At 43.4% G+C, this 57,671-nt stretch carries 52 protein-coding genes and 1 pseudogene (1 of these 53 only partly in view); 42 read left to right on the top strand and 11 right to left on the bottom strand.

The genetic code is table 11. The features are described 5' to 3' along the window. The 3 genes from dhaK to IGI76_RS14150 all read right to left on the bottom strand — a co-directional run. Nucleotides 1-203, bottom strand: partial view of a dihydroxyacetone kinase subunit DhaK gene (dhaK, locus tag IGI76_RS14160; RefSeq protein WP_008379550.1) — the beginning only. The gene continues 781 nt to the left of window position 1, outside the view; only the first 203 of its 984 coding nucleotides appear in the window; the start codon lies at nt 201-203; the stop codon falls past the left edge of the window. Further along, nucleotides 200-604 carry a dihydroxyacetone kinase phosphoryl donor subunit DhaM gene (gene dhaM, locus IGI76_RS14155; protein ID WP_005228160.1) on the bottom strand — a complete coding sequence of 135 codons (405 nt, stop codon included), beginning with the start codon at nt 602-604 and terminating at the stop codon, nt 200-202. The genes dhaK and dhaM overlap by 4 nt, the downstream gene beginning before the upstream one ends. Before the next feature lie 204 nt (nt 605-808). Then, complete coding sequence (locus tag IGI76_RS14150; RefSeq protein WP_333718753.1) at nt 809-3,133, bottom strand: HAD-IC family P-type ATPase; 2,325 nt, start codon at nt 3,131-3,133, stop codon at nt 809-811. A gap of 259 nt (nt 3,134-3,392) precedes the next feature. Here IGI76_RS14150 and queG point away from each other — a divergent pair, with 259 nt between their 5' ends. Next, on the top strand, nt 3,393-4,568 hold the full coding sequence (gene queG / locus IGI76_RS14145; RefSeq protein ID WP_438781645.1) for a tRNA epoxyqueuosine(34) reductase QueG: 1,176 nt from the start codon (nt 3,393-3,395) through the stop codon (nt 4,566-4,568). A 39-nt stretch (nt 4,569-4,607) separates the two neighbouring features. Here the strand turns inward: queG and IGI76_RS14140 are convergent, their stop codons facing one another. Continuing rightward, nucleotides 4,608-4,964: a hypothetical protein gene (locus IGI76_RS14140; RefSeq protein ID WP_005228172.1), complete on the bottom strand. Its 357-nt coding sequence runs from the start codon at nt 4,962-4,964 to the stop codon at nt 4,608-4,610. A gap of 165 nt (nt 4,965-5,129) precedes the next feature. Here IGI76_RS14140 and IGI76_RS14135 point away from each other — a divergent pair. The 6 genes and pseudogenes from IGI76_RS14135 to IGI76_RS14110 all read left to right on the top strand — a co-directional run bounded on the left by IGI76_RS14135 (nt 5,130) and on the right by IGI76_RS14110 (nt 10,521). After that, a pseudogene (locus IGI76_RS14135) lies at nt 5,130-6,004 on the top strand (SPFH domain-containing protein). Nucleotides 6,005-6,007: 3 nt separating this feature from the next. Continuing rightward, on the top strand, nt 6,008-6,505 hold the full coding sequence (locus tag IGI76_RS14130; RefSeq protein WP_438781644.1) for an LURP-one-related/scramblase family protein: 498 nt from the start codon (nt 6,008-6,010) through the stop codon (nt 6,503-6,505). Between the two features lie 20 nt (nt 6,506-6,525). Further along, entirely contained in the window at nt 6,526-7,398 is an 873-nt protein-coding gene (gene scrK, locus IGI76_RS14125; protein ID WP_002347415.1) for a fructokinase ScrK, read from the top strand. A 98-nt stretch (nt 7,399-7,496) separates the two neighbouring features. Next, nucleotides 7,497-8,246, top strand: coding sequence for an alpha/beta fold hydrolase (locus IGI76_RS14120; RefSeq protein WP_008379569.1), 750 nt, complete (start codon nt 7,497-7,499; stop codon nt 8,244-8,246). 107 nt (nt 8,247-8,353) lie between these two features. Continuing rightward, nucleotides 8,354-9,316, top strand: coding sequence for an oxygen-dependent tRNA uridine(34) hydroxylase TrhO (trhO, locus tag IGI76_RS14115; protein ID WP_201688363.1), 963 nt, complete (start codon nt 8,354-8,356; stop codon nt 9,314-9,316). Nucleotides 9,317-9,582: 266 nt separating this feature from the next. Beyond that, nucleotides 9,583-10,521, top strand: a complete 939-nt coding sequence (locus IGI76_RS14110) for a 2-dehydropantoate 2-reductase (RefSeq protein WP_005228196.1) — start codon at nt 9,583-9,585, stop codon at nt 10,519-10,521. Nucleotides 10,522-10,680: 159 nt separating this feature from the next. Here the strand turns inward: IGI76_RS14110 and IGI76_RS14105 are convergent, their stop codons facing one another. Next, nucleotides 10,681-11,430: a MurR/RpiR family transcriptional regulator gene (locus IGI76_RS14105; RefSeq protein WP_008380325.1), complete on the bottom strand. Its 750-nt coding sequence runs from the start codon at nt 11,428-11,430 to the stop codon at nt 10,681-10,683. 154 nt (nt 11,431-11,584) lie between these two features. On the opposite strand from IGI76_RS14105, the gene pfkB reads away from it, so the two are divergent. The 12 genes from pfkB to IGI76_RS14045 all read left to right on the top strand — a co-directional run bounded on the left by pfkB (nt 11,585) and on the right by IGI76_RS14045 (nt 22,399). Then, nucleotides 11,585-12,523 carry a 1-phosphofructokinase gene (pfkB, locus tag IGI76_RS14100; protein WP_144771071.1) on the top strand — a complete coding sequence of 313 codons (939 nt, stop codon included), beginning with the start codon at nt 11,585-11,587 and terminating at the stop codon, nt 12,521-12,523. Continuing rightward, nucleotides 12,520-13,926: a PTS fructose transporter subunit IIC gene (locus IGI76_RS14095; protein ID WP_144771069.1), complete on the top strand. Its 1,407-nt coding sequence runs from the start codon at nt 12,520-12,522 to the stop codon at nt 13,924-13,926. The genes pfkB and IGI76_RS14095 overlap by 4 nt, the downstream gene beginning before the upstream one ends. Further along, nucleotides 13,923-14,372: a PTS sugar transporter subunit IIA gene (locus tag IGI76_RS14090; protein WP_201705315.1), complete on the top strand. Its 450-nt coding sequence runs from the start codon at nt 13,923-13,925 to the stop codon at nt 14,370-14,372. The genes IGI76_RS14095 and IGI76_RS14090 overlap by 4 nt, the downstream gene beginning before the upstream one ends. A 4-nt stretch (nt 14,373-14,376) precedes the next feature. Beyond that, complete coding sequence (gene lacD, locus IGI76_RS14085; RefSeq protein ID WP_201705314.1) at nt 14,377-15,354, top strand: tagatose-bisphosphate aldolase; 978 nt, start codon at nt 14,377-14,379, stop codon at nt 15,352-15,354. A gap of 570 nt (nt 15,355-15,924) precedes the next feature. Further along, the gene (locus IGI76_RS14080) at nt 15,925-16,725 is read left to right on the top strand and encodes an SDR family oxidoreductase (RefSeq protein ID WP_086337875.1); all 801 of its coding nucleotides are present in this window, start codon (nt 15,925-15,927) and stop codon (nt 16,723-16,725) included. 15 nt (nt 16,726-16,740) lie between these two features. Beyond that, nucleotides 16,741-18,603: a BglG family transcription antiterminator gene (locus IGI76_RS14075; RefSeq protein WP_333718751.1), complete on the top strand. Its 1,863-nt coding sequence runs from the start codon at nt 16,741-16,743 to the stop codon at nt 18,601-18,603. Beyond that, nucleotides 18,600-19,085, top strand: coding sequence for a transcriptional regulator GutM (locus IGI76_RS14070; RefSeq protein ID WP_074934131.1), 486 nt, complete (start codon nt 18,600-18,602; stop codon nt 19,083-19,085). Before IGI76_RS14075 ends, IGI76_RS14070 begins: the two co-directional genes overlap by 4 nt. Further along, on the top strand, nt 19,085-19,639 hold the full coding sequence (gene srlA, locus IGI76_RS14065) for a PTS glucitol/sorbitol transporter subunit IIC (protein ID WP_074934132.1): 555 nt from the start codon (nt 19,085-19,087) through the stop codon (nt 19,637-19,639). The genes IGI76_RS14070 and srlA overlap by 1 nt, the downstream gene beginning before the upstream one ends. A gap of 12 nt (nt 19,640-19,651) precedes the next feature. Continuing rightward, entirely contained in the window at nt 19,652-20,650 is a 999-nt protein-coding gene (gene srlE, locus IGI76_RS14060) for a PTS glucitol/sorbitol transporter subunit IIB (protein ID WP_333718750.1), read from the top strand. Between the two features lie 22 nt (nt 20,651-20,672). Further along, complete coding sequence (locus tag IGI76_RS14055; RefSeq protein ID WP_151195970.1) at nt 20,673-21,029, top strand: PTS glucitol/sorbitol transporter subunit IIA; 357 nt, start codon at nt 20,673-20,675, stop codon at nt 21,027-21,029. Between the two features lie 42 nt (nt 21,030-21,071). Then, nucleotides 21,072-21,752: a fructose-6-phosphate aldolase gene (locus tag IGI76_RS14050; protein WP_333718749.1), complete on the top strand. Its 681-nt coding sequence runs from the start codon at nt 21,072-21,074 to the stop codon at nt 21,750-21,752. After that, nucleotides 21,749-22,399, top strand: a complete 651-nt coding sequence (locus IGI76_RS14045) for an HAD family hydrolase (protein ID WP_096741693.1) — start codon at nt 21,749-21,751, stop codon at nt 22,397-22,399. The genes IGI76_RS14050 and IGI76_RS14045 overlap by 4 nt, the downstream gene beginning before the upstream one ends. Before the next feature lie 113 nt (nt 22,400-22,512). On the opposite strand, the gene IGI76_RS14040 is transcribed toward IGI76_RS14045, so the two are convergent. Further along, nucleotides 22,513-23,301, bottom strand: a complete 789-nt coding sequence (locus IGI76_RS14040) for a PHP domain-containing protein (protein ID WP_015510339.1) — start codon at nt 23,299-23,301, stop codon at nt 22,513-22,515. 132 nt (nt 23,302-23,433) lie between these two features. Between IGI76_RS14040 and IGI76_RS14035 the strand changes: the two genes are divergently transcribed. The 6 genes from IGI76_RS14035 (at nt 23,434) to IGI76_RS14010 (ending at nt 29,125) form a co-directional block, all read left to right on the top strand. Next, nucleotides 23,434-24,300, top strand: coding sequence for an AraC family transcriptional regulator (locus tag IGI76_RS14035; protein ID WP_010749994.1), 867 nt, complete (start codon nt 23,434-23,436; stop codon nt 24,298-24,300). A gap of 234 nt (nt 24,301-24,534) precedes the next feature. Beyond that, on the top strand, nt 24,535-25,608 hold the full coding sequence (locus IGI76_RS14030) for a Gfo/Idh/MocA family protein (protein ID WP_005228203.1): 1,074 nt from the start codon (nt 24,535-24,537) through the stop codon (nt 25,606-25,608). Between the two features lie 30 nt (nt 25,609-25,638). Next, the gene (locus tag IGI76_RS14025) at nt 25,639-26,391 is read left to right on the top strand and encodes a sugar phosphate isomerase/epimerase family protein (RefSeq protein WP_333718748.1); all 753 of its coding nucleotides are present in this window, start codon (nt 25,639-25,641) and stop codon (nt 26,389-26,391) included. Then, nucleotides 26,388-27,107, top strand: a complete 720-nt coding sequence (locus IGI76_RS14020; RefSeq protein ID WP_005228207.1) for a ThuA domain-containing protein — start codon at nt 26,388-26,390, stop codon at nt 27,105-27,107. Before IGI76_RS14025 ends, IGI76_RS14020 begins: the two co-directional genes overlap by 4 nt. Then, complete coding sequence (locus IGI76_RS14015; RefSeq protein ID WP_005228209.1) at nt 27,104-28,072, top strand: sugar phosphate isomerase/epimerase family protein; 969 nt, start codon at nt 27,104-27,106, stop codon at nt 28,070-28,072. Before IGI76_RS14020 ends, IGI76_RS14015 begins: the two co-directional genes overlap by 4 nt. Nucleotides 28,073-28,096: 24 nt before the next feature. Further along, nucleotides 28,097-29,125, top strand: a complete 1,029-nt coding sequence (locus IGI76_RS14010) for a Gfo/Idh/MocA family protein (RefSeq protein WP_438781642.1) — start codon at nt 28,097-28,099, stop codon at nt 29,123-29,125. A gap of 79 nt (nt 29,126-29,204) precedes the next feature. Here IGI76_RS14010 and IGI76_RS14005 read toward each other — a convergent pair whose 3' ends face one another. After that, nucleotides 29,205-30,113 (bottom strand): ArsR/SmtB family transcription factor, encoded by a 909-nt coding sequence (locus IGI76_RS14005; protein WP_008380365.1) that lies wholly within the window; start codon nt 30,111-30,113, stop codon nt 29,205-29,207. Between the two features lie 246 nt (nt 30,114-30,359). On the opposite strand from IGI76_RS14005, the gene IGI76_RS14000 reads away from it, so the two are divergent. The 9 genes from IGI76_RS14000 to IGI76_RS13960 all read left to right on the top strand — a co-directional run bounded on the left by IGI76_RS14000 (nt 30,360) and on the right by IGI76_RS13960 (nt 41,474). Continuing rightward, nucleotides 30,360-31,601, top strand: coding sequence for an extracellular solute-binding protein (locus tag IGI76_RS14000; protein WP_086337881.1), 1,242 nt, complete (start codon nt 30,360-30,362; stop codon nt 31,599-31,601). A gap of 158 nt (nt 31,602-31,759) precedes the next feature. After that, nucleotides 31,760-32,635, top strand: a complete 876-nt coding sequence (locus tag IGI76_RS13995; RefSeq protein ID WP_016609464.1) for a carbohydrate ABC transporter permease — start codon at nt 31,760-31,762, stop codon at nt 32,633-32,635. A gap of 11 nt (nt 32,636-32,646) precedes the next feature. Then, nucleotides 32,647-33,480: a carbohydrate ABC transporter permease gene (locus IGI76_RS13990; protein ID WP_081117855.1), complete on the top strand. Its 834-nt coding sequence runs from the start codon at nt 32,647-32,649 to the stop codon at nt 33,478-33,480. Between the two features lie 18 nt (nt 33,481-33,498). Further along, nucleotides 33,499-35,292, top strand: a complete 1,794-nt coding sequence (locus IGI76_RS13985; RefSeq protein WP_151195966.1) for a glycoside hydrolase family 2 protein — start codon at nt 33,499-33,501, stop codon at nt 35,290-35,292. A gap of 30 nt (nt 35,293-35,322) precedes the next feature. Continuing rightward, nucleotides 35,323-36,729, top strand: coding sequence for a glycoside hydrolase family 43 protein (locus IGI76_RS13980; RefSeq protein ID WP_201688370.1), 1,407 nt, complete (start codon nt 35,323-35,325; stop codon nt 36,727-36,729). Nucleotides 36,730-36,934: 205 nt separating this feature from the next. Further along, nucleotides 36,935-37,861, top strand: a complete 927-nt coding sequence (locus IGI76_RS13975) for an alpha/beta fold hydrolase (protein WP_015510334.1) — start codon at nt 36,935-36,937, stop codon at nt 37,859-37,861. A 125-nt stretch (nt 37,862-37,986) separates the two neighbouring features. Then, entirely contained in the window at nt 37,987-39,066 is a 1,080-nt protein-coding gene (gene serC, locus IGI76_RS13970) for a 3-phosphoserine/phosphohydroxythreonine transaminase (protein ID WP_201688373.1), read from the top strand. Continuing rightward, nucleotides 39,067-40,251, top strand: a complete 1,185-nt coding sequence (locus IGI76_RS13965) for a phosphoglycerate dehydrogenase (protein ID WP_438781640.1) — start codon at nt 39,067-39,069, stop codon at nt 40,249-40,251. It begins immediately after the preceding gene. Next, nucleotides 40,251-41,474 (top strand): DUF1015 domain-containing protein, encoded by a 1,224-nt coding sequence (locus IGI76_RS13960; RefSeq protein WP_201688374.1) that lies wholly within the window; start codon nt 40,251-40,253, stop codon nt 41,472-41,474. The genes IGI76_RS13965 and IGI76_RS13960 overlap by 1 nt, the downstream gene beginning before the upstream one ends. Before the next feature lie 43 nt (nt 41,475-41,517). On the opposite strand, the gene IGI76_RS13955 is transcribed toward IGI76_RS13960, so the two are convergent. Together IGI76_RS13955 and IGI76_RS13950 are read right to left on the bottom strand one after the other, a co-directional pair. Then, the gene (locus tag IGI76_RS13955; RefSeq protein ID WP_201688375.1) at nt 41,518-42,867 is read right to left on the bottom strand and encodes an Nramp family divalent metal transporter; all 1,350 of its coding nucleotides are present in this window, start codon (nt 42,865-42,867) and stop codon (nt 41,518-41,520) included. Nucleotides 42,868-43,025: 158 nt separating this feature from the next. After that, nucleotides 43,026-45,368, bottom strand: coding sequence for an ABC transporter ATP-binding protein/permease (locus IGI76_RS13950; RefSeq protein WP_333718746.1), 2,343 nt, complete (start codon nt 45,366-45,368; stop codon nt 43,026-43,028). A gap of 138 nt (nt 45,369-45,506) precedes the next feature. Here IGI76_RS13950 and IGI76_RS13945 point away from each other — a divergent pair, with 138 nt between their 5' ends. From IGI76_RS13945 to IGI76_RS13910, 8 genes are all read left to right on the top strand, one after another. Further along, the gene (locus tag IGI76_RS13945; RefSeq protein WP_010749984.1) at nt 45,507-45,992 is read left to right on the top strand and encodes a MarR family winged helix-turn-helix transcriptional regulator; all 486 of its coding nucleotides are present in this window, start codon (nt 45,507-45,509) and stop codon (nt 45,990-45,992) included. A gap of 160 nt (nt 45,993-46,152) precedes the next feature. Next, a complete protein-coding gene (locus IGI76_RS13940; protein ID WP_005228237.1) occupies nt 46,153-47,940 on the top strand; it encodes a glycoside hydrolase family 13 protein in 1,788 nt (595 codons plus the stop codon). A gap of 304 nt (nt 47,941-48,244) precedes the next feature. Then, complete coding sequence (locus IGI76_RS13935; RefSeq protein ID WP_060791473.1) at nt 48,245-49,297, top strand: aspartate-semialdehyde dehydrogenase; 1,053 nt, start codon at nt 48,245-48,247, stop codon at nt 49,295-49,297. 122 nt (nt 49,298-49,419) lie between these two features. Beyond that, nucleotides 49,420-51,102 carry a ribonuclease J gene (locus IGI76_RS13930; protein WP_005228243.1) on the top strand — a complete coding sequence of 561 codons (1,683 nt, stop codon included), beginning with the start codon at nt 49,420-49,422 and terminating at the stop codon, nt 51,100-51,102. Between the two features lie 242 nt (nt 51,103-51,344). Next, nucleotides 51,345-52,784, top strand: a complete 1,440-nt coding sequence (locus tag IGI76_RS13925; RefSeq protein WP_333718744.1) for an MFS transporter — start codon at nt 51,345-51,347, stop codon at nt 52,782-52,784. Between the two features lie 198 nt (nt 52,785-52,982). After that, on the top strand, nt 52,983-53,666 hold the full coding sequence (locus IGI76_RS13920; protein ID WP_005228247.1) for a metal-dependent hydrolase: 684 nt from the start codon (nt 52,983-52,985) through the stop codon (nt 53,664-53,666). 37 nt (nt 53,667-53,703) lie between these two features. Further along, nucleotides 53,704-55,035: a DRTGG domain-containing protein gene (locus tag IGI76_RS13915; RefSeq protein WP_005228249.1), complete on the top strand. Its 1,332-nt coding sequence runs from the start codon at nt 53,704-53,706 to the stop codon at nt 55,033-55,035. Nucleotides 55,036-55,089: 54 nt separating this feature from the next. Then, nucleotides 55,090-56,043: a DHH family phosphoesterase gene (locus IGI76_RS13910; protein WP_333718743.1), complete on the top strand. Its 954-nt coding sequence runs from the start codon at nt 55,090-55,092 to the stop codon at nt 56,041-56,043. A 144-nt stretch (nt 56,044-56,187) separates the two neighbouring features. On the opposite strand, the gene dapD is transcribed toward IGI76_RS13910, so the two are convergent. Continuing rightward, a complete protein-coding gene (gene dapD, locus IGI76_RS13905; protein ID WP_005233952.1) occupies nt 56,188-56,901 on the bottom strand; it encodes a 2,3,4,5-tetrahydropyridine-2,6-dicarboxylate N-acetyltransferase in 714 nt (237 codons plus the stop codon). Between the two features lie 12 nt (nt 56,902-56,913). Next, nucleotides 56,914-57,669, bottom strand: a complete 756-nt coding sequence (gene dapB / locus IGI76_RS13900) for a 4-hydroxy-tetrahydrodipicolinate reductase (protein ID WP_005233953.1) — start codon at nt 57,667-57,669, stop codon at nt 56,914-56,916. Nucleotides 57,670-57,671 lie beyond the last annotated feature (2 nt).

Raw genomic sequence — 57,671 nt, 5'->3', positions numbered from 1 at the left:
AGCATCCCATCACCGACAAAGCCAGCATGGGCCGGCTCATGTCCGCTCCCACCGCCAGAAACAAGACCGACTTGTTCTTTTTGATTATTCTTAGCGATCACCCGTGAGTCTGCGACTTGATGGACCAGTTCAGGATAACTGCCTACGATACCAGCCAACATTTCTTCTACGATCATTGAGGGATCATTAATGATTTTTTTCATGCTTCATGCCATCCTTTCTCGGCTGCTTTTTTTGCTTCTGCAACGATTTGTGCCAAATCATCACTGAAACCAGCGGTGATCGCTGCAGCAAAGGCACCTTCCACCAGCGGCGCGTCGATCAGGTGATAGCGTTCTTGTTGCTGAGGTTCCAGCATGTCGTATGCAAGTTCGGCATTCAAAACGGCACTGCCTAGATCGGCAAAGACTAAGATCAGTTCAGCGTCTGCGGATTCGTTGACGGCATCCACGATTTTCGTGGCGTCAGAACCCAGCTCTCCTTCTGCTGTCCCGCCTAAAGAATAGATCGTGACTGACTCGCCGTCAGCCATTTCTTCGATCATCTGTTTTAATCCTTCGGTGAGTTGCTGACTGTGAGAAACGAGTAAAATACTTTTTTTCATCCAATTTCACCAACACTTTCTGATTAAATTTGGCTGTTTGACAAGGGGGTTGCCTTTTCCAAAGAAACACCGTCCTTGTTGAAACCGCCTACAGGTTCAGTATACCAAATTTCTTTCTTCTTGTATGGTTGCACCTATGGAGAGGACAAAAAAACAGCATCGTCTTTCTGGACAAAGCAAGAAAGAGCGATGCTGCAAAATCAATTAGGATTGTTTAACGAGCACTTTGGCTGAAAAGCGCTTCGTTAGGAAAGAAAGCCCCACGTACAGGCAGATGTTCAATGCCATCATGCCAAGGAAATAAGGCAAGGTCACAGCGGTCAAGAAACCGACTTCCAGCAGACCGTGGAAGAGCATTGCTGCAACATAGATCCCCACGGTAGTGGTAATCGCTAAGAACAATCGCAATGGATTTAATGGCAAGCAAGCGCGAATCACAGCGATACAGCTGATCCCGATCAACAAATAGTACAACAAGGTCGTCGTATCAAATTGCGACCAACCGTAGTCGGTTTGTAAAAAGCGGATCGCAAAGTAATTGACTAACACCAACAAGGCATTTGGCAACGCATTGAGCAAGACTGTCGGCAAGTAACGACCTTTGATCGGTGCTTTGTTTTCTTCAAAGGAAAGGAAGAAAGATGGATAACCTTCAATTGCTAAGTCGATCAATGTGATTTGGATCGGCAAGAACGGAAAGGCGCTGGATGTCAGGATACAAACCAAAGAGAGCAAGAAGCTGTAAATCGTCTTGATAAAGAAGATTCCCGACGCTTTGGTCACGTTATTGACGACGCGGCGTCCTTCAAATAAAACATCTGGCAACGTAGTAAAGTCAGAATCCAATAAGACAAAGTTAGCGATTTGACGAGCCGCACTGTCGCCAGCAGCCATTGCAATGCTGACGTCGGCTTCCCGTAGTGCCAACACATCGTTGACGCCATCACCCGTCATGGCAACGGTCCGTTGATTGGCTTTTAATTCTTGAACGAGTAGTTTCTTTTGTTCAGGAGTCACACGACCAAAGACCGTATAGCGTGTCGCAGCTTCTCGGACTTCTGCTTCGGTCGTTAAGGTAGAAAGATCGATGGCTTGATCGGCATTCGCTAGGCCTGCACGATGGGCGATCGCTGCGACAGCTATTGGATTATCGCCAGAGATCACTTTTAGATCGATGCCTTGATCCGCTAAGTAAGCCAAGGTTTCTTCTGCGTTTTGGCGGATGATATCGGATAAAATCAAGACAGCCACCGCTTGTGCGTTGGTTGGGTCAAAGGATGTCGGCGTTTTTGGATCAGTTTCTACGGCTAAAATCAACACCCGTAGACCAGCTTCTTGCGCTTCTATGACTTGCGGCAAGGCAGCAGAGCCGGCGACTTTTTCAGGTGCACCAAGATAGACATTTCCTAGATGTTCAAAAGCCACAGCACCCCATTTGCGCTGTGAAGAAAAGGCAGCGACGTCGATCGGCTGATGATCCGTTAGCTCAGGACAGCCTTGACGCAATGCTTGCATCGTCAAATTGTTATCCGTACTGGCTGCCAAATAATTCCCTAAGAGCATGTTAGGGTCGCTGTCGGCTTGGAGAGGAACGATCGATTCGAGAACCATATGGCCTTCCGTCAACGTCCCCGTCTTATCCAGACAAAGGGTATCGACATGCGCTAAGGTTTCAACGGCATACATGTCTTGGACCAAAATCCGTTTTTTTGCCAATTTAATGACACCTGTCGTCAAGGCGATACTGATCAGCAGGACAAGTCCTTTTGGTAACATTCCTAATAAGGCAGCGGCAGAAACGACGACGGATTCCTTGATCCCAGCATCTCGCATCATAAAGGCTTGGAAGAACAAAATCACCCCTAAAGGAACGATTACATAGCTGGTGAATTTGGATACACTACGGATCGAAGCAAGCAGCTCAGAGCGGATCGGTTTGTGGACCTTTGCCTCATTGCTTAGTTTCGCTGCGTAGTTTTCTGCACCGACATGAAGGACTGTTCCTGTCATTTCACCGCTGACGATGAAACTCCCTGAGAGTAAGGAAGCACCTGCTTCTTTGACAACCAGATCGGCTTCACCAGTCAGCATCGCTTCATTGACTTCGACTAGTCCAGAAAGCACCGTCATATCAGCGGGGATTTGGTCCCCAGCACCAAGAATAACTACGTCCTCTAAGACCAATTCTTTGGCTGAAATCTCATGGATTTGGGCATCTCGAATCACTCGTACCGTTTGCGGTGAAACAAGTGAGAGTTTTTTTACTAAATTACGCGCGTGCAATTCTTGGCTGATCCCAATGGTGATATTCACAAAAATAATCGCTAAGTAGAACATGTTGGAATAGGCGCCTACGGCAAATAAAAAAACGCCAATCAATAGATTGAGAAAATTGAATAATGTCAGTAAATTGTCTTTGATGATCGCAGCAGTTGATTTACTGCTTTTTGTTTCATAATCATTGTGCAACCCCTCTTGGGTTTTCTTGGCGACTTCTGCTGCAGTCAAGCCGGTGGGTAATTGAGTCATAAGCATCTCCATTTCATTTGTTCATTTCTTTCTAATTCCTTTATCTAGTCTAGCATTCGAAAAAGGCAATACAATCGTTGCGAGGAAAATAACGATAAAATTAATTAAAATCTTAAACAATCAACACGTGTTCTTTTAAAGAAAGAAAAAAACTGGGGGAACAAACCGCACCATCGACTTTTTTCAGGTGCTTACGTATAATAGGGGAAGAGAAAAAGCCGAGAAGCAGATGCTTAGCGGACAAAAGAGGGTAGCGAGCATGTCTTTAAAAGAAAAAATTATTGCAGAAAGCAAGCGGCTTGGCATTGACAAGATCGGGTTTGCTTCAGCGGAGCCGTTTTTGGCATTGGAGCCTTCCTTGCGGGAACAAAAAGCCAAAGGCCATACCTCTGGTTTTGAGCATCCCGTGATCGAAGAGCGTATCTATCCTGAACGGACATTTGAAAATCCGCAAACGATCATTGCGATCGCTTTAGCTTATCCGACAAAAATCAAAGAGAAAGTCCCGCGGGATGAAAAACGCGGCATGTTTGCCCGTGCCTCGTGGGGCATCGATTACCATGATATTTTGCGAGAACGATTGGATCGCTTGATCGCCTTTATCAAAGAACAAGTGCAAACGATGGAAGAACAAGTCGAATGGCGTTTCGCACCGCAAGTCGATACAGGGGAATTGGTGGATGTGGCGGCAGCGCAGCGGGCGGGTCTTGGCTTTATCGGTCGTAATGGCTTGCTGATTACGGAAGAATTTGGTTCGTTTGTTTATCTAGGGGAGATCGTCACTAATATCTCTCTTGAACCAGATGAAGAAGTCCCGTTTGGTTGTGGGGATTGCATGCGTTGTGTGACGGCTTGCCCCACCAAAGCGTTATTGGGCGATGGTCGAATGAATGCCCAGCGCTGTTTGTCCTATCAAACCCAGACGAAGGGCATGATGCCAGAAGAGTACCGCAAAAAGATGCATAACGTGATTTACGGCTGCGATATTTGTCAGCTGGTCTGCCCTTATAATCGGGGGAAAGACTTCCATTTTCATCAAGAGATGGAGCCTGAAGTCGATACCGTTTATCCAAAACTGCAACCGATGCTGTCTTTATCAAACAAAGCCTTCAAGGCACAATTTGGCCATCTATCTGGCTCTTGGCGGGGGAAAAAACCGTTGCAGCGTAATGCCATCATCGCCTTAGCCAATGTAGGGGATCGCAGTGCCTTGCCAGCGATTTGGCGCTGTGCGACAGAAGACGTGCGCCCAGTGATTCGAGGAACGGCTTATTGGGCCATTGGCCAGTTGGGCGTCAAAGAACCAGAAATGTGGTTAGAGCGACTGCAACGGTGTGCAGAGTTAGAACCCGAAGAAGAGGCGCTACAAGAATTGCAGCCTGCCATCGAACGATTGCAAGCAGTCATTACCAAAAGGCAAGAAAAAGAGCTATAAAAAAAGCAAAACGAGCCCGGGGCCGTTTTGCTTTTTTATTTAATCTAGTACGTCATCACTTTCAACGATTTCTTCTGAATCCAGTTCAAAATCAGGTGCTGGATGCACACGCTCAGGCAGCTCCATTTCTAACTCGCCTTCTTCGGTGTATTGGTTGTCGGTATCGGCAACGTCAACTAAAATTTCTTCAGGAAGCTCTTGTTCTAACCGATAGCCTTCTGCATGACGCGCATCGAGTAATTCCAAAAGATGTTGCCACTCGTCTTTCGAGATCACTACAACGTCAATGCCGTCTTTGTTTTGTACCTCCACAACAGAGGAAAGATCGGTGCCGACCGTTTTAATGATCGATTCCAACGACCATTTACTCGTTTCTAAGTCAATTTTTTGTGCCATAAGAATTACCCCTTTTTTGAGAAAAATTTTGTCCTACCTTAATTGTAACGGGAAAGTTGCAGAAAACAAAATAGCTTGATTGGGAATCGTCGCTGATATGCGCAAGAACATTTGCACAGCGGCTTTAACCAAGGTAAGATAAGAGCAAGAAGGGAAGGAATAAAAATGACAGAAAAACAGACATTTCATGTGAATGGGTATTTAGCACTGGTTGTGCTGATCGGGTTATTGGTTGGCGGCGGTTATTGTTTTATCATGGGTTCGTAAATGAGAGCGTTCTCGAAATCGTTCTCAGCATTCTTTTATGGATCGTATCGTTTCTTTTCCTTAGTTCGTTAACGATCGTACAACCCAATCAAGCCAAAGCGATCCTCTTTTTTGGGCAATATTTAGGGACCATTAAAGACAACGGCTTGTTCGTGACAACCCCATTAACCCAAAAAATCAATGTTTCATTGAAAGTCCGCAACTTTAACAGTTCGCTGTTGAAGGTCAATGATTCAGACGGAAACCCGATCGAGATCTCGGCGGTGGTGGTTTTTAAAGTCGTAGATACGGCGAAAGCATTGTTTGATGTCGATTATTACCAAGATTTCATTGAGATCCAAAGTGAAACAGCGATTCGTCATATTGCGACGCAATACCCGTATGACACGTTCAATGACGATGATCTGACGTTGCGAGGCAATACAAGTGAAGTCTCGGAGGAGCTGGCAAAAGAATTGCAAGAACGATTGGCTGTTGCTGGGGTCGAAGTCTTGGAGACTCGCTTAAACCATTTGGCGTATGCGACTGAGATCGCTAGTGCGATGCTGCAGCGCCAACAAGCCAAAGCGATTTTATCTGCACGGCAAATCATTGTTGAAGGGGCCGTCTCCATGACACAAATGGCGTTAGAACAAATCGAAGACGGACAGGACATCAATTTCACAGATGACCGCAAAGTCCAACTGATCAATAATTTATTGGTGTCGATCATTACCGATAAAGGCACGCAGCCGGTGATCAATACGGGCGATGTTAAAGAGAAAGGAGTGTAGCATTTGAAGAAACTTTACATCAAACAGAAGGTTTTCAGCATCGGCGAAAAATTTACCGTGACCGATGACTTACAAAACCCTCGCTATTATGTCGAAGGCAGTTTTTTTAAGATCCCGAAAAGTTTTACGATCTTCAATGAGCAGCAGCGACCGATCGCGGAGATCACCAAAAAAGTGTTCAGTTTATTACCAAAATTTTTTGTGGAAGTCCACGGCCAAGAAGCGATCGTTTTAGAAAAACATTTCACATTTTTTAAAGCCCGCTATTCCATCAGTGCAGAAGGCATCGATGTGGAAGGCAATTGGTGGGATATGGATTTTGTGGTCAACCGCAACGGTAAGCGAATCGCAGAGATCCACAAAAAATGGATCTCTTGGGGCGATACCTATGAAGTCGTGATCTATGAAGAAGATCTAGATGACCTGATCATTGCATTAGTGGTAGCCATCGATCGCGTCAAAGCAGATGATGCCGCAGCGTCAAGTTCAGCAAGTAGTTAGAAAAAAAAGGAGCGATGTGCATGTTATACGGTTCGATTGAAGCAGGCGGCACAAAATTTGTGTGTGCCATTGGCGATGAAGAAATGACGATCAAGGAAAGAGTGAGCTTTCCGACAACGACACCTGAGGAAACAATGCCTTTAGTCATTGATTTCTTCAAACAATACCAAGCAGATTTAGCAGGGATTGGGATTGGCTCATTTGGGCCCATCGATATCCATCGCGATTCTGCCACTTATGGGTACATTACCTCAACCCCGAAATTGGCATGGCAAAATTTTGATTTCATCGGTACCATGAAAAAAGAATTTCCGATCCCTATTTCTTGGACAACAGATGTCAATGCGGCTGCCTATGGTGAGTATGTCTTCGGCAGTGGCAAAGGATTGAGTAGTGTCGTTTACTACACGATCGGTACAGGTGTTGGCGGCGGTGCCTTACAAGAAGGGCGCTTTATCGAAGGATTTAGTCATCCAGAAATGGGGCATATGCTGGTCGTCCCTCATCCAAAAGATGACTTTGCTGGCAGCTGTCCATTTCATGGCAACTGTTTAGAAGGGATGGCCGCTGGACCAGCCATCGAAAAACGCTTAGGGAAAAAAGGACAAGAGGTTGCAGAAGATGATCCTTATTGGGAGATCGAAGCCTCCTATATTGCTCAATGTGCCTACAATACAACCTTGATGTTTTCTCCAGATGTGATCATTTTTGGCGGTGGAGTGATGAAACAGCGCCATATGCTGCAAAACGTCCACGACGCATTTGCAAAATTGGTCAATGGGTATGTCGAAACGCCTGAGTTAAGCAAATATATCGTGACCCCAGCATTGGAAGACAACGCTGGAACCCTCGGTTGTTTGGCATTGGCTCGAGAAGCGGTCTTACATTCATAAATAAAAAAAGATCATACTCTTTGGGTATGGTCTTTTTTTGCAGCGTATCAGTGGCGCTTTTGGCGACTTTTTGTATACTTAAGCTGAGGTGGAAAAGAATGAAATTAGCTGTTCGAAAAAGAAAAATCGGGAATATTCCGGTCTTAGAAGTCGTACCAGAAGAAATGATTTATGAGCCGCTGCCATTGATTATTTACTATCATGGCTGGCAGACGAGTAAAGAATTAGTGTTGACACAAGGCAGAAAGTTGGCTAGAGAAGGTTTTCGGGTGGTCTTGCCAGATGCAGCCAATCATGGGGAGCGCAAGACCCAGCTATCGGAGATTCCTTCTTTAACTTTTTGGCAAAGTATCCAAACCAATCTATTTGAGTTTTCTTACTTAGTCGATTTTTTTGAAAACCTTGGTTTGGTCAACGGTCAGATCGCAGTTGGCGGTGTCTCCATGGGAGGGATGACCACGTGTGGTTTATTATGCCAGCATCCAGAAATCACAGCGGCAGCTTGTATCATGGGTTCTCCTTCCATGTTGAAATACCGTGACCGCATCCAAATGCACGCCGGCGCTGCTGGGTTCTTTGTACCCGAGGATTATGGTCAGCTTTTAAGCTGGATGGATGCTTACGATCTGTCTTCTCAACCAGAGAAATTAGGACAGCGTCCCCTTTTATTTTGGCATGGTACCCAAGATGAGAAAATTCCTTATGCTGATGTGGAAGCCTTTGTGGCAGAAAATCCAGAAGCAAATCTGCAGTTTATCTCGCGAGAAGAACGCCATCTGGTGCGTGGAGAAACGATGGATCAAGTCACAGCTTTTTTCGTGGCAGAGCTCAATAAAACCAATCCATGACACGGTTTGCTCAAAGAAAAAGATTGTGTGAAAAGGCACAAGCATAAAACTCGTTTTTTGTCACGCGATAACCTATACTGTAGGGTGCAAAAAAAGGAGGAATTGGTTTGACATACCGCGTTTTATTATTTTATAAATATACAACAATTGAAGATCCGGAAAGCTTCGCCAAGGAGCATTTAGCATTTGGAAAAGAAATTGGCATCAAGGGCCGTATTTTAGTAGCCAATGAAGGGATCAATGGCACGCTTTCTGGAACGGTTGAAGCAACAAATCGCTATATGGAAAAAATGGAAGCTGATCCCCGTTTTAAAGGGATTTTTTATAAAATCGATGAAGTAGAAGAACATGCGTTTAAAAAGCTATTCGTTCGTCCGCGCAAAGAATTGGTTTCATTGAACCTGGAAGATGACATCGATCCATTAGAAATGACTGGAAAATATTTAGATCCTAAAGCGTTCAAAGAAGCTTTGTTAGATGAAGATACCGTAGTGATCGATGCCCGTAACGATTATGAATATGACTTAGGCCATTTCCGGGGAGCCGTTCGTCCCGATATCCGCAGCTTCCGTGAGTTGCCGCAATGGATCATCGATAATAAAGAAAAATTTATGGATAAAAAAGTCGTTACTTATTGTACTGGTGGTATCCGTTGTGAAAAATTCTCAGGCTGGTTGCTGCGAGAAGGCTTTGATGATGTGGCCCAACTTCATGGTGGTATCTTTGCTTATGGGAATGACCCAGAAGTTCAAGGCGAGCTTTGGGATGGCAAAATGTACGTCTTTGATGAACGCATTAGTGTGGAAATCAATCATGTGGATAAAAAAGTTATCGGTCGCGACTGGTTTGATGGCACACCTTGCGAGCGCTATGTAAACTGTGCCAACCCAGAATGCAATCGCCAATTCTTAACTTCTGAGGAAAATCAGGCTGCCCATTTAGGTGCCTGCAGCTATGATTGTGCCATCCACGAACACAACCGTTACGTGGAGCAACATGGAATCACAGAAGCAGAAAAAGCTGAACGGTTAAAAAACTTTGCAACAAAAAATGAAACAGTCACTGCCTAAACCGACAACTGTTTCACAGGAAATGAAGGATTAAAAGAGTTGCACGTGAGTCCGAAAACTGGCTTAGCTCAGTCAGTTTTTCCACCTTCCGTGCGGCTTTTTTGAATGGACAGAATTGGAAACGATTGTTTTTTAATTATCTGAAAAATCTAACTATTCCAATTGTTCTTTTTTCTTTCCTATCGAGAAAAAACGCAAGGCTCTCGCATATTTCACGATTTTAGAGTAAACTATACCTAATTGTGGAAGAGGAAAGAGGAATTCAGATGAAAATTGTTATTGCTGGTGCAGGTGCTATGGGCAGCCGTTTTGCTATTATGCTAAAAAGAGGCGGAAATGACGTCACGTTAATCGACGGCTGGCCTGCGCATATCGAAGCGATCCGTGAACACGGATTACGAGCGAACTTAAACGGTGAAGAGATCGCAGTCCCTTTTTCGATCTATTCGCAAAATGAGATCCCAACGACTGTACAAGCAGACTTGATCCTGGTCTTTACTAAAGCGATGCAACTGGATCAAATGATGCAAACGATCAAACCGATGATCGGAGAGCAAACGAAAGTCTTATGCTTATTAAACGGGATCGGTCATGAGGACACGATTGAAAAATATGTCAGCACGGATAAAATCTTTTTAGGAAATACCATTTGGACGGCGGACTTGATTGGTCCTGGTAATGTTCGCTTGTTTGGGGATGGTTCTGTAGAACTGCAAAACATCGAACCGGGGAAAGAAGAAGATGCCCGTCAATTGGCGGCAGTCTTGGCTGATGCTGGGTTGAATGCGTCTTATTCTGAGAACATCCGTTACTCCATCTATCGCAAAGCCTGTGTCAACGGCACCCTAAATGGCTTGTGTTCGATTTTAAATGTGAATATTGCCCAATTCGGACAAACCTCAACGGCGCGTGCGATGGTCCAAACGATCGTGGAAGAATTTGCGGCAGTTGCTGCCCATGAATCTGTTGAACTGGATGTATCCGAAGTAGTCCACCATATTGAAGAAACCTATGATCCAGAAGGCATCGGAATGCACTATCCATCCATGTATCAAGATTTGATCAATAATCATCGCAAAACCGAGATCGATTATATCAATGGCGCAATCTCGCGAAAAGGCCGCAAGTACCAAGTGCCAACGCCTTATTGTGACTTTTTGACTCAAATGATCCATGCTAAGGAAGATATTTTAGCAGCGGAATAACACTTCTGCGAAGGTAATAACTCGTAAAATCGCTAGCAGTCAGTAGCGATATCAAGAGACTGCATCCAAATCATTCAGCAAAAAAGTCTTTTCGCTCACTCATAGAAGAAACACTATGAGGGCGAAAAGACTTTTTTTATTGATTTCGAGTGAGTCTGCTTATTTTTTCTTGATGCGAATCGCATAAGAATCCAGCAAGATTCGAGCAATGACCGATAAGGGCAGTCGTGAGCGGACTTCATAATCTGGGAAAAAGGAAATTTCTGATTTGAAGCCAATCAAAGAAAGCTCGACTAATTCCAGCAAGCGGCTTTCTTTTGAGGCGGTGATCAAAAGCGATCCGATTTCTTTATCGTAACAATTTTGAGCCGCGATGACTAATTCTTCGGTCTCCCCATTTAATGAAACAAAAATCACAGTATCTTCTTTGCGTAAACGCTTACTGATCGTAGTGATAATATTGGGATCAGTGTACAACTCACAATATTTATCCACCAGCTGAAATTTTGTCTTCATTTCTTCCCCAATCAATTCTGAAAAGCCCCGTGCAAAAATAACGATTCGTTTCGCGTTGTATATTTTTTGGATCGCATCTTCAATAGTGCCCGTATCTAGCATATTTAAGGTACGAATGACTTCTTGTTCATTTTTAATAATGGAGCGACGGATCTCTTCATCCACCATTTCCACGTTTGAAAAATTCAAGGTCATATTCGATTGCTCTTTTAAATGATGTTTAAAAGAGGTGTAGCCCTCATAGCCCTTTTTCTTCATGGTTCGGACGATCGTTGTCGTTGAAACATTTGCCAGTTCACTTAGTTTGATAATCGAAAGGCTCGGAATTTCTGAAAGGTTTTGCGTAATGTAATTCCATAAAAATAGTTCTGCTTCACTTAATTTGTTGTCCATCTTGCCACCTCTTAACGCTATTTTAGTGTGATTGTATCTGAAAATCAAATGGAATCAAACAAGATTGAAAATGTTTTCAACAGAATGGATCGTTTTAGAAAACATGTACATTCAGAAACAGTGCATACTTAAGGTACAGCAAGGAGGAACAATTATGGGAACGATTTACACATGCACGATGAATTTAGCGATTGACTTATTTATCGAAACAGAACAGCTTTTGCCTCAAGTTGTCAATCGTACACTAGATGATGAGATCCAAGCCAATGGCAAAGGGGTGAACGTTTCTCTTATTTTGAAGATGCTAGGCATTCCCAGCACTGCTTTAGGATTTAGCGGTGGCTTTACAGGAAAATATATTGAAGATTTTTTAAGCGAAAAGCACATCAAGACCGATTTTGTAGCGGTTAATGGAATGACCAGAATAAATGTCTTTACACAAGTCAACGAAGAAAACAAAGAATATAAATTGGTCAATCAAGGGCCAGCGATCAGTCCAGAAAATGTGGAGCGATTGTTAGCAAAAATCAAGACTCTTGTTCCAGGTGATTTTCTTTGTGTTTCTGGGAGTTTACCAAAAGGTGTTCAACCGACGGTTTTGATTGAGATCAGTAAAATCTGTCAGGAACGAGAAGTCAAGCTGATTATTGATAGTAGTTATAAGGAAGTTCGGGAGTGTTTGCAGTATCGTCCTTACTTGATCAAACCAAATGAAGATGAGTTAGCGACACTGTTTGATGTCGCCACGATCGCACCCGAAGATTATCAGAAATACGGTCAAATGTTAATTGCAGAAGGAGCGCAAAATGTGTTGCTGTCTTTAGGAAGTGAGGGGGGGATTTTTTTAAATGAAGCAACTTGTCTGATCGCTAATGCCCCAAAAGGTAAAGTGGTAAATACAGCCTGTGCGGGAGATAGCTTATTAGGGACCTTTATTGCTGGGATGGTTCGCAAGGAGGAGGTTTCTCATACATTGAAAAGAAGTATTGCTGCGGGAAGTTCAACTGCTTTTAAAAAGGGATTGACTGACTTTTTAGATATCCCTGAATTGGAAGCGCAAATACATGTTCATAGAAAGGAAGTCCATAAATGACAAAATTTCAGATAGTAGCTGCGACGGGATGTCCGACGGGGATCGCGCATACGTATATGGCACAAGAAGCATTAGAGCAAGCCGCTAAGAAGCGAGGCATTTCGATCAAAGTAGAAACTCATGGACAGATTGGGATCGAAAATGCGTTGACTGCTGAAGAGATCGAAGCTGCCGACGCAGTCATTATCGCGGCTGATAAAGATGTTCAAGCCGAACGTTTTGTAGGCAAAAAAATCATTGATGTCCCAGTAGCCTCAGGAATTCGAAATGCGGATCAATTGATCGCTGATGCCTTAGATGGTGCAGGGAGAATCAAACAGTCGAAGCAATCTGTTCCGACTGATAAAGAAGAAGTAGCCGTCAGTGGGATTGGACATACGATCTACAAAAACTTAATGAATGGTGTCTCTCATATGTTACCGTTTGTGGTCAGTGGGGGAGTCTTGATTGCTATTTCATTTCTTTGGGGGATTTATTCGGCGGATCCAACTAACGCTCAGTACAACGAATTTGCTGCACGACTCAATGGAATCGGTGGTTTTGCTATGAGTATGATGGTCCCGATCCTATCAGCATTTATTGCGGAGAGTATCGCGAAACGACCAGGACTAGTGGTTGGGTTTGTTGGGGGCTTGATCGCGGCAGATGGCGGAACTGGCTTCTTAGGTGGGATCGTTTCAGGTTTCTTAGCCGGTTATGTCGTGCTAGGGCTGATGAAGGCATTGGTTCTTTTACCTAAATCATTAGATGGTTTGAAAGCAATTTTTCTTTATCCTGTTTTAGGAGTCTTGATTACAGGACTGATTATGGACTTTGTGTCAGGACCGATGGCAACGATCAACGAAGCAATGATGTCCTTCTTAGCTGGTTTCGAAAATTCTAGTCCCTTTGTATTAGGCATTATTGTTGGCTGTATGTGCGCATTCGATATGGGAGGACCAATCAATAAAGCAGCTTATGTAACAGGTACTGCTTTATTGGCACAAGGAAATACTAGTTTCATGGCAGGAGTATCCGCAGCGTGCATTGCCCCACCGTTGATCACAGGTTTTGCCGTTTTATTCTTTGGGAAGTATTTTGATGCAAATGAAAAAAATGCTGGATTAGTCAATTTTATCTTAGGCTCAACACATATTACAGAAGGAGCGATTCCTTTTGCGGCGAAAGACCCGCTGAGGGTGTTACCGATCATGATGTTAGGTTCTTCGATTGCTGCTGTACTGACCTATCTCTTCAAAGTGCAAGTTCCTGCACCCCATGGTGGCTTTCTAGTATTACCCGTTGTTACTCATGGTCTTTTATGGGTAAGTGCGATTTTGGCAGGATCGATCGCAGGTGGGTTGTTGCTAGGATTGGTTCAAAAAAGAAAAGTTGCCAAACAGAGAATGGACGTGAAAGCATGATTACGGAAGAATATATTTTTGTCGATTCCCTCCTAAAGAATAAAGCAGAAGCTCTATCTTTTCTAGCAAAAGAAAGTAAGAGGCAAGGCGATGCTACGAATGTTTCAGAAGTGGAAGCAGCATTTATCCTTCGAGAAGAACAAGGCTCTACAGGCATGATGGATGGCTTTGCCATTCCTCATGCGAAGAGCAGTGTTATTAGACGACCATTTATTAGTGTAATCAAACTTAGAGAAGCAATCGATTGGGACAGTTTAGACGGACAAAAAATCCATACGATCATCGCTATGTTTATACCAGAGAATGAAGCTGGGACCACCCACCTTACGATTTTGTCTCAAGTGGCAAGGATGCTGATGAAAGAAGGGTTTAAAAAAGCGATCCAAGCAGCTACTTCTAAAACAGCTTTACTACAAGTAATGAATCAGTATCTAGAAGGGAATTGAAAAAATGACTACGACAATGAAGCAAACGATATCAGTAACAAAACTTTGTAATTCAAAAGGAATCATCAGTGCATTGGCGATCGATCAAAGAGGCGCATTAAAGCGGATGCTAAGTCAATATAAAAAAGATGTGTCGGATGCAGCGATCGAGCAATTTAAAACCATCGTCTCTGAAGAACTAACACCCTATGCATCGGCTATTTTATTGGATCCAGAATACGGACTTCCGGCAGCAAAACAACGTGCTCAGCATACTGGTCTATTGATGGCTTATGAAAAAACGGGGTATGACGCAACGACGCCAGGGAGACTCCCAGACTCGTTAAATTATTGGTCAGTCAAAAAGCTCAAAGAGGAAGGAGCAGATGCCTGTAAGTTTTTACTCTACTATGATGTAGACGAAAGCGATGCGATCAACGATCAAAAGAAAGCTTATATAGAACGAATCGGTTCTGAATGTCTGGCGGAAGGGCTGCCCTTTTTCTTAGAGCTAGTCTCCTATGATGCGACCATTTCGGATAACACATCGAAAGAATACGCAACGGTCAAACCACATAAAGTCAATCAAATGATGAAGGTTTTTGCAGAGTCGCGCTATAACGTAGCTGTTTTGAAAGTAGAAGTTCCTGTCAATATGAAGTTTGTTGAAGGGTTAGGGAATGAGGTTGTCTATACACAAAAAGAGGCTGCAGCATTCTTTAAAGAACAAAGCCAGATGGCTACTTGTCCATTTATTTTTCTTAGCGGAGGCGTCAGTGCAGAGCTTTTTCAAGAAACCCTCCGCTTTGCCAAAGCAGCTGGTTCAACCTTCAATGGTGTATTATGCGGGCGAGCAACTTGGGCAGATGGTGTTAAGGTATTTGCCACTAAAGGAGAAGCTGCTGCAAGACAATGGATGCAAACAGACGGTAGAAAAAACATCGAAACATTGAATGAGGTGCTAATGGAAACAGCTTCTTCTTGTCAGGCAACAACTGAATGATTTCTTTCAATGGGAATATCTGAACTTAGGGAAATAAGGTGTCAACATGTGCTGGCTTCCAGACGGTTAAACGGATATCTGAGATTGACTTTCGCCGAAGTCTTTATTTGGAAAAGTCAACGAGTTGGGTCATTCTTAAGGAGCGTACCAACCAATCTCTGCCTTTTTAATACACTCTAATTTAATCGTTTCAAAAAGCTTAGGGAATCTTTCCTAAGCTTTTTTTGTGGAAGAAAAAGGTGGGAGTTTTTCTTTCTTTTACTGCATGTTATTAGAAGTGGCTTTGTTGTGGAAAAATCGAGAGCAATTAATTAAGTCGCATTCACAAACCGTCCTTTAAAAAAAGAGCGGATGACTCCATCTAAGGAGAAGATAGGATAGAATAGAAGTCGCTTCAACATGATTCTTTCGGTTGCAAAATAAAATTGCATTGTTTTTTAAGGCAAACGGTCTGAAGATTATTCAGTGAAATTCGTACACTTTTTTTCCAGATCTTTGAAAAAATCCTGTCTTAATTATTATTGGTCAACGCTTATACTGAAAGCGTAATCAAATTGTAGGAGGGAACGTATGAAAGACTGGTTAAATATAGCTGGAAAAACCGTGATCGTAACAGGGGGTTCTTCAGGAATCGGAAAGAGGATCGTTGAAAGTTTATTAGAGCAAGGGGTGAATGTGGCAAATTTTGACCTTACAGAAGCTACGCAACAACATGACAATTTGTTGTTTGTTGAAACGGATATTTCAGTAAGGGAAGAGGTGGAGTCAGGTGTAGAAAAAGTCATTGAGCGGTTTGGAACTGTCGATGGTTTAGTGAACAATGCAGGGATCAATATTCCACGTCTTTTAGTAGATAAGAAAGACCCTCATGGGAAATATGAATTATCAGATCCTATTTTTGACAAGATGAGTGCAATCAATCAAAAGGGCGTTTTCCTAATGACGCAAACAGTAGCCCGAGAATTGGTCAATAAAAAATCTGGAGTCATCATCAATATGTCATCAGAATCAGGGCTTGAAGGATCTGAAGGGCAAAGTGCATATGCTGCTACCAAAGCGGCACTCAATAGCTATACAAGATCCTGGGCAAAAGAATTAGGAAAATCAAATGTTCGAGTGGTGGGTATTGCACCGGGCATCATGGAAGAAACGGGCTTGAGAACGTCTGCCTATGAGGAGGCACTGGCTTACACAAGAGGGACGACAGTTGAAAAACTGCGAGAAGGATACACAAAAACGAGTACAATTCCTCTAGGTCGGAGTGGCAAATTGACAGAAGTAGCTGACTTGGTCTGCTATTACCTGTCTGACCGATCCAGTTATATTACAGGAGTGACAACAAATGTAGCGGGAGGAAAAACTAGGGGATAGAAATAGGGGGATAAAATGGCATTCGTAAATCGATGGTATCAAATCTTAGACTTGTTAATAACCCATAAGGATATTTCAATCATTGATTTACAGAAAAAGTTGAGCAGTAGTTCAAAAACAGTAAAGAGTAGTATTGATCTGCTTAATGAAGAACTAATTGGTATTGCGAAAATCGTGCAAAGGAAAAAGAGCTATTCGATTGAGGTAGAAGATGCTGAAGAATTTGAACTCATTTTGGCTGGAAAGTTAAAAAAAGAAACCGATTTTAACTCAGCAAGTAAGCGGGTAGCATTTATCCTAAAACAATTGATCGAGGAAAAGTCATTTATTTTAATTGACGATCTGTCTGAAGCGCTAGGGATCAGTAGGAGTACTGTCTATAATGATTTTCGGATGCTAAAAAAGCTACTCAAGCCTTTTGATACAGAAGTAGTTGGAACGCCAAATAGAGGGATTCAGATTAAAGGAAGTGAATTTAATCTGCGTTTGCTTTACATCTATTATGTACAAGATTATTTTTATGAAAATTATTTAGAAAACGATACACGAGCAATGATCCAAAAAATCATTTCTCTCTCAGGGATTCCGCAGTATTATGGTCGTTTACTGTATAAAGTGATTTCTATTTCCATGAAAAGGATCATTGAAGGGAATTATTTAGAGACGATACCGAATTGTTATACAAATTTCATCAAAGAAGAAGAACAAATCGAGCAGTTGATCTATCATCTAGAGACCAAATACCGAGTGACTTTAAGTCAAACAGAACAGGACTTTCTCTGGTTCCCGTTAAATTTATCTGCAAATTCCTTAATTGAGCGTACGGTTGTCCCGACAGCAGTCGAACAGTACTTTAAAGCGATGCTAAAGCGAATCCATCGCACGCTCGTTTTGGATATCAATGAGAAAGTTTTGTTTTTAGAAATGAAAGAACACTTAAAGTATATGATCAACCGAATCGTGGTCCAAGCAAAATTAAGCGATTTGTTTTACGGCGAAATCGAGCGACAATATCCCTTTGCCTATGAATTAGCCAAAGTCGGTCTACAAGAGATTGAAGAAGTGGTTGGTCGAACCATACCCACAGTCGAAATCAGTTATCTAGCACTTTATTTTGAACTTGCTTTGAAAAGCCAACAAAACGAACCAGCCAAAAAGCAAATTGCTGTAGTTTGTCACAGTGGCAGAGGTACGGCGATGATCATACGTCGTCAATTGGAACGAGTCTTAGGCAATGATATTCGCATCACCCATTTATCAGAGGAAGCCTATCATCAGGAAAATCTGACCGATTACTTCGCCATTTTTACGACGATTCCATTAAAACATTTAGAGCAAGTGAAAAGTCCAATCATTAAATTGACCAACTTATTTGACGATCATTGGTTGCGCAATGAGTGGGAAAAAGCCGAACGCTTGCAGTCAGTAGGGAAGCAGTCGATCCTCTTACACTTTAACCACTTAGATCCTGACTTGACCTATCAAAAGAATGTCGAGTCAATGATCGTCGAATTAACAAAGGAGCATATGGTAGATGAGTGCTTTTTGGAACGAATCAGACAAAGAGAGGAAAAACATGCCACGATTTTTGATTCTGAGATTGGCTTTCCCCATGCGATCAATGATCAAACAGATAAAATCGTTCTGTCGATAGGTGTGTTCAAAAGGAAATTGGTTACTCCTGAGGGTAATATCAAACTGATTTTTTTGTTAGGGATTCCAAGTGAATTGACAGGGAAAAACGAACAAGACTTGTTGCGTATTTATGATGAATTATTTGCGATTGCTGGCAATGCGGATTTCAGAGAAGAAATCAGTGCCCAAGAAAATCTATTGGCATTGAAAGAATGGCTTTATCAGAAGGAGTTGATTATATGAGTTTTGTTTATCTATTTGGTATTTTTGCCTTAGGCGCCTATTTGTTACAAATTCTTTTTGGGTTGAAACAGATCAAACACTTTAATCAAAACTATCAGCAACTGCGCAAAAAAGGCAAGGTAGCGATTGGACGCAGAGCTGGGAAAATAAAAGCAGGAACGATCGTTTTACTTGCGGTCGATCCAGCAGGAATCATTCTTGATGCCAGAAAGATGCAAGGGGTAACCGTGTTGGCGAAGTTTAAAGAGCTGCCGGTCTATCTAGGAGAAGATATTCATTATATCGATAAGTACCATCCCAAAGTGCAAAAAGAAAACAAGTTGACGATTCAAGCAATGGAAAATGCCAGAGAAATCTATTTGCGCACAGAAGCCGGGAACTATACCGAAAGTCAGGGAGTGTCGCCTGTAACACTGTTGAAAATACAAATACAAACATGGAAAGAAAAAATATATATGAAAGAAAAAAGGAGTGCAAAATAATGGAGTATATTACAAAATTTGCTGAAGGTTTTATGAGCCTTTTTCAAACCGGAGCAGAGACATTTATCTCATGGATGACAGGTATCGTTCCAGTGGTGCTAATGCTGATGGTCGCCATGAATACGTTGATTGCTTTCTTAGGAGAAGAACGCGTGACCAAAGTGGCACGTTTATCTTCAAAAAATCCTTTCACTCGCTATTTGCTTTTACCTTTCCTATCGGCCTTTATGTTAGGAAACCCAATGTCGTTTACTATGGCTCGCTTTTTACCTGAATACTATAAGCCTAGCTATTATGCCTCACAAGCGCAATTTTGTCACACCAGTAATGGGGTATTTCCTCATATCAATCCTGGAGAACTCTTTGTATGGTTAGGTATTGCCCAAGGAATCACAACATTAGGCTTAAACTCGATGGAGCTGGCGATTCGTTATCTATTGGTCGGTATGATCATGAACTTTATTGGCGGTTGGGTCACCGACTTTACGACTGCTTACGTGTGTAAGCAGCAAGGCATCACTTTGAGTAAAACAGTCAAACTAGCGGCAGAATAAGGAGGAATCAAGATGACGTACAAAAGTATACGAGTAGTCAAAGGCAGTGGCGGTTATGGCGGTCCCTTAGTGATCACGCCGACAGAAGAAAGACATAAATTTATTTACATTACTGGTGGTGGTGAGCGACCTGCAATCGTTGATAAAATTGTTGAATTAACGGGAATGGAAGCAGTCAATGGCTTTAAAACATCGATTCCCGATGATGAAATTGCATTAGCGATCATTGACTGTGGTGGCACGCTACGTTGCGGTATTTATCCCAAAAAAGGGATTCCGACGATCAATGTCGTCGCAACGGGGAAAAGTGGGCCATTAGCACAATATATCAATGAACAGATCTATGTTTCGGCGGTTGGGGTCGACCAAATTTCATTAAGTGAAGAGCAAGAAGCAACCACCGCCGCCAATGAAGCAACAGCTCCTAAGCGGGAATTCACCTACGATACTTCGAAAAAAATCACAGAGCAAAAAGCCGAGCAGCAAAATTTTATTGCCAAGATCGGGATGGGCGCCGGGAAAGTCGTTGCGACCTTTAACCAATCTGCACGAGACGGGGTTCAGACGATGATCAATACCGTCATTCCCTTCATGGCATTTGTTTCCCTGTTGATTGGAATCATTCAAGGGTCAGGCGTTGGAAATTTCTTTGCGAATGTGATGGCGCCATTGGCTGGCAATATTTGGGGATTGATGATCATCGGCTTTATTTGTTCCTTGCCATTTCTCTCCCCGTTACTTGGACCAGGGGCAGTGATCAGTCAAGTGATCGGGACACTGATTGGGGTCGAGATCGGCAAAGGAACGATTCCACCACAACTTGCTCTACCTGCATTATTTGCGATCAATACTCAAAATGCCTGTGATTTTATTCCAGTTGGGTTAGGATTAGAAGAGGCAGAAGCGGAAACGGTTGAGGTTGGGGTACCTTCTGTTCTTTATTCTCGTTTCTTAAATGGTGTACCACGGGTCTTCGTAGCATGGCTTGCAAGTTTTGGACTTTATAGTTAAATCAGTATAGGAGGAAGCAGAAATGGCAGTTTTTACTACGACAGTTCTTTCAATCGGTGTGGAGGCGGAATTATTTCGCCAAGAAAATATGATCATTCTTTTTGGCAAAGATGCACCGGCAGCGTTAGCTGACTATTGTTACAATATTGAAGTACAGCCAATGAATGGCACGATTACATCTGAACAAAAATTATGGATCGATGATCAAAGCTATCAAATTACCTCGGTAGGCGATGTGGTATCAAGAAATTTACAAGAATTAGGACACATCACGATTAAATTTGACGGCAGTTCGACCTCTGAATTACCAGGCACACTTTATGTAGAAGCAAAAACGATCCCTGTGATTGATAAAGGAACGAAAATCAGCATTAAGTAAGGAAACTGTCTAGTAAAACGTAAGATTGAAGGAGTGTAAGCAATGGAATTCTTTTTGGATACAGTAAATCTTGAGGAAATCACCCACTATCAAAAGGTACTCCCGCTGGCAGGAGTAACCTCAAACCCCACGATTTTGAAAGCTGCGGGGAACATCGACTTTTTTACTCATTTGCAAGCAGTGAAAGAACGAATCGGAGAAGCATCCTTACATGTTCAAGTGGTTGGGGAAACCGTCGATGAGATGATCCTAGATGCAGAAACGATTATCAATAAGCTGGGAAAAGAAGTCTATGTCAAAATCCCTGTCAATGAAAATGGGTTAGAAGCCATCAAACGCTTAAAAGAGCGTGAATTCAACTTAACAGCTACAGCCATTTATACCGAATTGCAGGGGTTCTTAGCGATTGGTGCTGGAGTCGATTATTTGGCGCCATACTATAACCGTATGGAAAATATTAATGTTGATGCACCAACAGTCATTGAATCATTGGCACAAGCGATTCGTACCACTCAAGCACAAAGTAAGATCCTTGCCGCAAGCTTTAAGAACACTACGCAAATGAATCGCGCGATTCGTGCAGGGGCACATGCGCTCACTGCTGATCCAGACATCTATCGACAAGGATTAGCCATGCCTTCCATTCAAAAAGCAGTAACGGACTTTCACAATGACTGGGTCGAGATGTTTAAGTCGCCATCGATTCAGGGGTTATGCCAATGACGACAACGGTAATTTTTGATATGGATGGGGTTATCGTAGATTCTGAGTATACGTTTTTAGAATCAAAAACAGCGATGCTTCATAGTGAAGGACACCTTGTAGATGAGTCATATCACTATCAGTTCATGGGGACCACTGCAGAATTTATGTGGGAAAAAATGAAGGAAGAATTACAGTTACAAAAATCTGTTTCAGCGTACATTGAAGAAATGAATCGCAGAAGAAAAGCGTTGATAACACGTGATGGCGTCAAAGCGATTCCTCATGTGCAAACATTGATTCGGCAGTTAGCAGAAGCGAACTTTCAGCTTGGTGTTGCTTCCTCTTCTCCTAAAAAAGAGATTGAGGAGAACCTGGATCAATTGCAGTTGCGAAACTATTTTACTGAGATCGTCAGTAGTGAAGAGGTAGCACGCTCGAAGCCTTTTCCTGACGTATTCTTGAAAGCAGCGTCGTTGTTGAGCGCGAACCCTCAGCAATGTATCGTCATTGAAGATACGATCAATGGCTGTAAAGCTGCCAAAGCTGCGGGTATGTACTGTATTGGCTTTGCGAATCCAGCATTCCCTGTGCAAGGTCTGCCAGCGGATCAAACGATTATTGATTTTCGTGACCTGAATGTGCAAGAATTGAAAACCATCAAATAATACGCACAACTAAAATGACCAACCTAGGAAAGGATAACTGCTAATGAAGCTGGAATCCTCCTTTCCTTGGCTGGTCATTTTTAATTTTTTTGCATGATAGTCAAAGAATAAGCTTATTCTGTCGGCAGATCCGCCATAAACCGTTCGCTACCTTGAAAGACTGCTAATTGATTGACACCAAAGGAACGCAATAGATCGCTCATCGCTGCAAAATCTAACCGATAGTCACTGGCTTTATGGGCATCAGAGCCGAGGGTGAACAATTTACCACCGACACTTTGATACAGCGGGATTGCATATTGATAAAGGTGGGCATTTTGATAGGGGCCAAAGCTCTTCGCGTTGATTTCCATCGCTAAGTCACGGGCAACGATTTTTTTGAAGATCGTCGTTAACTCTGTTTCAAAATGGGCGGCCAATTCCTCAGCTGTAAATTGGAAACGACGCAAGCCATAATCAAAGTGGGTCACGATGTGCCCGTCAGAAAACGAGTCCAACACGTGGGCCATTTGGTCAAAGTATTGTTTGGCGACTGCAAATTTGTCCTTGTTCAACACGGCATCGTCCATATAATCAAAGGTACCGTTTTGATGGATACTGATCAATTTCAAGTCATAGGGATGGCTTTCAAGATAGCGCAAGATTTCTTGTTCTTGACCAGGCACGACACCAATCTCAATGCCTTTTAAGAGTTTCGTCGCTGTGGTCTCTTGCAGCTTCTGGTGGGTATTTACTAGTAATTCATAGTCAGGAATATCATCACGGAATCCCGAATAGGGGTTCTTCAAATCGAAATGATCTGTCGCAACGAAGTAGGCAGGCTGGTAAGCAAGATAATTCTCAAACTGTTCATCTGAATCAAAAGACAAAAATGTATGCAGATGTTGATCATAATAATTCATAAACAAGACTCCTTTTCTTGAATACGATACCACAAAAAAGCAGAAGAAACTATGATTGGCTGAGAAAAGGTTTTCTCTTGGACAATTTTTCGCTTATAATAAATAAGAATAGAGCGAAGGAGTCGGTCAGCCATGAGTATGTACCTTGAAATTCCTGAATTTGAAAGTGAATTTCGTTTTCGAACGTTTCTAAATGATGGGTTGACCATCGTTTACCCCCATGTCCATAAAGAAATCGAGATCATTTACGCTAAGCGCGGCACGGTCAATATTGGTGTTGACGATATGATCATTGAGTTGGAGGAAGGGGATCTGTATCTTTTTTCCAGCGGGCAACCCCACTATTTTCTAGCATCGCCTGAGAGTGAACGCTATGTCTATCAATTTGATATGAAGCTTTTTGAAGAGCCGTTGCTTCGAGAAAATGAAGTATCCTTGATGACACTCTTTGAAGAAGGGGAGCCCCACAGCAAAAATTGGCCAACGAGTTTTACGGAAAAAATAACAGGTCTCTTGATCGAGTTGTATCAGTTGGAAGAGGAAAATGTTGTTGGGAAGCGTTATTTGACTCTCGGGCTGCTTTACCAGTTGATTGGGGAGTGCTATCAAAGTTTGCCTAAGCGCAAACAAGCCGTCAATCCGCTAAAACGAACGGCCGCACAATACAAAGAAACCTTGCAGCGTCTGAATGATGTCTTTGAGTACATCGAATCTCATTACCAAGAAGTCTTGACGATGGAGGACACCGCAAGACATGTAGGGTTTAGTCCACATTATTTCACGCGTTTCTTTAAAACCAATACTGGCAAGACCTTCATGCAGTTTTTGACGGAATATCGCATCAATCAAGCCAAATTTATCTTGGCCAATGAAAAGATCCCCATGGCAGAAGTCGCTGAAAAAGCAGGTTTTGCCAGTGTCAAAACATTTCACCATGTCTTTAAGGAAGCCGTTGGTCAATCACCGTTGCAGTACCAGAAACAACTGAATCAAAATTGATAGAAACAGCCGATGAGCCTTTGCTTGTCGACTGTTTTTTTGTCAATTTGGCACTATTTTTTTCTCGATAGTGTTTTTTTAAGCGCTTTTCATAAATTGTGGAGTGGTTCTTTTTGTTAAAGTTTCATAAGATAATTTTCGGGAATTTTTTCAATGGAAACTGGGAAGAACTGCTTTCGATGTTTCGCTATAATGAGGAGGTAGAAAATAATAAGCGTTTTCAGGAGGAAAGATATGACAGTTAAAGTTGGAATCATTGGGTGCGGTGGGATCGCAAACGGCAAGCACATGCCTGCCTTGTCTCAAGTAGAAGAAGTAGAAATGGTTGCCTTTTGTGATCTGCTAGTTGAACGTGCAGTTGAAGCGAAATCAGCATTTGGGACCGAAGATGCCCAAGTATTCAGCGATTATCAAGAAATGTTAGCACAAGCTGATCTAGATGTGATCCATGTGTGTACACCAAACGCCTCACATGCTGAGTTGACGATTGCCGCACTAGAAGCGGATTGTCATGTCATGTGTGAAAAACCAATGGCAAAAACAGCGGCAGAAGCCAAAGCAATGATCGAAGCAGCCAATAGAACAGGGAAAAAACTCACGATCGGCTACCAAAACCGTTTTAGAAAAGATTCTCGTTATCTTCATGAAGTGTGCGCCGAAGGACAATTAGGAAACATTTATTTTGGGAAAGCTCATGCGATCCGTCGTCGGGCTGTGCCAACTTGGGGTGTTTTCCTTGATGAAGAAGCGCAAGGCGGCGGTCCGTTGATCGATATCGGTACCCACGCATTGGATCTGACCTTATGGATGATGAACAATTACAAACCAAAATTTGTTGTCGGAAAAGCGTATCATGAGTTGTCGCAAACCAAAAATGCCGCAAATGCTTGGGGCCCTTGGGATCCAGAGAAATTCTCAGTAGAAGATTCGGCCTTTGGTTTTGTGGTCATGGAAGATGGGGCAACGATTTTCTTAGAAGCTAGCTGGGCGCTCAACAGCTTGGATGTGAAAGAAGCCAAAACGACACTGATGGGCAGCAAAGCGGGTGCGGATATGAACAACGGTTTGACCATCAACGGAGAAGACCACAGCTTGCTGTATGAAAAAAATATCGAACTTGAAACAGGCGGCGTTGATTTTTATGAAGGAAACGGCGAGACGCCAGAAATTTTAGAAGCACAATCGTGGATCCATGCGATCATCAACGATACCGAACCAGTGGTCAAACCTGAAGAAGCAATGGTCGTGACGGAGATTTTAGAAGCGATCTACAAATCATCGCAAACCGGTGAGCCAGTCTACCTATAAGAACTGCTGGAAGAAAAGGAGCGAGCATAAATGACAAAACCGAAAATCGCTTTACAGCTTTGGAGTATTCAAGAGGATTGCAAGACAGATCTTTTTGAAGCGTTGAAAACAGTTAAACAAAACGGCTATGACGGTGTTGAATTTGCCGGTTATCATGGACACAGTGCTGCTCAGATCAAAGAAATGCTGGAGCAATTGGATTTGGCGGTCGCGGCTTCCCATATCCCGTTTGAAGCATTGCAAGATCGTTTTGAAGAAACCGTCACTTTTGAAAAAACGATTGGCAATCAACGGATCGTCATTCCGTATGCCAGTTTTGATTCTTTGGAAAAATGGCAAGCCTTTGCTGCGGAGCTGACCCAGATCACCCAAAAGTTGCAAGCAGAAGGGCTGACTTGCTACTACCACAACCATGCCCATGAATTTACTGAAGTTGCTGGAGAATCTATGATCGATGAACTGATCAAAGACAATCCGCAACTGCGTTTGGAAGCCGACCTTTACTGGTTAGCCTTTGCAAACGTGGCTGTTTTACCTTGGCTAAAGGAACGCGAAACGAAGGTCGGCTTGGTTCATATCAAAGATATGCAAGAGCAGTCGCAGGAAAGCACCGAGATCGGCAATGGGATTTTACCAATCAAGTCGTATGTAGAAGCAGCTAAAGCATTAGAACTACCATGGTTGATCGTCGAGCAGGAAGCGTTTCAAAAATTCGCTTCTTTAGAAGCCAGCGGGATTGATTATCTGCAATTAAAAAACATCGTAGAGGAGGTCTACCAATGATCCACGTTACGGTATGGAACGAGTTTCGTCATGAAAAAACGAATGAGACCGTCCAAAAAATGTATCCAGAAGGAATCCATGGTCAAATTGCCAAGTTTTTAGAAGAGGATGATTTCCAAGTGCGAACGGCGACCCTTGATGAACCAGAACACGGGTTGACGGAGCAAGTATTGGCTGACACGGATGTGTTGGTTTGGTGGGGCCATATGGCGCACGAAGAAGTCGATGATGCTATCGTTGCTCGTGTGCAGCAGCGTGTATGGGAAGGAATGGGACTGATCGTCTTGCATTCTGGCCACTTTTCGAAAATCTTTAAAACCTTGATGGGAACGTCGTGCGATTTAAAATGGCGAGTAGACGATCAGCATGCGCGGATCTGGAATGTCAATCCAAGCCACCCAATCGTTGAAGGAGTCGGCGAATGGATCGAACTAGAGCAAGAGGAAATGTATGGCGAGCACTTTGATATTCCAGCGCCGGATGAATTGATCTTTGTCAGCTGGTTCCCCGGTGGTGAAGTTTTCCGCAGCGGCTGTACATTCCGCCGTGGGAATGGCAAGATCTTCTATTTCCAGCCTGGTCATGAGACATTCCCAAGCTATTACAATCCCAAAGTGCAAAAAGTGATCCAAAATGCGGCTCGCTGGTGTGCACCAACAGAAAATCGTTACCCAACATATGGGCATTTTCAAGCAATTGAGGAGGAAAGAAAATGAAATTAGGTGTTTTTACCCCGTTATTCAATCAACTTAGCTTTGAAGAAATGATCGATGAAGTAGCGAAAAAAGGGCTGCAAACCGTCGAGATCGGTACCGGTGGTTCTCCAGGCAATGCCCACTTAGACATTGACCGTTTACTAGCAAGTGAAGCAGAGCGAAAAGAATACTTAGCGAAATTAGCTGATAAAGGATTGGAAATCTCAGCTTTGAGCTGTCACAACAACCCAATCTCTCCATTAAAAGCAGAAGCGCAAGAAGCCGATGAACTTTTGCGCAAAACCATCAAATTAGCCAGCTTAATGAATGTACCTGTTGTGAATGGATTTTCAGGCGTTTCAGGCGGAAATGCAACAGATACGCAAGTCAACTGGCCAGTATTGCCATGGCCAACGGAATACGATGACAATTATAATTATCAATGGGAACAAAAACTGATTCCTTATTGGAAAGGCATCAACACGGAAGCGGAAGCGGCTGGTGTGAAAATCGGGATCGAACTTCATGGCGGCTTTTTGGCACATACCCCTTATACGATGTTGAAACTGCGGGATGCTGCGGGGAAAGCCATCGGCTGTAACTTGGATCCAAGTCATTTATGGTGGCAAGGGATCGACCCAGTGGCAGCGGTCAAAATCTTAGGGGAAGCCGATGCGATCCATCACTTCCATGCCAAAGATACGTATTTGGACCAAGACAATATCAACATGCATGGCTTGACGGACATGCAGCCATATAGCAATGTCAAAACCCGAGCTTGGACCTTCCGTTCAGTCGGTTGCGGCCACAGCTTACAAGTCTGGTCAGATATTATTTCTGCGCTTAGAATTTATGGGTATGATTATGTCTTGAGTATTGAACATGAAGATCCAATCATGTCCATTGATGAAGGACTGACTCGTGCCATCAGCAACTTGAAGACGATTATGATCCGTGAAGAAGCTTCATCCATGTGGTGGGCATAAGAAGAAAACCGAGGAGTGTCAGACATGAGTGCAATCAATTTTGCAGTAATCGGATATGGCGGCATGGGTGCGTACCATGTCCACAATATCTTACCAAATGAAAACGAACGAATCCACATCGTAGGAACTTACGATATCAATGAAGAACGTCAAGCGATCTCCCAAGAAAAAGGCCATAAGATCTTTAAAAGCTATGATGAAGTCTTAGCCGATGAGACGATCGAAGCAGTATTGATCGCCACACCTAATGACTTGCACAAAGAGTTATCGATCGCTGCGTTGAAAGCAGGCAAACATGTTGTTTGCGAGAAGCCTGTTGCGCTGAATACTGCGGAACTAGATGAGATCGTGGCGGTTGCCCAAGAAACTGGCAATACCTTTATGGTTCACCAAAACCGCCGTTGGGATCCTGATTTTCTACTTGTACGCGAACTGTACCGTAATGGACAGATCGGTGATTTGTTCCAATTAGAGTCACGGGTCCAAGGGGCAAACGGCATCCCAGGAGACTGGCGCCATGTGAAAAAACAAGGTGGGGGAATGCTTTTAGACTGGGGCGTTCACTTGCTGGATCAAATGCTATGGCTGATCGACAGTCCAGTGAAAGATGTTAAAGCGGATCTTAGCTTTGTGTTGGGGGAAGAAGTCGATGATGGGTTCTTCGCTTTGATTACCTTTGAAAATGGGGTCAAAGCAATCGTGGAAGTTGGAACCTCCAATTACACGCAATTGCCTCGCTGGTACATCAAAGGAACAGAAGGAACAGCCACCATCACCGATTGGGATTTAAATGGGGAAATGGTGCAAGCAACAGGTCACGAAGATGTGGCAGCACCAAAACCAGTCCAAGCAGGCGTCGGCTTGACGAAAACGATGGCACCCCCATCGGAATTGGCAGCCAAAGAAATTCCTTTCCCGAAAGCCGAAGCGGATTTTGAACCTTTCTACAAGAATTTTTACAACGTTGTACGCAACGGTGCCGAACCTATCGTTAAAAACGAAGAAGTCCGAGCAGTGATGCAGTTGATCGAACGCATTTTTGCCACAGCGTAAGAGAATAGAAAAAAAGCACTAGCTGAGGGAGTGATCTCTTTTCGCTACGTGCTTTTTTTGTGTAATGAAACGATAACAGTTACTCCGATACGTAAAAATTGAACAATAAATCTTGAGGATAATTTCCCCATCGATCGCCGAAGATGGTCAAACCACCAGCATTTTCGGCAGTTGCAGGTGCAGCAATTTTAAAGGTGAAAAAATCACTGTGGTCTAAGTCGATTTCATTCAGGTTGTGATCGGTTAATTTTTCTCCATCGAGGGAAGTATCATAGCGATTGATGCGTAAATGCTTAAGTAATCCATATTGACTGAACTCATCGATCCACCATTGCGGAGTCAGAGAACCTCTGACATCCGAAAAGTTTCCTGGTACGGTATAGCTACCGATGCAGTGATTGTTTAAGTAAAAGGAAAGATCGCTGGGCCAATAGTTATTCGAAATGGGGAACTCTGAAGCGATCTCCATACTAATTTCTAGTAATTCGATTTTTTCACCATTTTTCAAGGGATTTGGGATTTTGTATTCTAAAAAACCGTTATTTAGCCAGATGATACTTGCATCAACACGTTCTTGATCCAGAAAAGATTTTGGATCATCTAAGGCGCCAATCAAGCGGTCTTTGGTCGCCATTCCACAAGAAGGCTCAGCTTTAAAATCGGTGAAGTGGCCAATTTTCACGGATTGGGAGGTTAGATTCATTTCTGGAAACACTTTTGCTGGGAAATTGATATTGATGAAATCAGTTTTTAGAGATAAATATTTTTTCTTCCAGTCTTGCCCCGATCCTTTTTCTGTTTTGATCAACTGAGCTTCTTCGAGTTTACGGATATGTTTGGTCATCAAAGCATTGCTGATTGCTAATTTTTGTCCAATTTCACTGATGCTTTTCTTCTTATCGCCTAATTCTCTTAAAATCGCTAAGCGAGTTTCATTTGCCAGTGCTTCGTAGATCGGTAAAGATGCGTTTGTTAGATCCAATTCCATAGCAATCACCTCGTTATACTAAAATGTTTAATGAAAAGATGGTTTAATTATAACACAACCTTGTGAATTTGCCAAATAGTAAAATGATGATTTTTTTAGCTATCCCTTGTTAAAATAATGTTGACAGCGCTTTATATTTATAGTAACTTTACGGTGTAAACATTATTCGACGATAGTCTAACGATTATGTTTATTGATAACTGGATGTCATTTTACTTTTTAGTTAAATTAAAAGGAGTGTAAAAAATGAAAGTAAGTAAATCAATTGTTTTAGTAGGGACAAGCTTATTATGTACAGTGTTGTTAGCTGCTTGTGGCGGAAGTGGTAGCTCAAGTAATAATTCAGAAATTTTGCTTTGGTCTTCGACAACAGGACCGGACGGTGAAAAAATCAAAAAAACGATTGATCAATACAATGAAACAGACCCAGACTTTAAAGTGAAGTTAGTAAGCATGCAAGGTGACACCTTTACTTCAAAGTTGACGACTGCGGGGAAATCGGGGAAAGGTGTCCCTGATTTGGCTTTGATCGCCTCAGAAGCTTTGCCTACGTATAAACACCAAGACATGCTTGAAACTTGGGATGACATGATCGATGGGACAGAATTGGCACGGGAAAACTACGTAGAAGCTGCTTGGGACACTGGTGTAGTGGATGATAGTCAATATGGGATTCCGGCAACCATGGGTTCGTGGGTGATGTATTACAACCAAGATTTGGTGGATAAATATGTTCCAGGAGCGTTGGATGATGGCGTAGTGACGTATGAAGAAATCAGACAAGCTGGGGAAAAAGCAAAAGCAGATGGTATCTATAGTTTTGGCTATACATGGGGCATGCAGAATTATTCGAATCTCTACCAACAAATGGGTGGGGAATGGCAAGATGCACAAGGAAACATCAATATCGATAATGAGTTTTCTTACAATGCCGTTCAAGAGTTTAAGGATCTATACGATGCCGGCTACATGGTCCCAGATGGTGAAGATGCAAATAAACTTTTTGCAAACCAGCAGCTGATTTTTCTTCCAGAAGGAACATGGATGCTAAGTAATATGGAAGAAATCAGTGACTTCACTTGGGGTCAAACATTTACTCCTCAATGGAATGCGGAACATATCATTCAGGGTTCAGGCGTCGATCAGTTTGCGATGTTCAAAACGAACGAGGAACGTTCCGATGAAAAGAAAAGTGGCATGGTCGACTTTCTGACTTGGTTACAAGCAAACCAATTAGAGTGGGTCAAATCAGGTGCAAATCCTACTTCCTTAGCAATGCTAGACAATGAAGAATATGTTGAGATGCCACAATCCTTCTTATTGAAGACAGAAAAAGGACAAGCGGCAATTTCTGTTAACGCAGTTGATGGCTTATCGTATATCTTTGGTGAATATGATAATCGTTCATGGGACATGATCACAGGAAAAGCAGATATTCAAACGACTTTTGGTGAGATCCAAAAAGTTGTAGAAGAAAAGATGAAATAATCTTCTCACGTGGAGGCTGTGGCAGAAGGAAGAGCGACCATAAAAGAATTCAGTCCATTTTTTGATAGGGTAGGAATTCTGATGGGGAGGCTTAAAGGGCTGTCACAGTCGTTTCTTGTTGATAGCTGCACTAGAAATACAAGGAAGGATGGGTATTGATGAAAAAAAGGTTAAATGGCTGGCCAATCGTTTTTATTGGTCCGCATATGCTCCTTTTTCTTTTATTCTTTTTAGTTCCTGCAGTGATTGGGATCTATGTTTCTTTTACTGAATGGGATCTGTTCAGTACACCGATTTTTGTCGGGTTTGATAATTTTAAAACGATTTTGTTTGATCAAGACTCGTTGTATCATACGCAATTTTTTAATGGAATGAAAAATACGCTGTTTTTTGCGGCAATCTCCGTTCCGTTATGTATTGTAATTCCCTTGTTGCTAGCGGTTGCATTATCTGCTAAACCAAAAATGATGCGTTTTTTTCAATCGATTCTCTACCTGCCAACATTATTTGCAATCTCTGCCGTCATGATTATTTGGGGGTTCCTTTTGAGCAAATCTTTTGGACCGATCAAAGAAGTATTCGGTATCGACATCAATTTTGTAGGCACGCAACCATGGGCATGGATCGCTATTTTGATCGTGACGATTTGGTGGACATTAGGTGGGAATCTAATTATTTATGTTGCTGCATTAAATGGCGTCTCCAAAGAGCAGTTAGAAGCAGCAGAATTAGATGGTGCGAATAGTATCACGAAATTTTTTCGTATTTCTTTGCCGAGTATTCGCAACCAGCTTGTTTTTACCACGGTCATGACGACCATCGCTCAGTTTAATATTTATGGTCAGCCACTAATGCTGACGGGAGGCGGACCCAACAATTCTACTCGCGTGTTGATGATGTACATCCAAGAAAATGCCTTTGGTAGTAGTACCTCGGTTGCAGGAATTTCTTCAGCGATGGCCATTCTACTAGGTTTTGTAATCATGGCAGTTTCGATTGTGCAATTTATGGTCATCAAAAAAATGGAAAGATAGGAGGGATGAAGATGCGAGAAAACAAACTAGGGAAAAGAATTGCCTTTATTTTGCTAGCGATCGTCTGTGTGATTTGGATCTTTCCTTTGATATGGGCAATTTTTACCTCGTTTAAATCGGAGGCAGAGATTCAAAAGGTTGGGTTCAGTTTGATTCCGCAAGATTGGACGCTGGCTAACTTTTTGGGCTTGTTACAAGGCAATGATTCTTCTCCTGTGTTCCGCTGGTTTGTGAATTCAATGATTATTTCAACTTCACATACGCTGTTAGTTATGGTGATCGTCTCGTTTGCGGCTTATGGCTATACACGACTCACCTTTAAGGGGAGAGATTTGATTTTTGCCTTATTGTTAGGAACGATGATGTTTCCCGGGGTGGTCAATTTGATCCCGAATTTTAAAATCGTTGATACGTTAGGTTGGACCAATACATTTCTGGCAGTCATCGTTCCTGGAGCAGCAGGTGTTTATAACATTTTTCTCGTTCGGCAGTTCATTTTAGGGATTCCTAAAGAATTGGATGAATCGGCTGTGATCGATGGGGCCAACGAGTTTCAAATCTTTTATCATATCATTTTACCGTTGATCAAACCTGTATTGACGGTGGTTGCGTTATTTAGTTTTACTGGCTCATGGAATGACTTCTTGTGGCCATCGATCGTGATAAACGATATTGATAAATTGCCAATTACACCGGGGCTGCAATTGCTACAAGGGCAATACATGACCTATCCGGGAATTGGAACTGCTGGAGCAATCTTAGCCTTGATCCCTACCTTTTTATTGTATTTGGTGGCGCAAAAAAGCTTTATGGCGTCAATGTCGTTGCAAAGTGGCATAAAATAATTTGTTTTTGGAGGAAATATGAGTAGAGAAGAATACCCGAGACCGCAATTTGAGAGAGAGAATTGGTTAAGCTTAAATGGTGAATGGCAATTTGCCTTTGATGACCAAAATCTTGGTTTAAAAGAAAAGTGGTACACAAACGAAGCAAACTATCCGTACAAGATCAATGTTCCCTTTGTCTATCAAAGTGCATTGAGCGGCATTGATCATCGAGAAGTGCACGACGTTGTATGGTATTATCGGACCTTCGATGTGCAAGTCCCTGAAAAAAGTCGTGTGCTTTTGCATTTTGGGGCGGTGGACTATGAAGCAGATGTGTTTGTCAATGGAAATCATGTGAAAAATCATTGCGGAGGGCATACCTCGTTTGCTATAGACATCACGGATGCTCTAGTATCTGGACAAGAGCAAATACTAAGTGTGCGAGCATTTGACCCGCATTTTGATGAAAGCATTCCACGGGGGAAACAATTTTGGGAAGAAGAATCAGCAGGAATCTGGTACACAAACTCAACAGGGATCTGGCAGCCAGTCTGGCTTGAAGTAGTTGCTGAAACCCATCTGCAACAGGTGAAATTTACGAGTGATTTTGATGCTGGTGCCGTGAAGATCGATGTAGAACTGAACCAGTTACAGCCGCAAGTAGTCTTAGAATATCAAATCTATTTTAAAGATGCTTTAGTTACCAGCGGAAAGGCAGACTTTATCACTTCTAAGTTGAGTTTTGCAGTTGATATTTTCCAGCAAGAAATTTTTCGGACGAATTTTCACCACGAAGGCTGGTCTTGGACACCTGAAAAGCCGCAATTATTTGATGTTGAATTGACGCTTAGAGAAGCAGGGAATGCCATCGATCAGCTAAAAAGTTATTTTGGTATGCGTAAAATACATACAGAAAACGGTATGATTTACTTAAATAACAAGCCTTACTACCAGAAGTTGGTTCTCGATCAAGGCTATTGGCCGAGCGGCTTGTTAACTGCACCAACAGATGAGGACTTTAAACAAGACATCTTATTGGCCAAAGAAATGGGATTTAATGGTTGCCGAAAACACCAAAAAACAGAAGACCCACGCTTTTTATACTGGGCAGATAAATTAGGATTTCTTGTTTGGGGAGAGTGTGCGGCGCCGGCAATCTATACCGATCGTTCTGTGATGCGTTTGATGCAAGAGTGGGCAGAGATCATCACTCGGGACTATAGTCACCCTTCGATCGTTACTTGGGTACCAATCAATGAGAGCTGGGGTGTGCCAAAAATATCATTTGATCGTCAGCAACAGCATTTTTCTCAAGCAATGTATCACTTTATCCATTCGCTAGACCAGCAACGGTTGGTTATTTCAAATGATGGTTGGGCGATGACGGAGACAGATATTTGTGCGATTCATAATTATGCGCATGGGCAAGAATCTGAACGGCAAAAATATCTATACTTCAAAGACAGTCTCAGCACGAGAGAAAAATTGGTGAATCGAGTATCGACCCCATGGCCGATTTTCGCTGGAGGATTTTCTTATCAGGATCAGCCTATTTTATTGACCGAGTTTGGCGGTATTGGCTTCGATGTTTCGGGGCAACCCGGTTGGGGCTATACCTCAGTGGAAAATCAACAAGATTTCTTGAAGGATTATCAGCGAATCATGACAGCTGTTTATGATTCTGTCGGACTCTGGGGCTATTGCTACACTCAGTTGACAGATGTTGAACAAGAAATCAATGGATTGCTGACCTATGACCGCCAACCAAAAGTTGATTTGGCAGCGATTAAAGAGATCAATGAGCAGTTTCATCCACCACAGATAGAATAAAATGATTGGTAAGGAAAGGGGCGATGTCCGATGGGGAAATCAGCAGCTTGGCTCAGTGGAGTAAGTATCTTGATTGCTGCGCTTATGATAACCGGTTGTAGCACTGGAACTGATCCAGGGGAAGAAGTGTCCGATTTTACTTCAATTATCGATAATGATGGGGCAGATCCTTGGATCTTGCAAACGGAAGCGTTCTTTTATTATACCAAAACGACTGGGAATAATTTAACGCTTTGGCGTGCTGAAAACCTCTCTCACGTTGCTGCTGGTGAAAAAAAGGTCATCTGGGAAATGCCAGCAGAATTTGAAAGTATCTGGGCACCCGAGCTTCATTACTTAGATGATCGCTGGGTGATGTATTTCGCGGCTAATCGTCCTTCAGAAACGCATCGTATGTACGCATTAGTCAATCATCAAAAAGATCCTTACATGGGTGAGTGGCAATTGGAAGAGATCAAAGGGATGGATGATAAATTTGCGATTGATGGAACAGTTTTAGAGATCAATGACAAACGCTATTTCCTTTGGTCGGGCTGGGAAGGGTATGAAAATGTTGCGCAAAATCTTTATGTAGCGGAAATGGTCTCCCCTACGGAAGTGATTGGGGAGAAACGGCTTATCTCAGAACCAGAATATGAATGGGAAATGCGGCAAACACCATTGATCAATGAAGCCCCTCAAGTGATTATCAAAGACGAAACAGTCAATTTGGTATACTCTGCCAGTGGAAGCTGGGACAATGATTACGCTCTTGGTCTTATGACCCTAGATGTAGCTGATGATCCCCTAGAAAGAGCGAATTGGCAAAAGGAACCAGAGCCGATTTTCCAACAGACAAACACTGTCTATGGACCTGGTCATAATGGATTTGCCAAATCAAAAGATGGTTCTGAAGACTGGTTGATTTATCACGCTGCTCGGTGGGATCATTCGGGCTGGGACCGTTCGATCCGCTTGCAAAAGTTTGGTTGGGATCAAGAGGATAAAGTCCTACTGGAAGCTCCTTTGGATGAGTGGCATGTTCAAGCGTTGCCAAAAGCTGAGCCGAATCGACTGCGATTAACTGCTAGCCGTGCTTTGTTGGAAGGCGATTTAGCGCTTGTCGAAGATGAGGCAGCACTCTCTAAGAAAGTCGTCCAAGGCTTTGAATCAACGACTGACAAAATTATCTTTACCCCTCAGATTGAAGAATCAGATGAATTTCTGGTGATTGCCTATGTCAAAACCACTGATTATCTCTCCTTAAATGACCCAATTCAGGTCAAGATTGAAACGAAACAAGCAAGTCACGTGGTGGATGTCTATCCTTCCGAATATTATCAACCGCTACAAGTCCGCATGAAGTTACCGAAAGGATCGCAGGAAATCACCCTTTCGTCTGAGATTGGGGTTGACACGCTAAGTATTGATCGTTTAGAAATCGTCAAATTCCAATAAAGAATAATGAGGAAGTTTTTTTAATCCAAGCGATGGGTGATGATCGTTTGACTCCTGCTACTTTGTCTTTAGACAATGTGGCAGGATTTTTTTATCCTTGAAAATTCCCAACTCCTACCGCCATAGCCTAAAATTCCATGTATAATAAAGAAAACGACCGTTTTATTTGGCGAAGGGAAAAGAAAAAGCAAAAGAGGTGCGAACTATGAGGATGAATCAAGAAAAGCTGACTTCATCAAATGGGAAGGATCAGCTTTTTGTCAAAACGTGGCTGCCAGAAGAACAGCCGAAAGCAGTCGTGCAAATCGTTCACGGAATGATCGAACACATTGAACGTTACCACGAGTTTGCGGAATGTTTGACTGCGCAAGGCTATGCGGTGGTCGGTCATGATCACTTAGGGCATGGGCAATCCGTGAAAGAAACACAGGCCTATGGGCATTTTGGTGAAAAAGAGGGCGCCAACTATTTAGTGGCAGATGTGGGAGTGGTCCATCAGTACGCAGCTGCTTGCTACCCAGACCGACCATACTTTATCTTAGGGCACAGTATGGGGTCGCTGGTGTTGCGAAATTATTTGTTTAGTCAGCCACATCCATTGTCAGGAGCAATCATCATGGGCACCACGATGGAAAAAGCCGTGCTGATGCAAGGAGGCAAACTTGTCACGAACTTGTTGCGCCCGTTTGCCGCTCAGCAATGGCCTTATCACGTAATGGAACAGCTGGTTTTTGGCCAGCACAACCGGCGTTTTCGTCCCAATCGGACCGCCAAGGATTGGTTGACCAGTGATCCGCAACAAGTGGATCGCTACTTGAAGGACCCTTACACGCAATTTCATTTTTCCTTAGCGGCTTACAAGGATCTCTTTACATTGACGCAAGCTGCCAGTGATCCGGATCAACTGCGCAGGATTGACCCAGAATTGCCGCTGCTCTTGATTTCAGGTGCAGACGATCCTGTGGGGCACTATGGCAAAAGCGTCCGCCAATTGGCTCAGCAACTGAAGCAAAATGCTGACGTGACGATGTATTTGCTTGAACAGGGCCGGCATGAGATTTTGAATGAGCGCAACCGCGAGATCGTTTACAATGAAATTTCTCGCTGGCTGTTTGAAAAAATGCCGAAATGACGAACGTTAAGAAATTGGTAGTCTTTTCTGAAAATTCAAAATTATTTTCTCTTTTAAGGCTTTTTTCATTTTCGGCTATCTGTTATAATGATTTTCACATCTAACATAAAGGAGAGATTTTTTGTATGACAGTTTATAACTTTTCAGCTGGTCCTGCCGTATTGCCCCGTCCCGTATTGGAGAAAGCACAATCCGAACTTTTGAATTACCGCGGAAGTGGGATGTCCGTTATGGAGCTGAGTCATCGGTCCTCCTTGTTTGAAGAGATCATTAAAGATGCAGAAGCACTTTTACGAAAATTAATGGGAATTCCTGAAAACTATCAGGTACTGTTTTTACAAGGCGGCGCGAGTCTCCAATTCAGTATGATCCCTTTAAATCTTGCACAAAACAAAAAAGCCTTATACGTAAATACCGGTTCTTGGTCGAAAAAAGCTATTGAAGCAGCAAAAGCGCTTGGAAACGTGACGGTGGAAGTTGTTGCCTCTAGTGAGGATCAAAACTTTACCTATATTCCAGAAATTTCAGAAGATGCGATCGATCAAGAAGCGGCTTATTTGCATATCACCACGAACAACACCATTGAAGGGACGGCCTTTCAAACGATTCCGCAGGCTGGCGACGTGCCGATCGTAGCGGATATGTCCTCAAATATTTTAGCCAATGACTATCGCGTAGAAGACTTTGGTGTGATTTATGCTGGGGCCCAAAAGAATATTGGTCCTGCAGGGTTGACGGTAGTGATCATCCGAGAAGATTTACTCAATGATGATGCTGTCTTCGCTCCAATGCTGGATTATCGTCTCCAGGCTAAAAATGACTCATTGTACAATACACCACCAACGTATGCTATCTATATTGCTAAATTGGTGTTTGAATGGTTGGAAGAATTAGGCGGCATTCCTGCCATTTTAGAACAAGACCGCCAAAAAGCGGCGCTTTTATACGAAACGATCGACGCCTCTGCTCTTTACAGTAGTCCTGTGGCTGTTGACAGCCGCTCACTAACGAATATTCCTTTTGTGACAGGGGATAAAGCATTAGATCAGCGCTTCAATGAAGAAGCTGTCAAAGCTGGCTTTGAGAACTTGAAAGGGCATCGTTCCGTTGGAGGAATGCGAGCAAGCTTGTACAATGCCTTTCCATTAGCTGGCGTTCAAGCGCTAGTCGACTTTATGAAATCATTTGAAGCGGAGGTCAAATAAATGTTCCAAATTAAAACATTCAATGCGATCGCACCAGAAGGATTACAGCGTTTAGAAAAAGAAAAGTATGCCATCAACGAAAGCGACCAACCGCAAGGAATTTTGCTGCGCAGCCAGAAATTGCACGATTACGCTTTTCCTGAAAGTGTCTTAGGTATTGCCCGTGCAGGGGCTGGGACCAACAACATTCCCGTCAAAGCATGTACTGAAAAAGGGATCGTCGTCTTTAATACGCCAGGCGCCAATGCCAATGCGGTCAAAGAATTAGTGATCGCTAGTCTGCTCTTAAGTGTCCGTCCGATTTTACGAGGTGCCCAATGGGTCCAAACCTTGAGCGGTGATAATGTGGAAGAACAAGCAGAAGCGCAAAAAAGTCAATTTGCTGGAACAGAGTTAGAAGGCAAAAAGTTAGGAATCATCGGCCTTGGTTCTATTGGAGCGATGGTCGCCAACGATGCTTATCGTCTAGGGATGGAAGTAGTCGGTTATGATCCTTACGTGTCAGTGGATACTGCTTGGACGATCTCTCGTCGGGTCAAGCGTACCAATGATATTGCGGAAGTCTTTTCAACCTGTGATTTTATTACGGTTCATGTGCCGCTAATGGAAAACACGCATCATCTCGTCGGGGAAGCCGAACTTGCGAAAATGAAACCAACAACGAAGCTATTCAACTTTTCTCGTAAAGAAATCGTCGATACAGATGCCGTTTTACGTGCGTTAAAAGCCGACCGTTTAGCGGGCTATACGACTGATTTTGCGGATGAACAATTGCTGCACAATGAAAAAGTCCTCGTCTTGCCGCATTTAGGTGCATCAACAGAAGAAGCCGAAGTCAACTGTGCCAAGATGGCAGCCCGAACATTGAAAAAATTCTTGGAATTTGGAACCATCAAGCGCTCAGTGAATTTTCCAACTGTTGAGATGGCTTTTCATTCGCCTTATCGTCTGACGATCATCAATCGCAATGTACCGAATATGTTAGGTCAGATTTCATCGATCATTGCGGAATCTGGGATCAATATCGACAATATGCTGAATCGTGGACGGGAAGACTTTGCTTACACCCTAGCCGATGTCGCTTCTGAAGATGAAGCCTTATTGAATCAATTAGCCGATAAATTACGGGAGAACGAAAATATCGTTCGTGTACGGGTCATCAAGAATCAGGAGGTTGGGTATTAATGGTTCAAGTATTTCCGTTTAAAGCCATTCGTCCAGAAGCCTCATTGGCAGAAAAAGTGGCCGAGCTACCGTATGACGTGGTCAATTCACAAGAAGCCGCAGCGTTTGCGCAAGGCAATCCTTACAGCTATTTCCACATCGACCGTTCGGAGATCGACTTGCCAGGAATCGATCCTTATGATCCACAGGTGTATCAAAAAGCGGCGGAAAATCTTGCATCTTTTCAAGAAGAAGGCTGGTTGATTCAAGAAACGGCGCCCGCATATTATTTGTATGAATTGACGATGGCTGGTAGAAGCCAAACGGGGCTTGTCGCCTGTACCTCGATCGATGATTATGTCGCTGGGAAAATCAAGAAACACGAGTTTACCCGTCCAGAAAAAGAAATCGACCGGATCAATCATATTCTGGCATGTGATGCCAATACAAGTCCGATTTTCTTGAGCTATCGCCAACCAGCAGCAGTCAAAGAAGCGATCGATGCGTGGCAAGCAGAGCATGCGCCAATCTATGATTTTGTCAGCTATCATGAGGTGCAACATCGTGTTTGGCTGATCGATGATCCAGCGCTAGTCGCCTCTTTTGCCCAGCAGTTTCAAGCTGTAGATGCCCTTTATATTGCGGATGGGCATCACCGCACAGAGTCAGCAGTCAAAGTCGGCTTGCAAAAGCGAGCCGATGGCCAAAGCAGTCAAGAAAGCGACCGCTTTTTAGCGATCTTATTCCCAGAAAATGAATTGGCGATTTGGGAATACAATCGGGTTTTGCGGGTACCAGTGCCAGATACCTTTTTTGAGCAGGCAGCCCAACATTTTACGATTCGAGAAACTACAAGGAAGAAACCAGCGCAACGTGGTTCGATTCATCTGTACCTAAACCATGCGTGGTGGGAGTTGACCATCAAACCGGAAGCTGTGTCGCAAGATGCGGTAGGACAGCTGGATGTGTCGCTTTTACAACAATACGTGCTGGCTGATATTTTCGCGATCCAAGATGTGCGGACAGACAAACGCATTGATTTTGTCGGCGGAATTCGTGGTCCAGAAGAATTGGAACGTTTGGTAGATAGCGGAGAATGGACATTGGCCTTTTCCATGTATCCAACGCAAATGGCCGATCTTTTGGCAGTAGCTGATGCGGGAGAAATTATGCCGCCAAAATCAACTTGGTTTGAACCAAAACTGTTGAGCGGTCTGTTTTTACATGATTTAGAAACGAATTAACCAAAAAAAGCTTACGAGGCTAGCTCGTAAGCTTTTTTCGCTATTAGAAGTTGCCGAGTGTTTCGATGATCAAGCGGACATTCAAGACCGTCAGTGCAATGGCACAGATCCAGCCTAAGGTAGAGACCCATAGCGGATTCTTGAAGCGTTCCCCCATGATTTTTTTTGAGCTGGTAAAAAGAACCAACGGAATCATCGAAACGGGTAAGGCGATGCTTAAAAAGACTTGCGAATAAATCAGCAAATCGTCCAAGGCTTGTTCGTTGCCGCCAAAGTAAATCGTACAAAGCAAGACGGGGATCACCGATAAGCCACGGGTGATCAGACGTCGCGCCCAAGTAGGGATCTTCATATGGATAAATCCTTCCATCACGACTTGCCCCGTCAGTGTCCCAGTGATCGTTGAATTTTGACCAGATGCCAAGAGCGCCACGGCAAACAGAACGCTCAAGACTGGACTGGCGACAGCACCAGCAATGGAGGAATCTTGCAAAGCATCAAACAGCGCGGAGAAGGTGCCGACTTCTTCACTATGACCAAAGAACAAGGCGCTTCCTAAGATCAAAAGCAGGCAATTGACCAAAAACGCAGCGGATAACTGGATGTTGGAATCCCAAGTAGCGAACCGCACGGCCGTTGCCACTTCTTGGGTATCGCTGCGATCGATTTTTCGTGACTGGGAGATCGAAGAATGCAGATAGAGATTATGCGGCATCACAGTCGCACCAACGATCCCCAACGCCATTGTCAGCTGCCCATGGTTCAAGACTTGCTTTTGGGGAATAAAGCCTTGCAAGACAGCAGGCAAATTTGGTTGAGCAATAATGACTTCGTAACAAAAGACCAGCATAATGACCAAAATCAGTGTCATGACGATCGCTTCGATTTTTCGGAAACCCAATTTCATTAAAAAGAGCAGAAGCAGTACATCGAAAATCGTTAAGATGACCCCAACTAATAAAGGTAAGCCAAATAGTAGATTGAGAGCGATCGCTCCTCCGATCACTTCCGCGATATCCGTTGCCATGATAGCCAATTCGGTGACGATCCACAAGACAAAGCCTAAGCCTTTGCTGGTGTGTTTACGAGTTGCTTGCGCAAGGTCCATCTGGGTCACGATCCCTAGCTTGGCTGCCATGTATTGCAGCAGCATAGCGATCAAACTGGAAATCAAGATCACAGAAAGTAAGAGATAGCCATATTCAGCACCGCCACCGATCGAGGTGATCCAGTTTCCTGGGTCCATATAGCCCACGGCTACCAATGCCCCAGGACCAGAAAACGTTAAGAGATTGCGCCAAAAGCTGCCGTTTTTTGGAATGGCAACTGTATTATTTATTTCTTCCAAGCTAGGACCGTTGGCCGCTTGGATCAATTTTTTTTCTTCATTCATCGTTTCACGTCCCATCTTTTTAGGTATACCTAAAAACAAATCTATTGTATTCCTCATTTATGGATTTTTCAAGAGAAACCTTTTGGAAGTCGGAAGGAAAGGACAAAAAAAACAGCAGCCAAAGGAATGGCTGCTGTCTGTTGGGTTTTCTTATAAAATTAGTCGGCGCGTAAAGCGATCGCTGCATCTTTTTTCGCTGCCATTCGAGCTGGAATGTGGCCGCCGATCATCGTTAGGACGGTGCTGACAGCAATCAAGATCAGGCCGTGGACCGGATCTAATTGAGCAACATTTTCGAGATCAGTCATACTATATAAGATTGCGTTGATCGGGAATGTGGCTAACCAAGCAATCAGGACACCTAAAGCTCCTGAAGCGATCCCTAAAATACAGGTTTCGGCATCAAAGACGCGGGTGATGTCTTTCTTGCGAGCACCTAATGCTTTTAAGACCCCAATTTCTTTCGTACGTTCAAGTACAGAGGTATAAGTGATGATACCGATCATGATCATGCTAGTTACCAAGGAGATCCCTGCAAAAGCGATCAAGACGTAAGTGATGGCATCCATCAAGCCACCAGTCAATTGAGTCATCGTACCCGCTAAATCGGAATAAACGATTTGGTCTTCTTTGTCTTTGCCTTTGTTGAAGTCATCCAAGTAATCAAGGATTTTTTCTTTGGCACTGAAATCATTCGGATAGATCATAATGCTGTTTGGTAAATCACTGCCGCCAAGATAAGCGATCAATGAATCTTTAGCACTTTCGTCAACGGGTTCATTCGTCATCACGTTGGTGTCGCTGTCTTTTTGGGCTTGGACGATCACTGAGTCTTGGTTTTCTTTGATGACTTCTTGCGCGAGGGCATCACTGTAGGCAATGCCAGTTGACAGCAAGTTCATCGTAGAGTTTTGCTTGATACGTAAGATTCCGCTGATCGTTAATTCTTTGTTGTTACTGTTATCGAAAACGTCATTTAAATCTTGATTTGGAATGAAGTTTCCAGTTGGTAATTCGGTGTAAAAGGCATCATTAGACGCCAATGTGATTTTTGTTCCCACGATATCGTCGAAGGACACCTTGTCGCCATCTTCAATGTCAAAACCGAGATTGATCAATGCATTGACATTCGTTACGTTGTTTTCATCGACGATCAAAACGACATCTGTGCTAGCACTTGGGTAGCTGCCTTCTAAAAGGTCATAGTTGTCTTTTAAGAAATTGCCGTTATCCTCTGATAACTGCTCGGGGAAAGTCGAAACCCCAATCCCGGTGGAGGCACTCATGGCAGACATCATGGCATTGGTCTGTTCATTGTCAGGTGATGCATTGGAGAAGCTGACTTGTTCCACAGTATCATCGATCTTACGGAAAAGGTTCAAGGAAGTGGAACGAGTGTAGCCGATATTGTTGCTTAATTCAGGATCAATGTCGTTGATGTAATCGAGAAACTCTTGATCGATTTTGTTGATATGGGTTGCACGATCCGCATCACTTAATTTAGCAGTGACCTCTTTATCTGAAGGGAAATCTTCCGATTTATCCCGCGTCCCCATCGCTGATGGATCTTGTTCAGTGGCTACTTGCGAGATCGTAATCGGAAAACGAGCTAATGTTTCTGACTGGGTATTGTCGATTTGTTTTTGGAATCCCGTTGACAGTGACAAAACAATGGCGATTCCGATGATCCCGATACTAGAAGCAAAGGCTGTCAAGAAGGTGCGCCCTTTTTTGGTGCGGATATTGTTAAACGACAAACGTAAGGCAGTCATGAAACTCATTTTTGTGTGCTTTAATTCGAATTGGTCTTTCTTTTGTCCTTCGACATGAGGGTTCGAATCTTTAATGATTCGTCCGTCTTTGAACTCAATGATCCGTCCAGCGTATTTGTGCGCCAATTCAGGATTATGGGTAACCATGATGACCAATTTTTCTTTTGATAGTTCTTGGATCAGTTCCATGATTTGGACACTGGTCTCTGAATCCAAGGCACCTGTTGGTTCATCACAAAGAAGGATATCAGGATCATTTGCTAAGGCACGAGCGATCGCTACCCGCTGCATTTGACCACCAGAAAGCTGATTTGGTTTTTTGTGCATATGCTCAGCTAAGCCCACACGCGTCAAAGCATCGGTTGCTTTTGCGCGTTTTTCTTCTTTTGACACACCGCTCAAGGTCATCCCAAGCTCGACGTTGTCGATGATGCCTAAATGACTGATCAAATTGTAGCTTTGGAAGACAAAGCCGATCGAATTGTTCCGATACGCATCCCAGTCACGATCTTTAAAGGATTTCGTTGATTTGCCGTTGATGATCATATCACCAGAATCGTAATTGTCTAAGCCGCCGATCACGTTCAACATGGTTGTTTTCCCAGAGCCGCTTGGCCCTAAAATGGCAACAAACTCTTGTTTACGAAAGGCGACGGAGACACCATCGAGGGCTTTTGTAGTACTGGCGCCAACCGTATAATACTTCTTGATATCTTTTAATTCTAACATGCTGTCACTCTTTTCTTGCCGTTTTCACGATTATTTTCATTATGTAACCACGCTATCATAATGGTTAACAAAAATCAACGATTATCATTGTTTAAACAAATAATTTATACTAAACTAAAGACAGAAAAGAGGGAGAGTATGGAAAAAGCGTTAGGAACATTCAATATGGCGGTATTTGCAGAAATCTTTTCGCTGATGGGAAACATATTGTTTGAAGAAATCGGTCTGGAAGATTTAAAATTGACCAAAATGGAAATCTTGGAACTCGTGGTGATCTCTAGTAATGAAGGAATCACGATGTCCGAGTTGGCCCAGCAAATCGGTACGTCAAAAGTCCAAATCAGTCGTTCGATCTCGGGGTTAGAAAAGGCTGGCTTTGTGGTCCGCAAAACCAACGGCGTCAATCGCCGCAACGTCAATGTTTATTTGGAAGAAGCTGGGAAGCAGTTGTTTGTCCAAAAGAAAAAACAAGTGGAAGACCGCTTGAATGCCAAAACCGCTCAAATGGCTGCAGAAGATATCCAGCAGTTGAGTCAGTCGTTGACGGAAGCAGTGGGGATCTTGCGAAAATATGACATTTTACGGACTGGCAATCAATGTGAGAAAAATACGCCGTTTGATTAAAAAAGGGCGAAGCAATCGTTTGCTTTTTAATTACTGAATTAATTTCATATTAACTTATATTATCGACTTTTTAGATAAAGCAACCGATTGCGTTTTTCTCTTGTTTTGACTTCTGATTTGTGCGACAATGAGTATATCAAACAAGTTAAAGGAGTCTGCTATGAATACTACTGCCATTTATCATCGTCCCGAAAGTGAATTTGCGTATTTGTACGAGAAGGATAAAATGCATATCCGTTTACGTACCGCCCGTCAAGACGTCCGCCATGTCCAGCTGCTTTGCGGCGATCCTTACACACTGTATAAAGAAGCTTGGTACCAGCAAAGAATTGAAATGAAAAAAATTCTTTCCACGGACTTGCATGATTATTGGCAAGTATCGGTCGGAGCAGAATTCCGCCGTTTGTCTTACGGCTTTTCCATCGAAAGTTACGATGGGTTGCATGTCTTTTATGGAGACCACGGGGTCTATCCTTTTGAGCAGCAATATTTAGAAATGAACAACAATTATTTTCGGATGCCTTACTTCCAAGAAGCCGATCGTTTCAAAATTCCTGAGTGGGCAAAAGAAACCGTTTGGTATCAAATCTTCCCTGAACGCTTTGCAAATGGGGACCCATCAAATGATCCAGAAGGTGTATTGCCTTGGGGCTCAAAAAATCCCGATCGCCAAGACTTTTTCGGCGGGGATCTGCAAGGGGTCATCGATCATTTGGATTACCTCGTCGATTTAGGCATCAATGGGATATACTTCTGTCCGATTTTTGAGGCCTATTCGAATCACAAGTATGATACCATCGATTATTTAGCCATCGATCCAGCGTTTGGGGATAACGACACCTTTAAACGCTTAGTGGAGGAATGCCACAAACGCGGCATCAAAGTCATGCTAGATGCTGTGTTCAATCATATGGGGGATACTTCGCATCAATGGCTAGATGTCATCAAAAACGGCAAAGATTCGCCCTTTGCTGATTGGTTCCACATCAATGAGTTTCCTGTCAACTACAAAGAAGGGGAAAACTTTGAAGATGCCTATGACATCACCTATGATGTGTTTGCCTTTACGCCGCATATGCCAAAACTCAATACAGAAAATCCCGACGTGCAAGATTATTTGTTGAAGATCGCTCGTTATTGGATCGAAGAGTTTGATATCGATGCTTGGCGCTTGGACGTTGCAAATGAAGTCAGTCACCACTTCTGGAAAAAATTCCGCCAAGTGTGTGATGATGCCAAAGATGATTTTTATATCCTTGGGGAAATTTGGCACTCTTCTCAACGGTGGTTACAAGGCGACGAGTTTCATGCAGTAATGAATTACGCCTTTACGGATGCAATCATTGAATATTTTGTCAAAGACGAGATCTCCATGACGAAAATGGTCTCGGAATTAAATAACCAGCTGATGTTGTATCGGGAGCAAACCAATCAAGTGCAGTTCAATATCTTGGATTCTCATGATACCCCGCGCTTGTTAACTTTGGCTCGAGGAGACAAAGACTTGATGCGCCAAGTGATGGCCTTTACGTATCTGCAACAAGGCGTCCCTTGCCTGTATTACGGTGATGAGATCGGTTTGACCGGCGATATGGACCCGGATTGCCGTAAATGTATGATTTGGGAAGAAGAAAAGCAAGATCGTGATCTCCTGCATTTCACTCGCTCATTGATCAGCATTCGCAAAGACAACCAGAAAGTCTTATCAGAAGGTTCCTTGAGTTGGAACTGGGTTTCGGAAGAGGATGGACTGATCATTTTCGAACGAGAGTTAGGGGCACAGCGGATCATCGGTATTTTCAATACGGGCGATGACCAAATCACTCTTTCTCGTCCTGATTCGATCCTGATGGAACAGTTTGTCCAACTGGAAGATGAAACGATGATTATTGATAACAAAGGCTTTGCTATCGTGAAAGTAAACAACGAAGAATCGAATGAAGCATAAAAATGAGGCAAGAATTGCATATGCAATTCTTGCCTCATTCAATGTTTTGGGTATTTTTAATTTCCCCATGCACGTTGGAAAGAATCTTCCCCAAAATTCCTTCTGTCGGTATTATATCCTATAACACCTGAATGTGACAAATGATAACCCTTAAATATAGGTAGAATTTTTCTACAAAGGGGAAAAAGATTGAAAATTTAGACAGTATTGCCTTCTTTTTGCGCTTCTTTCCACGAAAGGTCTTTTCTTTTTTACAAGATATGATAAACTAGTAAAAATGTATTTTTATTCGAGGAGTGATTTGATGAGTACGGGGTATCACGTAGCAGTTGTCGGGGCTACCGGCGCAGTAGGAACAAAAATGATTGAGATGTTGGAGAAGACCACGTTGCCGATCAAAAAAATAACGTTGTTGGCATCCAAACGTTCTGCTGGGAAGACCCTTGTGTTCAAAAATGAACCGCTCGTTATTCAAGAGCTGACCGCAGATTCCTTTGCAGGCGTCGATATTGCATTGTTCAGTGCCGGTGGCGGCATTTCAAAACAATTTGCTCCAGAAGCAGTCAAACACGGTGCAGTCGTGATCGACAATACCAGTCATTTTCGGATGGACCCGAATGTTCCTCTAGTCGTTCCTGAGGTGAATCCTCATGTATTAGCGCAACATAAAGGAATCATTGCCAATCCGAATTGTTCAACGATTCAAATGATGGTGGCGTTAGAACCAATTCGTCAAAAAGTCGGTTTATCGAGGGTCTTGGTTTCGACGTATCAAGCAGTTTCAGGTGCTGGCGCCCAAGCCTTGGCTGAATTGACTCGTGAATCTCAAGAATTATTAGCTGGCAAAGCCGCTGATGAACTAAACCCTGAGATTTTACCAGCAGGCAGCGACAAGAAGCACTACCCGATCGCGTTTAATGCCTTGCCGCAAATCGATGTTTTTGCCGAAGAGGATTATACTTACGAAGAGTGGAAAATGATCAATGAAACGAAGAAGATCATGGAAGATACGCAGATCAAAGTAGCAGCTACGTGTGTGCGGATCCCTGTGTTTAGCGGTCATTCGGAGTCGATTTATATCGAGACCAAAGACCATGCTAGTGTTGAGGAAGTCAGACAGTGGATCAGCGAAGCGCCAGGAGCTGTCTTGCAAGATGATCCGAGTCAACAAGTGTACCCGCAAGCTTTGACCAGTGTGGACAAAACAGAAACCTTTGTTGGTCGGATTCGCAAAGATTTGGATGTCGAAAACGGCTTGCATTTATGGGTCGTTTCTGATAATTTGCTGAAAGGGGCGGCATGGAACTCCGTTCAAATCGCCGAAAGCCTGCATCAGCAAGGATTAGTTCATGTGTAAACCATAAGTTTTTCAGAAAAGTGTGGTGAATGCCACGCTTTTCTTTTTTTTGTTGTATAATAATAGGGACGGCTTATGCTTGGGAAATAATACAGTAGAAAAAAATTAAGAGGTGAATAAAAGTGGAAACGATAAAAATCATTCCTCTTGGCGGTGTACGCGAAAACGGAAAGAACATGTACATTGCTGAAGTTGGCGAGGATATATTTGTGCTGGATTGCGGTGTCCGTTATCCAGAAAATGAATTATTAGGGATCGATACAGTGATTCCAGACTTCACATATTTAGAAGAAAATGCCGACCGTGTGGCGGGTGTCTTCTTGACCCATGGGCATGCAGATGCGATTGGTGCATTGCCTTATTTCTTGGAGAATATCCAAGTACCGGTCTTTGGGACCGAGTTAACGATCGAACTAGCAAAATTGACCGTGAATAAAAATGAAGCTACCAAGCGCTTCAAAGATTTTCATGTGATCGATGAACATTCGGAGATCGACTTTGGTCATGCGACCATCAGCTTTTTCCGTACGACCCATTCTATCCCTGATTCTGTTGGGATCAGCGTCAAAACAGAAGCTGGCAATATCGTTTATACAGGAGATTTCAAGTTTGACCAAACAGCGATCCCTATGTATCAAACCGATTTTGGCCGCTTAGCGGAAATTGGAAAAGAAGGCGTCTTAGCATTGCTAAGCACGTCTTCAAATGCCGAAAATCCAACGCCGATCGCTTCTGAATTGACGATCCAAGATGAAGTTTATGACAATATCCGTTACTGGGAAGGTCGGATCATCGTCGCTAGTGTTGCCAGCAATTTGCAACGGGTGCAACAAGTATTAGATGCGGCGTTTCGTTCTGATCGCAAAGTCGTTTTGACCGGGCAAGATTTTGGTCGGATCATCAAAACGGCCATGAAGTTAGGGAAATTAAAATTACCTGCCGAAGACTTGCTGATCACCCAAAAAGAAATGAAAAAATACTCAGACGAACAGTTGCTGATTTTAGAAACAGGTCGTATGGGTGAACCAATCAAAGCGTTGCAAAAAATGGCCAACGGCTCTCACCGGACGCTGCGCATCAAAGAAGGAGATCTTGTTTACATCACAACAACGCCGACAACGGCAATGGAAACTGTGGTTGCGAAAACGGAAGATATCATCTATCGCGCTGGCGGTACCGTGAAACAGATCTCGGATAATTTCCGTGTTTCTGGTCATGCCAACCCGAATGATCTGCAGCTGATGTTGAATATGATGAAACCGAAGTACTTTATCCCTATTCAAGGCGAGTACCGCCAATTAGCCGCCCATGTGGACTTGGCGCAAGAAGTCGGGATTCCGATGAAAAATATCTTCATTACTGCTCGTGGAGATGTGTTAGAATACAAAAAAGGCGAAATGATCGCCGCAGGTGCGGTTCCAGCTGAAAACGTCATGATCGATGGGATCGGTGTCGGTGACATTGGGAATATCGTCCTGCGAGACCGCAAAGTCTTATCTGAAGACGGAATCTTCGTTGCGGTAGTGACGATCAATCGTCGCGAAAAGAAAATTATTTCTGCACCACAAATCACTTCTCGCGGGTTTGTCTATGTGAAAGCCAGCCGCGATCTGATTCGTGAAAGTGGCGAGATCGTGGAAGAAATCGTAGAAAAACACCTTCATGATGAAGAGTTTGAATGGAGCAAATTGAAACAAGATATCCGTGATCGTTTGAGTCGTTTCTTGTTTGAACAAACCAAACGCCGTCCCGTCATCTTGCCGGTCATCATGGAATCAAGCCAAAGAAATCGCAACCGTAAATAATTCGTTTTGACCTACTGACAAAAGCAGGTGAAAGAATAGCCGTTTGACGGCCGATTTCTTTTCACCGAAGCTTTTGTCTTTTTTTATGTAAGAAAACAGGTGGCGTTTTTTTTATAAAATGCCCCTTATTTTGGTCGTGATGAGCAGATAAGGATTGACGGCGAATGGATTTCGATCAATAATACAAAGTTGTCCCCCTAAGACTAGAGGAACAAAACAAGCAAAGAGAGGATGGTCGATTTGTGAATAGTTATCAAGAAAATCCCGTAGTACAACAGAGAAAGTGGTGGATTCTCATTGCTGTTTCGATGTTTACCTTTATGTCAACACTGGATGGGAGTATCGTAAATATCGCTTTGCCCACGATCTCGGCAGATATGGGTGTCCCTATGAATCAAGCGGAATGGGTCGTATCCGTCTACTTGATGATCGTTTGTGCCTGCCTTTTGTTATTCGGTAAGGTAGGGGATAGTTGGGGTAAGATCAAAGTATTCCGCTTGGGGATGCTGATCTTTATTATCGGTTCGCTGTTATGCGGGTTTAATCATTCCTTAGCATTTCTGCTATTTGCCCGAGTCGTGCAAGCGATCGGAGCCAGCATGACGATGGCGACGAATACCGGAATCATTACTGAAGTCTTTCCTATGAGTGAACGAGGACGCGCCTTAGGGATGATTGGTGCCTTTGTTTCGTTAGGCTCCATCGCCGGTCCTGGATTGGGCGGAGTGATTTTGGCGCATTTTTCTTGGCCGTTTATTTTTTGGATCAATGTTCCAGTCGGTATTCTGACAATGATTGCTGGAGAAAAGGTGTTGCCAAAAGATATCACCATGAGTCATGATTCCATCGATAAAACCGGGTTTGTGCTGTTTTCAATTGCAATTATCAGCTTCTTCGGCGGCATTTTTCTTGGACAAGAGCGTGGCTTTCTAACGTGGCTGCCGCTGCTGTTGGTGGGGATCGCCTTAGTGGCATTCATCGTCTTTTTGCGAGTAGAAGCGCGTGTGAGCAAACCGCTGATTACCTTTGGGATCTTTCGTAATAAAATTTTCACCATGAGCCTGATCACGGCGTTGCTGATCTTTTCTGCAAACTTTTTTGTCAATGTCGTGATTCCCTTTTACTTGCAAAGTGCCCGAGGCTTAACGCCGAGTGTGGCAGGAATGCTGATGATGGTCTTTCCTTTGATGATGGTCATCGGTTCACCACTTAGCGGCTATCTGACGGACCGTGTAGGACCGGAGATCTTGGTCTTAGCTGGCTTAGCGTTGCTGTCCATCACTCAGCTGATGTATATGTTTATGAATCAGCATACGCCGATTTGGTACTATGTCGTCGCTACTGCCATCATGGGGTTAGGCAATTCGTTGTTCCAATCCCCCAACAATACGATGGTGATGAGCAGCGTCACCAAAGAAAATCTTGGGGTGGCAGGTAGTCTAAATTCCTTTGCCCGTAACTTGGGCATGGTCTTAGGGATATCCTTAGCAACGACGATTCTTTATGCCGCAATGAGTCAAGCCTATGGGAAGCATGTGACGACCTATATCGCAGGTCGGACAGATATTTTTGCCTATGGCATGAAAATCACCTTCTTTGGGGCGTTCCTTCTTTGTATCACGGCGTTATTCTTAACAGTCTGGCGCATCTATAAACAAGGTGGACGTAAGAAAACGCTATGATCGCTTGAAGTCATCAGGTCGAACTGTTCTATTCCTTATTCAGAAAGGGTAGAACAGTTTTTTTATTTTTCTTGATAAGAACCAGAAAAAGGACGGATGTAATAAAGCTGCCAGAATTTGTGCTTTTGGATTTCTGGCGTTATCTGTTATAATGAAAAATATTAGACTGTATTACTTAGATGGAAAGGGGAATGTTGTATGAAACTTACGTATCACGGACACTCGGTGCTTGCTATCCAATTAGCGGATGGCCAAAAATTGTTGTTTGACCCTTTTATTACTGGAAATGCTCTGACTGATTTGGATGCAGACACAGTGGAAACCGATTGGCTTTTGATCACGCATGGTCATAGCGATCATATTGGGGACATGGTGCCGATCGCCAAAAGAAATGAAGCACCAGTGATCAGTGTCGTTGAAATTTGCCGCTATGCAGCCCGCAAAGGCGTTGCTGAGACGCATGGCATGAATATGGGAGGCTCTTTTGAGTTCCCGTTTGGCAAAATCTCAATGGTGGAAGCGAAACACAGCTCTGGTCTTGAAGAAGACGGAACGATGATCTATATGGGCAACCCAGTGGGGATCATTTTAGAAGCAGAAGGCAAAACCATCTACCACGCTGGCGATACTGCCCTCTTTAGCGATATGGCGATGATCGGTGAACGTTTCGATATCGATGTGGCGTTTTTACCGATCGGGGATAATTTTACGATGGGCGTTCAAGATGCTGCAACAGCAGCGGCGCTTTTAAACGCGAGCAAAGTAGTACCGATCCATTACAATACGTTTCCAATGATCAAGCAAGATCCGCAAACCTTCGTGAATTTATTGCCGGCAGGTGTGGGCCAGATCCTTGCAGTCGGTGAGACATTAGAAGTTTAAGCAACAGGAAGATTCGTAGTAGGAATAGGGGATAATTATGGCGACAAAACACGACTTGATTTTAGCGCATATCGAGAATCTGCCTGTAGGCGATCGCATCTCGGTGCGGGGAATCGCAAAAGACTTGAATGTCAGTGAAGGAACAGCCTATCGGGCGATCAAAGATGCGGAAAATATCGGCTTGGTTTCAACGATACAACGTGTGGGAACCATTCGGATTGAACGGAAACTAAAGAAACACATTGAAAAACTAACTTTCGGCGAAGTCGTCCAAATCATTGAAGGCGATGTTTTGGGCGGCGCAGCCGGTTTAGACAAAGACTTGAACAAATTTGTTATCGGCGCCATGAAGGAATCGGCAATGGAACGCTACATCACGCCTGGTTCCTTAGTGATCGTCGGAAACCGTAACGAAGTCCACAAGTTGGCACTGGAAGATGGCGCAGCCGTCTTGATCACGGGGGGCTTTGAAACCTCAGAGGAAATCTGTCGCTTAGCAGACGAATTGGAGCTGCCGATTTTACAAACGACCTATGACACCTTTACCGTGGCAACGATGATCAACCGTGCCTTGAGTGACCAGCTGATCAAAAAGGACATCATGCTGGTGAGTGACATTTATATGCCATTGGAAAAAACCAAGTATCTGCACACCTTTGATACGGTCAAGGATTACAAACTGCTTTCGGAGTCTACCAACCACTCCCGCTATCCAGTCGTCAACAAGAATATGCGGGTCGTTGGGATCATCACAGCCAAAGATGTCCTAGAAAAGCCTGACACGCAGATCATCGAACGAATCATGACCCGGGAACCACGGGTCGTAAAAAAAGAGATGAGTGTGGCCTCTGCCAGCCATCAGATGATTTGGGATGGCTTAGAAGTGATGCCCGTCGTAGCAGATGACCTTTCTTTGATTGGGATCGTTACACGCCAAGACATCATGAAAGCGATGCAGATGGTCCAACGACAAACACAAATTTCAGATACGATTTCAGACCAAATCTCGGGACAGATGCAAGTCATCGAACAAGATTTTGAAGGGAACAAATTGCCGCAGCCGCATTTCAGCTTTGCGGTGACGCCTCAAATGGTCAATGAAGTCGGAACGATCTCTTTTGGTGTCTTGAGTGAAGTGATCGCGAATACGGCAAAACGTACCATGCAGTTGAATCAACGGCGCAATAGTTGGATCGAGCAAGTCAATCTGCATTACTTCCGTTTGATCCAATTAGAAAGCGAGATCATCATTCAACCGAAGATTCTAGAACTGGGGCGACGTTCGGCGAAAATCGATATCGAAGTATCGATCGAAAATTCCTTAGTGGCAAAAGCGATCGTGGTATGCCAAGTAATGGAACGCCCATAAATCATCGAAAACGGCACTTATGGAAAAATTTTAGAGAGAAAGTTGAGACCATTCATGAAGGTACAAGAAGAAATACTTGCAACAATCAAAGCATTCGACCGAATCATTATCCATCGGCACCAGCGCCCTGATCCAGATGCATTAGGATCACAAGTGGGTTTGGCAGAAATTTTACGAGCTAGTTTTCCCGAAAAAGAAATCTATCAAGTCGGCGGACCTGTTGAAGGATTGGATTACTTGGCGCTGATGCAGACGATCCCTGATGATTTGTATAAAGGAGCGTTGGTGATCGTTACAGATACGGCCAATGCACCACGGGTCAGTGACCAACGCTATGATCAAGGGGCGAAATTGATCAAAATCGATCATCACCCTAATGATGAGCCTTACGGAGAGCTGGTCTGGGTCAATACAAAAGCCAGCAGCTGTAGTGAGATGATCGTTTCGTTTTGGCAAATGTTTCAAAACGAGCTGACGATGACGCAAGAAGCGGCTCGTCTGCTATATGCAGGCATTGTTGGTGATACTGGACGGTTTTTATATCCGGCAACGACAGCGACAACGCTGCGCTTAGCGGCTGAACTATTGGATTACGGTTTTGATGCACCGAAGATCAATCGGCAATTGGATCAAGTCTCTCGCAGTGTTGCTCGCCTTTCAGGGTATGTCTACGAAAACATCGAGATCGATGAGATTGGTGCTGGCAGAGTGATCCTATCACAAGAATTGCAGCAGCGTTTTGGCGTAGTGGATTCGGAAACCTCAGCAGTCGTTTCCTTACCAGGGAAAATCGACGAAGTGATGGCTTGGGCGATCTTTGTCGAACAACCAGAAGGCTATTACCGGGTGCGGATGCGTTCGAAAGGTCCAGTGATCAATGAGATCGCCAAACGCCATCATGGCGGCGGACATCCCCTTGCCAGTGGAGCAAATGCAAAAGACCTTGAAGAAGTTGCAGTGATCTATCAAGAGATCCAAGCAGCGATCAAAGAATTTCAAGCAGAATAAACACTTTTACAAGCACATTTGCCAATAGAAAAAGGGCGTGCCAAAAGCTTTCGGCACGCCCTTTTTTAGACAAAACGCAGCGCAGGCTCATCACTGAACCGGCACTGCGTTTTTTTGTTGCGTATTTACGAGAAAATAAGAAGTTTACCCCCGTAGATCGTCTAAAAATTCGGTTTTGCTTTTCGTTTTCTCGTCTTTCATTTTGATGACTTTAGCTGGTGAGCCAGCAACGACTGCTCCAGCAGGGACATCTTCCGTCACCACAGAACCGGCAGCAACGACTGCACCTTCGCCGACACGGACGCCTTCAAGGACGACGGCATTTGCGCCGATCAAAACATTGTCTTCAATGATGACTGGGCTTGCTGAAGGTGGCTCAAGAACGCCAGCCAAGACAGCACCAGCGCCAATATGGGCTTTTTTCCCAACGGTTGCCCGGGCACCTAAAATCGCCCCCATATCGATCATGGTTTCTTCACCAACCACAGCACCAATGTTGATCACTGCCCCCATCATGATAACGGCATTTTTTTCAATGATGGCTTGGTCCCGGATAAAGGCACCTGGTTCGATACGGGCATCGACTTTCGTCAAGTCCAACAAAGGAATCGCTGAGTTGCGGCGATCATTTTCCAGATAGTGATCGGTGATTTTGTCTTGGTGCGCGGTTAAAAACTCAGCTACTTTTTGACTGTCACCAACCACGAAATAGAAGGTGCCGTTACCAAACAATTGGATGCCATCTGCTTGGACGTCGCCAAGATCTCCATTGATATAGACTTTTACAGGTGTTTGTTTATTTGCTTCTTTGATATATTTTGCTAATTGATAAGGATCGGAAAATTGTAATTCTGTCATGAGAGACCACCTTTACTTGTCGATTAGATTTTGCATGGAATAAAAACCGGCTGGTTGATCGGCTAAAAATTCCGCTGCTTTTAGTGCACCATTGGCGAAGATTTCGCGGGAGAGCGCAGTGTGTTTTAATTCAATGATTTCATCCTGCCCAGCATAGATGACAATGTGTTCCCCAGGGATCGTTCCGCCGCGAACGGCATGGATGCCCATCTGCTTGCGGTCATTTACTAGATCACTGCCTTCACGCCCGTAGAGATACTCTTTTTTTGTTTCGCAGCTGTCATTGATACTATCTGCCAACAGCAAAGCTGTACCGCTTGGTGCATCAAGTTTTTGATTATGATGCTTTTCGATGATCTCAATGTCAAAGTCAGCTTCTAATGCGGGGGTGATACTTTGTAGTGCTTTGATCAGTACATTGATCCCCAACGACATATTGGCAGAATAGAAAACCGGAATCACTTTAGCAGCCAACGGCAGCATCATCTGCGTGTCTTCCGTCAAACCAGTTGTAGCAACCACGATTGGCAGCTGCTGTTCGACACAATAGTTCAACAAGGCAGGCACATTGCTATAATGAGAAAAATCAATCACCAAATCGATCGGTTGCGTGATTTTTTCTGGACGATCATAGATTGGAAAAGGACCATCTAATTGCTCGGTACGATCTAAGCCGGCGGCCACTTCTAACTGAGGGTGCTTTGCGATCAGGCTTTGCAACACTTTGCCCATGCGACCGTTTGCACCACTTAATAAAATTTGTTTCACCA

The organism is Enterococcus sp. DIV2449a (assembly GCF_051711225.1).
GTDB classification, from domain to species: Bacteria; Bacillota; Bacilli; order Lactobacillales; family Enterococcaceae; genus Enterococcus_D; species Enterococcus_D casseliflavus.
This window is presented reverse-complemented; position numbering and strand designations above follow the sequence as displayed.

Excerpts from the sequence above, each read along its gene's own strand:
- dhaM (WP_005228160.1), bottom strand. The coding sequence starts at position 604 with ATGAAAAAAAGTATTTTACTCGTTTCTCACAGTCAGCAACTCACCGAA.
- IGI76_RS14150 (WP_333718753.1), bottom strand. The coding sequence starts at position 3,133 with ATGACTCAATTACCCACCGGCTTGACTGCAGCAGAAGTCGCCAAGAAA.
- queG (WP_438781645.1), top strand. The coding sequence starts at position 3,393 with ATGTCTTTAAAAGAAAAAATTATTGCAGAAAGCAAGCGGCTTGGCATT.
- IGI76_RS14140 (WP_005228172.1), bottom strand. The coding sequence starts at position 4,964 with ATGGCACAAAAAATTGACTTAGAAACGAGTAAATGGTCGTTGGAATCG.
- scrK (WP_002347415.1), top strand. The coding sequence starts at position 6,526 with ATGTTATACGGTTCGATTGAAGCAGGCGGCACAAAATTTGTGTGTGCC.
- IGI76_RS14120 (WP_008379569.1), top strand. The coding sequence starts at position 7,497 with ATGAAATTAGCTGTTCGAAAAAGAAAAATCGGGAATATTCCGGTCTTA.
- IGI76_RS14110 (WP_005228196.1), top strand. The coding sequence starts at position 9,583 with ATGAAAATTGTTATTGCTGGTGCAGGTGCTATGGGCAGCCGTTTTGCT.
- IGI76_RS14105 (WP_008380325.1), bottom strand. The coding sequence starts at position 11,430 with ATGGACAACAAATTAAGTGAAGCAGAACTATTTTTATGGAATTACATT.
- pfkB (WP_144771071.1), top strand. The coding sequence starts at position 11,585 with ATGGGAACGATTTACACATGCACGATGAATTTAGCGATTGACTTATTT.
- IGI76_RS14095 (WP_144771069.1), top strand. The coding sequence starts at position 12,520 with ATGACAAAATTTCAGATAGTAGCTGCGACGGGATGTCCGACGGGGATC.
- IGI76_RS14090 (WP_201705315.1), top strand. The coding sequence starts at position 13,923 with ATGATTACGGAAGAATATATTTTTGTCGATTCCCTCCTAAAGAATAAA.
- lacD (WP_201705314.1), top strand. The coding sequence starts at position 14,377 with ATGACTACGACAATGAAGCAAACGATATCAGTAACAAAACTTTGTAAT.
- IGI76_RS14080 (WP_086337875.1), top strand. The coding sequence starts at position 15,925 with ATGAAAGACTGGTTAAATATAGCTGGAAAAACCGTGATCGTAACAGGG.
- IGI76_RS14075 (WP_333718751.1), top strand. The coding sequence starts at position 16,741 with ATGGCATTCGTAAATCGATGGTATCAAATCTTAGACTTGTTAATAACC.
- IGI76_RS14070 (WP_074934131.1), top strand. The coding sequence starts at position 18,600 with ATGAGTTTTGTTTATCTATTTGGTATTTTTGCCTTAGGCGCCTATTTG.
- srlA (WP_074934132.1), top strand. The coding sequence starts at position 19,085 with ATGGAGTATATTACAAAATTTGCTGAAGGTTTTATGAGCCTTTTTCAA.
- srlE (WP_333718750.1), top strand. The coding sequence starts at position 19,652 with ATGACGTACAAAAGTATACGAGTAGTCAAAGGCAGTGGCGGTTATGGC.
- IGI76_RS14055 (WP_151195970.1), top strand. The coding sequence starts at position 20,673 with ATGGCAGTTTTTACTACGACAGTTCTTTCAATCGGTGTGGAGGCGGAA.
- IGI76_RS14050 (WP_333718749.1), top strand. The coding sequence starts at position 21,072 with ATGGAATTCTTTTTGGATACAGTAAATCTTGAGGAAATCACCCACTAT.
- IGI76_RS14045 (WP_096741693.1), top strand. The coding sequence starts at position 21,749 with ATGACGACAACGGTAATTTTTGATATGGATGGGGTTATCGTAGATTCT.
- IGI76_RS14040 (WP_015510339.1), bottom strand. The coding sequence starts at position 23,301 with ATGAATTATTATGATCAACATCTGCATACATTTTTGTCTTTTGATTCA.
- IGI76_RS14035 (WP_010749994.1), top strand. The coding sequence starts at position 23,434 with ATGAGTATGTACCTTGAAATTCCTGAATTTGAAAGTGAATTTCGTTTT.
- IGI76_RS14030 (WP_005228203.1), top strand. The coding sequence starts at position 24,535 with ATGACAGTTAAAGTTGGAATCATTGGGTGCGGTGGGATCGCAAACGGC.
- IGI76_RS14025 (WP_333718748.1), top strand. The coding sequence starts at position 25,639 with ATGACAAAACCGAAAATCGCTTTACAGCTTTGGAGTATTCAAGAGGAT.
- IGI76_RS14020 (WP_005228207.1), top strand. The coding sequence starts at position 26,388 with ATGATCCACGTTACGGTATGGAACGAGTTTCGTCATGAAAAAACGAAT.
- IGI76_RS14015 (WP_005228209.1), top strand. The coding sequence starts at position 27,104 with ATGAAATTAGGTGTTTTTACCCCGTTATTCAATCAACTTAGCTTTGAA.
- IGI76_RS14010 (WP_438781642.1), top strand. The coding sequence starts at position 28,097 with ATGAGTGCAATCAATTTTGCAGTAATCGGATATGGCGGCATGGGTGCG.
- IGI76_RS14005 (WP_008380365.1), bottom strand. The coding sequence starts at position 30,113 with ATGGAATTGGATCTAACAAACGCATCTTTACCGATCTACGAAGCACTG.
- IGI76_RS14000 (WP_086337881.1), top strand. The coding sequence starts at position 30,360 with ATGAAAGTAAGTAAATCAATTGTTTTAGTAGGGACAAGCTTATTATGT.
- IGI76_RS13995 (WP_016609464.1), top strand. The coding sequence starts at position 31,760 with ATGAAAAAAAGGTTAAATGGCTGGCCAATCGTTTTTATTGGTCCGCAT.
- IGI76_RS13990 (WP_081117855.1), top strand. The coding sequence starts at position 32,647 with ATGCGAGAAAACAAACTAGGGAAAAGAATTGCCTTTATTTTGCTAGCG.
- IGI76_RS13985 (WP_151195966.1), top strand. The coding sequence starts at position 33,499 with ATGAGTAGAGAAGAATACCCGAGACCGCAATTTGAGAGAGAGAATTGG.
- IGI76_RS13980 (WP_201688370.1), top strand. The coding sequence starts at position 35,323 with ATGGGGAAATCAGCAGCTTGGCTCAGTGGAGTAAGTATCTTGATTGCT.
- IGI76_RS13975 (WP_015510334.1), top strand. The coding sequence starts at position 36,935 with ATGAGGATGAATCAAGAAAAGCTGACTTCATCAAATGGGAAGGATCAG.
- serC (WP_201688373.1), top strand. The coding sequence starts at position 37,987 with ATGACAGTTTATAACTTTTCAGCTGGTCCTGCCGTATTGCCCCGTCCC.
- IGI76_RS13965 (WP_438781640.1), top strand. The coding sequence starts at position 39,067 with ATGTTCCAAATTAAAACATTCAATGCGATCGCACCAGAAGGATTACAG.
- IGI76_RS13960 (WP_201688374.1), top strand. The coding sequence starts at position 40,251 with ATGGTTCAAGTATTTCCGTTTAAAGCCATTCGTCCAGAAGCCTCATTG.
- IGI76_RS13955 (WP_201688375.1), bottom strand. The coding sequence starts at position 42,867 with ATGAATGAAGAAAAAAAATTGATCCAAGCGGCCAACGGTCCTAGCTTG.
- IGI76_RS13950 (WP_333718746.1), bottom strand. The coding sequence starts at position 45,368 with ATGTTAGAATTAAAAGATATCAAGAAGTATTATACGGTTGGCGCCAGT.
- IGI76_RS13945 (WP_010749984.1), top strand. The coding sequence starts at position 45,507 with ATGGAAAAAGCGTTAGGAACATTCAATATGGCGGTATTTGCAGAAATC.
- IGI76_RS13940 (WP_005228237.1), top strand. The coding sequence starts at position 46,153 with ATGAATACTACTGCCATTTATCATCGTCCCGAAAGTGAATTTGCGTAT.
- IGI76_RS13935 (WP_060791473.1), top strand. The coding sequence starts at position 48,245 with ATGAGTACGGGGTATCACGTAGCAGTTGTCGGGGCTACCGGCGCAGTA.
- IGI76_RS13920 (WP_005228247.1), top strand. The coding sequence starts at position 52,983 with ATGAAACTTACGTATCACGGACACTCGGTGCTTGCTATCCAATTAGCG.
- IGI76_RS13915 (WP_005228249.1), top strand. The coding sequence starts at position 53,704 with ATGGCGACAAAACACGACTTGATTTTAGCGCATATCGAGAATCTGCCT.
- IGI76_RS13910 (WP_333718743.1), top strand. The coding sequence starts at position 55,090 with ATGAAGGTACAAGAAGAAATACTTGCAACAATCAAAGCATTCGACCGA.
- dapD (WP_005233952.1), bottom strand. The coding sequence starts at position 56,901 with ATGACAGAATTACAATTTTCCGATCCTTATCAATTAGCAAAATATATC.